Raw genomic sequence first — 57,671 nt, forward strand, 5'->3', positions numbered from 1 at the left:
TCAGACATTTATAGCTATATCATTTTTATAACGAAATAATTTAATACCTGCACAAATAATAAGGCTTATAAATCGCAAACATATAAATAAACAACTATTTCCTGTGTAAATAATTAGCTTTGCCCTGAGGTTGCCACTTTTAATCCTGGCGGGCATCGGTCGCGCTAAACAAAGTAACGGTAAATCCTGTTTATTAAACAGTATTTTCGCCGGGAGCGCGTTCATCCCTTCAGAAACGATGGCTTTGTTTGACACGCCGTAACCAATCACTCTGCTGGAGTAATAACTGTATGAGCCAAATATCTGTTATATCTAAATTAACTGGCGTGGAAACGACCACGGAAGGGACACAGATAACACTCGATCACTCCTCAATCGTTAAGCTTAACGTGGATCGAGCCAACATCGCAGATTACTCCCGCAGCGGAAACGATCTGGTGATTACCCTCAACTCGGGCGAAGTGATTACCCTCAAGAATTTCTACGTTACTGATGCGCAGGGCGTAAGCCAGCTGGTGCTTGAAGAGAGTGACGGAGCGCTGTGGTGGATTGAAGATCCAACCGGTGCCGCGACCTATGAATCCATCGCCTCCACCGATGCATTACTGGCGGCGTCAGGGAGTGATGCTGGTGGCGCCGCTGCGTGGCCCTGGGTGCTGGGTGGCCTGGCCGCCGCAGGTGGGATTGCTATTGCGGCGGGAACCGGCGGTGGAGGTGGCGGAGATGACGATAACAACAACCCGAATCCCGGTAATCCGGGAAATCCTTCCGAACCTGATACTACGCCTCCGAATGCTCCCACTAATCTTCAGGTCTCACCTGACGGCAAAACCGTAACAGGTACGGCTGAACCGGGCAGCACGATTACCCTTAAAGATGCCGATGGCAACACCATTGGAACGGGCAAGGTCGGCAGCGACGGCAAATTTACTATCGATCTCGGTACGCCGCTCACCAACGGGGAGCAGATCACCGCCACGGCCACCGACCCGTCCGGCAATACCAGCCAGGGTGGTCAGGTCACAGCACCGGATCTCACCGCGCCGGATGCACCTGCCAATCTGGAGGTTTCGCCTGACGGCAAAACCGTGTCCGGTACGGCTGAGCCGGGCAGCACCGTGACACTGAAAGATGCCGATGGCAACACCATCGGAACGGGCAAGGCTGGCAGCGATGGGAAATTTACTATCGATCTCGGCACGCCGCTCACCAACGGGGAGCAGATCACCGCCACCGCCACCGATCCGTCCGGCAATACCAGCCCGGGCGTTCAGGTCACGGCACCGGATTCAACCGCGCCGGCTGCCCCCGAGATTGTCACCGTCAATGATAACGTGGGCACCGAAGCGGGCCCGCTGAGCAACGGACAACGCACGGACGATGCACGCCCGACGTTCAGCGGCATCAGTGAAGCTGGCACCATTATTACCTTCTATGACAACGGCAGGCCGATCGGCACCGCCACGGCCGATGCTACCGGGAAATGGAGCTTTACCCCGTCGACCAACCTGTCTGAAGGAAACCACGCCATTACCACCACCGCGACCGATGCGGCAGGCAACCAGAACGGCCTGTCTCAGCCGATCAACTTTACCGTCGATCTTACGCCGCCAGACATGCCGGAGGCGACGCTCAATTCGACAGGCACGCAAATCACCGGTACTGCCGAGCCGGGCAGTAAAATTGTCATCACCAACAACGCCGGGGTGCAAATCGGGACCGCCACTGCCGACAGCAACGGCAACTACATCGCCAACCTGAACCCTGCACAAGTGAACGGCGAGATCATCTCCGTGGTCGCCTACGATGCCGCAGGCAACCAGAGTTCCCCGGCGCTGGTTAACGCAGCGGACATCACCGCGCCTGCCGCACCGGGTAACCTGGTGGTGGCGGAAGACGGGGCAAGCGTCAGCGGAACCGCCGAGCCAAACAGCACGATTATTATTAAAGCGCCGGACGGTACGATCATCGGCCAGGCCACCGCCGGTCCGGACGGCACCTTTACCATCCCGATTTCGCCAGCCCAGACCAACGGCGAAGCCCTTGCAGTGACGGCCACCGACGGTAGCGGCAACACCAGTCCGTCCGGCTTTGCCGACGCGCCAGACAGCACGCCACCGCTGGCACCGGAAAACGTGGTGATCTCTGCCGACGGCACCACGGTAACCGGTACAGCCGAGCCGGGCAGCACCGTCACCATTCGTGAAAATGGCGTTAAGGTCGGGGAAGCGGTCGCCGACGATCAGGGTAATTTCAGCGTTGATCTGATCCCGCCGAAAGCCAACGGCGAAGCCCTGACCGCAGATGCCACCGATACCGCCGGAAACACCGGCCCGACCGCGCCGTTTGACGCGCCGGACATCACCGCGGCACAAACCCCGGTCATCACAGGCGTGGAGGATGATGCGCTCGACGTCACCGGTCCTGTCAGCCAGAACGGTCTCACCAACGACAAAACCCCGACCATCAACGGAACGGGCGAGCCCGGCACGACGATCACCCTCTACAGCGGCACCACTGAAATCGGCACCGCGGTGGTTGGGCCTGACGGCCAGTGGTCCATCACGCTGGAAACGGATCTTCCCGACGGCGGGCACGTGCTGACGGCGACGGCGGTTGACGCCAACAATAACCTCAGCGGGACATCGAACACCTGGAGCATCACGGTGGATACCGCCGCGCCGGGCGCTCCAGCCATTACGCAGGTCATTGATGACGTACCGGGCCGCACGGGGCCGCTCGACAACAACCAAATCACCAACGACACGCTCCCGACGCTGAACGGTACCGGCGAGCCGGGCTCCACCGTGACGATCCGCCTGGACGGACAGGATATTGGTACTGCCATTGTGAACAACGGCGGCGCATGGACCTTCACGCCCACTACCGCATTAGGGAACGGGCAGCATACGTTCACCGTCGTCGCGAGCGATGCGGCCGGCAACACCAGCGCATCATCACCCGGCTTTACCTTTACCGTCGATACCACTCCGCCACCGGCGGCCACCCTTGACACCGTCTCCGATAACATCGGCACTGTGCAGGTTCCGCTTAACAGCGGGGATACTACCGATGACACGCTGCCGCAGCTGCAGGGAACCGCACCGGAAGGCACCACCATCACTATCTATGACGGGACCACCCTGCTTGGCACGGCCGTGCTTGACGGTAGCGGCGGCTGGAGCTTTACGCCAACCACGCCGCTGACGGACGGCCCGCATTCGCTGACGGTCCACGCGACGGATGAGGCGGGTAATACCACCATCTCGCCACCGTTTGAGCTGGCGATCGACACGACCGCGCCTGCAACGCCGGATATTCCTGAGATCACCGTGAACCCGGACGGCGCCACACCGGGGACGGCTCTGAATCCTGGGGAGACCACCCGCGATACCACACCAACCCTGAGCGGCTCGGGCACGCCGGGAGATACCGTAAACATTTACGATGGCGCAACCAAAATAGGTGAAGCCGAGATCGATGGCGACGGTAACTGGAGCTGGACGCCGGAAGATCCGCTCCCTGACGGCACCTACGATCTCTCCCTGACGGTGACCAATCAGGACAGCGCCGGGAACGAAAGCGCACCGTCCACGCCGGTGACCATTACCATTGATACCGACGCGCCGGGCCAGCCGGGGATCCCGACGGTGACAGACAGCGTAAGCCAGATCACCGGGCCAGTGGACAACGGCGGAACCACCAACGATCCGCGCCCGGTACTGAGCGGCACCGGTACGCCGAATGACGTCATTACCATCTATGACCAGGTGGGTACAGGCGAGCCGCAGGCCGTGGGCAGCGTCACGGTGGACGGTAGCGGTAACTGGAGCTGGCGTCCTGAGAGCAACATTGGCGAAGGGACGCACCAATACACGGCGACCGCCACCGATGAAGCCGGCAATGAATCTCTGCCATCAACCGGTATCACGATAACGGTCGACACCCTCGCCCCGGATACCCCGCTCATCGGTTCCATTGGCGGCGCTCAGAATGGAGGCTCACCCAACGATAACACACCTGTCATTGGCGGAGGCGGCACGACCGGCGAAACGGTGATTATCTACAACAACGGCGTGGAAGTGGATCGCGTTGAAATCGCCAATGGCGAGTGGTCATACACCCTGCCGACACAAACCGATGGCCCGCTGAATATCACCGTCGCCGCGGTGGACGACGCGGGTAACCTGAGCCCGGTCAGCCCGGTCTTTAGCGTGACGGTCGATACGCAGGCACCGACCGTGCCGCAAATTGACGCCGTCTCTGACAGCCAACTGACCAACAGCGTGCTTTACACCCGCGACGGTACCCCAACCCTCACCGGGATTGGCGAGCCGGGTTCGAGCGTAACCGTTTCTGTAGATGGCACGCCGTCTCCGGTGGTCGTGGTGGTTCAGCCGAACGGGACATGGTCCTGGACAGCCGACCCCGCGCTTGCGGAAGGGCCGCACACCTTCTCGGTTGCCGCAAGTGACGCGGCGGGGAATACCTCCGCCAGCTCTGGCGATCTCAGCGTGACGGTGGATACGCTGCTTCCTGCAACGCCAACCAATATCACCATTGCCGCAGAGGGCACGCCGCTGACCGGTACGGCAGATGACGGAACCACGGTGACGGTGCGTGACGCCGGCGGCAATATCATCGGGACCGGGGTCGCGACGGGAGGCATCTTCTCCATCGCCCTCTCCCCGGCCCAACTGGATCCCGCGACGCTGACGCTGTTCGCCACGGACGCCGCAGGTAATGCAAGCCCGACAACCACCTTTAACGTACCGGACTCCCCGCTTATTCTGCCAGCGGTGCCGGTGATTACGGCAATCAACGATGATGCCGATCCCGTCACTGGCGATGTGAAAGATAAAACCACCAATGACACCACGCCTACCCTTACCGGCACCGCCGATCCGGGTAGCGTCATCACCATTTATCTGGATGGGGCGCTGGTTCCGCAGACCGAAATTGTTGCGGATACAGACGGCAACTGGAGCTACACGCCGCTGCTGCCGCTCGCGGAAGGGCCGCACACCTTCGCCGTCACCGCCACAAACACCAGCACCGGCGCGACCAGCGGGCAGTCGCCGATCGCGACCGTCACCGTCGACCTCACCGATCCGACCGCACCAGCCATCGGTGCGGTGACCGATGACGTAGGCCCGGTCACCGGCCCAATCGCTGACGGGCAGAGCACCAACGACAACCGTCCTACCCTGACCGGAACAGGCACGGCCGGGGACACCATTACGGTGTACGATGACGGCGACCCGCTGGGCACCGTTGTTGTCGGTCCGACCGGTACCTGGAGCTACACGCCGCCTGCGCTGGACGACGGCAGCCACACCCTGACCGTGACCGCCACCGACCCGGCAGGCAATGAGAGCGCCCCGTCGGCCGGGATCACCATCGTTGTCGACACCGTCTCTACCACGCCGGTGATTACCAGCGTGACGGATAACGCAGGCAATGCAGCAACGCCTGTCCCAAGCGGCGATCCAACCAACGACACTACGCCAACCCTGACCGGTAGCGCCGAGCCGAACAGCGTCGTCGCCATTTTTGATGGCGCCACGCAGATTGGTACGGTGGCAGCAGACGGCACCGGAGCCTGGACATTTACCCCTGAAACCGCCCTCGGCGAAGGGACGCATGACTTTACCGTCAGAGCGACGGATCCGCAGGGCAACGTCAGCCAGCCGTCCAACGCCTGGAGCGTCGAAATCGATCTGACTGCGCCACAGGTGCCGACGATCGTTACGGTCAGCGACAACGCCCCGGGAGGCGCAACCGGCCCGCTTACCGCCGGGCAGGTGACCAATGACACCACGCCAACCCTCAGCGGCACCGGCCAGGCGGGTACCATCATTCACGTGCTTAATAACGGCGTGGAGATTGGCACCACCACGGTCGACGGCAGCGGCAACTGGACCTTTACGCCGGATCCGGTACTGACGGACGGGACGTATAACCTGCGCGTTAACGCCAGCGATGATGTCGGAAACGTCTCCGCCAACTCGCCAGTGTTCGCCTTTACGGTGGATACCGCCGGGCCTGCGGCCCCGGTGGTTACCACGGTAATAGACGATGTCAGCCCGGGAACGGGAACCCTCGCCAGCGACGGCTCCACGAACGACACACGTCCAACCTTCAACGGTACGGGGGAAGTGGGCGCAACGGTACACGTTATTGTCGATGATGTGGAAATCGGCACGGCGGTCGTCAACGCCCAGGGTAACTGGACCTTCACGCCGACCACTGAACTGGGCGAAGGGCCGCACGTTATTACCTTCAACGCCACCGATGCCGCAGGCAATACCGGGGTCACCTCACCACCGTTCAACCTGACGGTGGATACCTCGGTGCCTGAGGCACCGGTCTTTACCCCGGCCACTGACGATGCTGGTACCGTGCTGGGCCCGGTCGCCTCGGGACAAAGCACAGACGACACCACGCCAACGCTGAACGGCACCGCGGCGGCCAACGCGACCATCACCATTTATGAAAGTGGCCGTGAAGTGGGTACCGCCGTGGCGGACGCAAACGGCGTATGGAGCTTTACCACCGGTACGCTGGCAAACGGCAGCCACACCTGGACCGCCACGGTAACCGATGCCGCGGGCAACGTCAGCCCTGCCTCACCAGGCTTTACGCTGGTGGTAGATACGGCTGCGCCTGTCGCGCCGATTATCACCCAGGCGATTGACGACGTTGGCACCATCACCGGGGCAATAGGTTCCGGCCAGACCACCAACGATCCTCTCCCGCGGCTGGTGGGGACCAGCGAGCCGCTGGCCACCGTGAATATCTACGAGGGCACTACGCTGGTGGGCACCGGTACTGCCGATGCTAACGGCAACTGGACCGTCGATATCACCGTGCCGCTGGGCACCGGGTCACACACCTTTACCGCAGAAGCAACGGATCAGGCGGGTAACATCGGCGCGCCGTCCGCCGACTTCAGCCTGATCATTGACACCACGCCGCCAGCCCTACCGGTGCTGACCAGTGTCACCGACGACGTCGGTAATACTGCGACGCCTGTCGCCAACGGCGGGCTAACCAACGACGCGCGGCCAACGATCACCGGTACGGCAGAAGCCGGCGCGACGGTCACCATCTTTGATAATGGGGTACAGATTGGCACCGCAGTCGCCACCGGCGGCGCGTGGAGCTTTACGCCTTCCACCCCGCTGGCTGACGGGCCGCATAATCTGACCTTCTCCGCCACCGACGCGGTGGGCAACGCCAGCGCGCAGACCGGCGGTTACACCATTAATGTGGATGCCACCGCCCCTGTCGCACCGGCAATCACCTCGATTGAGGATGATGTGGGAACCGTCACCGGACCTGTTACTGGCACCAACCCAACCAACGACACCCGTCCGACCTTAAACGGTACGGCAGAAGCCAATGCCACCGTACGTATTTACGACGGCACGACGCTGGTGGGGACCGTCACTGCCGATGCCAACGGCAACTGGACGCTGCCGCAAACCAGCACCACGCTGACGGAAGGCGCGCATAACTTCACCGCAACCGCCACCGATGCCGCGGGCAATACCAGCGTGGCTTCACCGATTATCACGATTAACGTTGACCTGACGCCGCCACCAGTCCCAACCGGGCTGGCGGTGATCACCAACGGGACGCAGGTCACCGGTACAGCGGAAGCGGGAAGCACCGTCACCATCACCAGCAGCACCGGAACCGTGCTTGGAACGGCCGTCGCGGACGGTAGCGGAAGCTTCAGCGCCACCATCACCCCTGCACAGACCGCCGGTGAATCCCTGATCGTCTTTGCTACCGATAAGGCCGGTAACGCGGGTATCACCACCTCCGTGATTGCCCCGATCACCACGATCCCGAACGCGCCGGTTATCGCTAACATCGACGATAACGTTGGCACGGTGACGGGCAACCTGACCAACGGGAATACCACCGATGACACCACGCCAACCCTGAGCGGCACGGCGCAGCCGAACACGACCATCACCCTCTATAACAACGGGGTGCTGATGGGCACGGTCACCGCGAATGCCAGCGGCAACTGGAGCTTCACCACGCCGGTGCTGAGTGAAGGCCCGCATGCCTTCACCGCCACGGCGAGCAACGGCTCGGGCACCAGCCCGATTTCCACGTCGACCACCGTCATTGTCGATCTCACTGCGCCAACGGCTCCAACCGGGACCTTCAACGCAGACGGCAGCGTACTGACCGGTAGCGCTGAAGCGGGCAGCACCGTCACCATCCGCCTGGCGGATAATTCAACGGTCACCGCCACGGCGGACAGCAACGGTTCCTGGAGCTACACCTTCCTCAATAAACAGACGGAAGGTCAGACGCTGCAAATCACCGCCACAGATGCGGCAGGCAATGTTTCGCTGCCCGGCTCAGCCCTTGCGCCGGTGGTGCCGCTCTCTGCCAGCACCAACGCTGAAGAACTGGCGCTCACGACCACCGCCACGGTGACCAATTCGCAGTACAGCGACTATGGTTTCCTGCTGGTAGGCGCCTTAGGTAACGTGCTGACGCTGCTCGGCAACGATACCGCGCAGGTAGGTTTCACCGTCGGCAACGGCGGCAGTGCGGATATTGCCGTGAACGCCAACGCCACGGGTGCCGTTCTTTCCCTGCTCAATACCCTTGAGCTGGTGGTACAGCGCTTCGACGCCGTCAATAATACCTGGACTACCGTGGTCGATACCGGGCAGCCGCAGTTCGCTGACCTGTTGACCCTCGGCGCGACGGGGGTGTCGCTGAACCTGACCGGGCTGGCGAATGGTCAGTATCGCGTCCTGAGCTACAACACTAACCTGCTGGCAACCGGCTCTTACACCAGCCTCGATGTGGCGGTGAAAGAGACCAGCGCAGGCACCGTGTCCGGCGAGACCAGCGTTGTCGGTAACGTCATCACCGACGTGGATCCAACCGCAGGCAGCGACAACGCCCCGGCGGGCACCACCGTCACTGCGGTCACCAACGCCCAGGGCACCACCACCAGCGTTACGGCTGACGGCACGGTGATTCAGGGGCAATACGGCACGCTGACCATCAACCTGGACGGCAGCTATACCTATAACCTGACCAACACCAGCGCCGCCGTCATTGGCCGCACGGAGAACTTTACCTACACCATCACCCATAACGGCACCAGCGCCTCGGCAAATCTGGTTCTGTCGCTGGGCGAAGGCACTACCAGCAGCGGGATCGTGGCCGTGGACGATACCGCCTCGCTGACCTTCGACACCACCGTGGAGGCGATCAACAACGGCACCTCGTCGCAGGGCGGCTTTACCCTGGTGGGGATCAACCTTGGCAATACCCTGGGGCTGAACCTGCTGGACGATCTGGCCAACCCGATCATCTATAACGTGGAAGAAGGCACCACCCGCACCATGACCGTTCAGGCCTCCGTGGGCGGCGTCGCGCTGGCCTCGGTGTTCGACCTCTACATCTATAAGTTCAACAATGCGACGCAGACCTTCGAGCAGATGCGCGTTGAACCCGGCTGGCTGCGCGCGCCGCTGCTGGGCGGCACCTCCCCGCAGCTGACGTTGAACCTGCCCGCTGGCGAGTACCTGTTCCTGCTCAATACGGCGGCGGGGATCACCGCGCTGACGGCCTACACGCTGAACGTCTTGCAGGATCATGTCTACAGCGTGGCAAGCGTGAGCGAGAGCACGACCGGGGATGTGCTGGCGGATGATATTGCGCCAGCAGGTACCGTGGTCTCCGACGTTAACGGCGTGGCGGTGAACAGCAGCGGCCTGACGGAGATCACCGGCGAGTACGGTACGCTGCGGATCAACGCAGCCGGGGAGTACACTTACACCCTGGACAGCGGAGTCGGCGCTGACAGCATCAGCACCCCAGATACCTTCGTCTACACCATCACCGCGCCGAACGGCTCGAAAGACACGGCATCGCTGAACATCACCCCGACCGCGCAGCCAATGGACGCGGTGAACGATGTCAGCACGGCGATGGACGTGAACTCGGTGCACCGCACCGCCGCATACTCGGATACCACCGTCGGGTCGGCGAGCTGGAACGCCGCGCTGCTTGCCTCAACCCAGGGCAGCGGAAGCGGGACCTTCGTGGTGGATCCTAATACTGCACTGCATAACGTGGTTCTGTCGTTTAACGTCGCCTCGCTGCTGACCCTTACCGGGTTAACGGTCGACTGGACGCTGACCAACGGCACCACCACCCTCAGATCCGGCTCATTTAACGGCGGGCTGCTGCTGGGCGGCAGGGCGACGATCAACCTGACGGGCCTCGATCTGGAAGCGGGAACCTATACGCTGAACTATACCGGCAGAATGGGACCGCTGGGGGTGGGAAATATCACCGTTACCCCAAGCGTCACCGGGACCAGCTACTCCCTGTCGCAGTTTGACGCCACGGGCACCCACACCGTTGACGGCAATATCTTCGACGGCACCGGCTCCGCGGGCGCGATGGACCAGCTGCATTCGGTGGATACCCGTCTCAGCATTACCGGCTACGACGGCGTAACCACCACGCTGGATCCTTACACCGGCAGCACACAGGTAAACATCACGGGTCACTACGGCACGCTGGCGATTGCCGCAGACGGCAGTTACACCTACACACTCAACCCGGGGATATCGTTCTCTACCATCACCAGCAAGGAGGTCTTTAACTACACCCTGACCGACGCCAACGGCACCCGGGATACCGCCTCGCTGACCATCAATATGGCACCGAAATTTGTCAGTTCGGAACATAACGATGTGATTAGCGGCACGGCCTACGGCGACACGCTGATTTATCAGGTGTTGAACACTACGGCGGGTAACGCCACCGCAGGTAACAGCACGGGTGACCACTGGACGAACTTCTCCCTGTCGCAGGGAGACAAGATCGACATTGGCGATCTGCTGGTGGGCTGGAACGGTAGCGCGTCGACGCTGGGGAACTATGTCTCTGTTTCACAAAGCGGTAACAATACTGTGATCTCCATCGACCGTGACGGCACGGGAGCCGCCTACACTAAATCTACGCTCGTTACGCTGGACAACGTTCAGACCACCTACGACGAGCTTGTAAACCAGCAACACATCATTACCTGATAGCACCTGCAAGAAATGACCCGGGCGCGCACAGCGCCCGGGCATAAACAAAAAAGCAGTACTTTTTTATTAGGGACAAGACATGGGAAAGAAGATGCCTTACTGGTGGCTCTCGTGCTGCCTGATATCTGTGCCCGCTATCGCGGCAAACCCTGCGGCGATGATTAATACCGGACAATTAAGCGAAACGCAGGAACTCCCCTCTTTAAATGGCCGCGTGGCGCCCGTAGCCAGCAAAGCCGCCCCCGGCACGCTACAGCTGGATGAAGCCGTAAACCGCGCCGTGACCTGGCATCCGGCCATCAGTGAAGCCGTCGGCAAACTTTATCAGCAGAGCGAAAATGTGGACGTCGCCAAATCGAAATATTATCCGCAAATTAACGCCGGCATGGATAACGGCTATAGCCACGACGGCGACGATAATGGCTTTACCCCCTCGCTAGTGCTTTCGCTTTCGCAAATGCTTTACGACTTCGGCAAAGTCGCAAGCCAGGTGCGCGCCGAAAACGCGGGCGTCGCCCAGCAGCAGGCCAACGTGCTGGTGAGCATCGACACTATCGCCCACGATACCGCCATCGCTATGGTGCAGGTGCAGACCTGGCAGCAGATGGTCGAGACCGCTAAAGAACAGCTGGACGCCCTGACCTCCATCGGCACACTGACGAAGCTGCGTAATGACGAAGGCGCCACGTCGCTCTCTGACGTGGTGCAGACCGATGCCCGTATCGAAGGCGCGCGAGCGCAGCTGATGCAGTATCAGGCCAGCCTCGACAGCTCACGCGCCACGCTGATGAGCATGCTGGGCTGGGACAGTCTGAATGCGGTCAGCAATGAATTTCCGCAAAGTCTGGCCCGCAGCTGCGATATTGCCGAGCCGGACGATCGCCTGGTACCCTCGGTTTTAGCGGCCTGGGCGCAGGCCAACGTCGCGCAGGCCAATCTCGACTATGCCAACGCGCAGATGACCCCTACCGTCTCGCTGGAGCCGGAAGTCCGCCACTATCTTAACGACCGCTACTCAGGCAACGAAACGCGGGACCGCACCCAGTACTCCGCGTGGGTAAAAGTGCAGATGCCGCTCTATCAGGGCGGCGGCCTCACCGCCCGGCGTAACGCCGCCGGACACGCGGTGGAATCGGCCCAGTCCACCATTCAGCGCACCCGTCTTGAGGTGCGGCAAAAACTGCTGGAAGCGCGCAGCCAGGTGATGAGCCTGATGAGCACGCTTCAGATCCAGGGCCGCCAGGAAGCGCTCAGCGCCCGTACCCGCGAGCTGTATCAGCAGCAGTATCTCGATCTTGGTTCCCGCCCGCTGCTCGACGTGCTCAACGCCGAGCAGGAGGTGTATCAGGCGCGCTTTACCCAGCAGCAAACCGCCGGACAGCTCCGCCAGCTTCAGCTGAACTGTCTCTACCAAACCGGGCGCATACGTCAGGCGTTCGATCTTGAAAACCGCACCATCCAGACCGTGGAGATCCAGCCATGAAGCAACGCGATATTCCGCAGGGTGAAAACATGACGGATGAGGCGCTGGAGCAGTGGGCGCAGGCGTTTGGCTATGTGGCGACGCGCTATCGCGTTGCCTGCTCGCCAGGCTCGCTGATCGCGGGCGCGCCGTGGCTGAAAGGCAAACCGATGGTGCCCGCGCTGACGCAGCTCGCCCGTGAAGCCGGGCTGACGTTCCAGCTGCTGACGGCCGATCAGCACGCCATCAACAGCTGGCGTCTGCCGGTGGTGGTAGAGCTAAACGACGGTAAAATCGGCGTGATCGACAATTTCGACGGCGAGGATACGCTTGAGGTCAGCTTTTTCGACGACAGCACGCACACCAACCGCCTGTCGATGAGCGCGATGCTGCCTGCCATCCGCCACGTCATCGCCCTGCGTCCGCTGGCGGCGCTGAAGGACAGCCGCGTGGACGCCTATATCTCAAAATACCGCCCGGACTGGCTCTACCGGCTGGTGATGCGCGACCTTCGCCCTTACAGCTGGGTGATGCTGGCGGCGCTGTTTATCAACGTGCTCTCCCTCTCCGGCATTGTCTTTTCCATGCAGGTGTATGACCGGGTGATCCCCGCACAGTCCTACCCGACGCTCTACGTACTGACCATTGGGGTACTGATCGCCACGCTGTTTGGTTTTGTGCTGCGCGTGGCGCGCGGACACATTATGGATCTGCTGGGCAAACGCTCGGATCTGCGCGTCTCGGATCGGGTGTTCGGCCACGCGCTGCGGCTGCGCCACAGCGCCATTCCGCGATCCACCGGCAGCTTTATCTCCCAGCTGCGCGAGCTGGAGCAGATCCGCGAGATGGTCACCTCCTCCACCATCTCCACCATCGTCGATCTGCCGTTTTTTATCCTGTTTGTGATTGTGCTGGCGATCATCGCCCCGCAGCTGGCGTGGATCGCTCCGGTGGCGGCGGTGATCATGGTCCTGCCTGGCCTGCTGCTGCAAAAGAAGCTGGCGGAGCTGGCGAAGCAGTCGGCGCATGAATCAACCCTGCGCAACGCGGTGCTGGTGGAAAGCGTGCAGGGGCTGGAGGACATCAAGCTGATGCAGGCGGAGAACCGCTTTTTGCAGCAGTGGAACAGCTATATCCAGATCACCGCCGAATCCGGCCTGCGCACCCGCGAACTGACGCAGAACCTGATCAGCTGGGGGATGACCATTCAGAGCCTGGTCTATGCCGGGGTGATCGTGGTGGGTGCGCCGATGGTGATCGACGGCACCTTAACCACCGGTTCGGTGGTAGCCGCCTCGATGCTCGCCTCACGGATGATCGCCCCGATGGCGACGCTGTGCGGCGTGCTGGCCCGCTGGCAGCAGGTGAAGGCGGCCAAAGAGGGGCTGGACAGCATTATGCAGCTGCCGACCGAGAACCAGCGCGAAGAGACGCCGATCCGCCAGGACGTGCTGCGCGGCCACTATCTTTTCGAGCAGGCGCAGTTCCGCTATCACCCGGAAGATCCCCGCATGGCGCTGCGCATTAACCGCCTGGAGATCAAAGCGGGCGAAAAAGTGGCGATCCTCGGGCGCAACGGCGCGGGCAAATCAACCCTGTTGCAGGCGATGGCGGGCGGGATGGATCTGGCGGGCGGTGAACTGCGGCTCGACAACCTCAGCCTGCCGCATCTGGACGTGGCTGACGTGCGGAGAAACGTCGGCTTTATGACCCAAAACGCCCGGCTGTTTTACGGCACCCTGCGCGAGAACATCACGCTCGGCATGCCGCGCGCCACCGATGAAGAGATCTTCGAGGTGCTGGAGATGTGCGGCGCGGCCAGCTTTGTGCAGAAGCTGCCAAAGGGGCTGGATTACCCGATTATGGAGAACGGCGTCGGGCTGTCCGGCGGGCAGCGGCAGTCTATTCTGCTGGCGCGGATGCTGCTGCGCGACCCGAATATCGTGCTGATGGATGAACCGACCGCCTCCCTTGATGAACATACCGAGCGGGAATTTATTCAACGACTCGGGGCGTGGCTCGGCAACCGCACGCTGGTTGTCGCGACCCACCGCGTGCCGGTACTGGAGCTGGTGGAGCGCGTGGTGGTACTCAAAGATGGCATGCTGGTGATGGACGCGCCAAAAGCGCAGGCGCTGAACAACAGCCGTATGCAGCAACAGCAGCAGGCAACCGGACGGGAGTGGAAAAATGAAAATCAATCAGCGTGACGTTGCCGCAGTAGAAGATCTGGATAACGCGCTCGACTCCGAGAGCGGTTATACCGGCGCCCGGCGCATCGTTTTCTTCTCCCTGCTGATGTTTGTGGTGCTCGGCGTCTGGGCGTGGTTCGGGGTGCTGGATGAAGTCTCAACCGGCACCGGAAAAGTGATCCCCAGTTCACGCGAGCAGGTATTGCAGTCGCTGGATGGGGGGATCCTCACTGAGCTGAACGTACACGAAGGGGATCAGGTGCAGGCCGGACAGGTGCTGGCGCGGCTTGATCCTACCCGCTCGGAATCTAACGTCGGCGAAAGCGCGGCGCGTTACCGCGCGTCGCTGGCCTCCAGCGTGCGCCTGTACGCCGAGGTGAACGATCTCCCGCTGAAATTCCCGCCTTCCCTGGCGAAATGGACCGACCTGACCGCCGCAGAAACGCGGCTTTACAACTCTCGCCGCGCCCAGCTGGAGGATACGCAGCGTGAACTTCGCTCCGCGTTAGCGCTCGCCAATAAAGAACTGGCGATCACTCAACGGCTGGTGAAAACCGGTGCCGCCAGCCACGTGGAAGTGCTGCGCCTGCAACGGCAGAAAAGCGACCTGGAGCTGAAGCTCACCGACGTACGTTCCCAGTATTACGTGCAGGCCCGTGAAGCGCTGTCGAAGGCCAACGCCGAGGTGGATATGGTGTCAGCGATCCTGAAAGGCCGCGAGGATTCCGTTACCCGCCTGACGGTGAAGTCGCCGGTGCGCGGGATCGTGAAAAACATCAAGGTGACCACCATCGGCGGCGTCATACCGCCCAACGGCGAGTTAATGGAGATTGTGCCGGTGGACGATCACCTGCTGATTGAAACCCGCCTCTCGCCCCGGGATATCGCCTTTATCCATCCTAATCAGGAGGCGCTGGTGAAAATCACCGCCTACGATTACGCGATTTACGGCGGGCTGCACGGGGTGGTGGAGACCATTTCGCCGGACACCATTCAGGACGAAGCGAAGCCGGAGGTGTTTTACTACCGTGTATTCATTCGCACAAGCCAGGATTATCTGGTGAACAAGGCGGGCAGGCACTTTTCGATTGTGCCGGGGATGATTGCGACGGTGGATATTAAGACCGGGGAGAAAACGGTGCTGGATTATCTGATTAAGCCGTTTAACCGGGCGAAGGAGGCGCTGAGGGAGCGGTAGTCAAACGCCGGGTGGCGGCTTCGCCTTACCCGGCCTACACCGCTGTTCCGAGTGATGAGGATCCAACACACCTAACATGATCTCCATCACCAATCTGCTATAGTAGCCCAAATTCATTTTTCAGGAAGAAATCATGCGCCAACGAACCATTGTCTGCCCCATCATCCAGAATGACGGAGCCTACCTGCTATGTAAAATGGCCGACGATCGCGGTGTATTCCCCGGTCAGTGGGCACTCTGCGGTGGTGGAATGGAACCAGGCGAAACCATGGAACAGGCGCTGCGCCGTGAAGTCCGTGAGGAGCTGGGCGACGCGCTGGACATTATCGACGTCAAGCCCTGGGCTTTTCGCGATGACATCAGGGTCAAAACTTACGCCGATGGTACCACCGAGGAAATTTATATGATTTATCTGATCTTCGACTGCATCAGCGCCAATCGGGATGTTACGTTTAACGACGAGTTTCAGGAGATCGCCTGGGTTTATCCGGAATCGTTAAGAGAGCTGGATCTCAACGAGGCCACGCGCATTACCTTTGCGCAAAAGGGCCTTCTTTAATCGCCCACTGCCCCGGCGTTTTACCGGTCCACGTTCTGAAAACTTCAATAAATGCGCTGACGCTGCTGTATCCGCACGAGAGCGCAATCCACCCCACCGGCTTCCCCGCCGCCAGCCACTCCATCGCCTGCATGACGCGCGCCAGCTGGCGCCAGTTGACGAAGTTCATCCCCGTCTCCGCGCTAAACCGCCGGTTGAATGTACGTACGCTCATCCCGGCACGGCTGGCATGGCTTTCCACCGTCTGATTATCATCGACGGATTGCAGCAGTTTCCTGACCACATTTTTCAGCCGAGGATCGGTCGGTACGGGCAGATAAAAGCGGACCTGAGACGCCAGAGCCAACTCCTCCAGCAGCAGGATGAGCTTTCGGGGATCGTATTCACTCCCGGCAACGCTTAAACGGGAAAACAGTGCATCGGTAAAATCGTCAGACTCGAAAAGCGTGGCCTCTTCCGGAAGCCCTTCACAATGGGCAGGGTCAAGATAGACAGCGCAACCTTCAATCGCACTTTCCGAAAAGGCAGCGTGCTGCTGACCAGGCGGGATCCAGCCGATATGTTTTGCGGGTACCACCGAACGCCCCAGCGGCGTCTCAATCACCAGCAGCCCCGCAGCAATGCGCCAGAGCTGGCCGGCATGATGGCTGTGCCACGGGGTGTGATAGCCGCCGGGATGAACAAGCCTCTCAGTTGTCAGCATGAATTTGACCGAAAATCGTTATTCTTCGACTTATTACAGAAACTACGCCTTATGCTGTCAAGGATAATAGCGGCTCAACATCACGAGGAGCTAACATGACCATCATTACATCCCTGATAAACCAGCCCGACAACACCGCGCAGCGCGAGCAAATGGCCTGTCTGTTAACCCGCTTATTCAATGGCAATGTAGATCCGGCAGAGGTGTTTACGCCCGACTACCAGCAGGTTACGGACGGTCACATGCTTGATTATCAGGGATTTATAAAACACCTGAACCATGTGCGTGCGCAGATCCGCGAGATTACGTTTACCGTGGAAGCGTTATGTTGCCATAACGAATGTGTGGCAGACCGGCACAGAGTGGCCGTGACATATCCGGATGGTCGCCAGGCAGAATTAGAGGTGTATATGTTTGCCACGCTGCGCGAGGGGAAAATTTGTCGGATCCATGAAGTCACACAGGTGCCAGACGGCGATGCATTTGACCGCACCCTCGCCCACGCCACGCAATAACCTTACCCTACACGGGAACAGCGCATAACGGCATCTGCCATTATGCGCATCCGCTTACAGGGAAATTTTCAGACGTCGAACCGCTTCTTTAAGCTGCTCATCCGTTGGGGTAACGAAAGACATGCGCAGCGTGGTGTGGTCCGGTTCGTTGCAGTAGAAGAACTCACCCGGCACAAACACGACGCCGTTGCTCAACGTTTTTTCCAGCCATTTCGTCGTATTGATGCCGTTATTCATTTTCGCCCACAGGAACATGCCGCCCTTTGGCTTATGGAACGACATCACATCGCCCAGCTCCGCTTCCAGTTCACTGGCAAAGGTCTGGTATTTCTGGCGATAGGCTTCGCGGATCATTTTAATCTGATTCGCCAGACGACCGGTTTTCAGATATTCGTACGTCATCAGCTGCGACAGCGTGCTGGTGTGCAGATCGGTGGTTTGCTTGAGGTTCACCACCGCACGCTTCAGCCACTCCGGCACCAGCACCCAGCCCACGCGGGTGCCCGGCGCGAGGATTTTAGAGAAGGTGGAGGTGTACACTACGTTATCCTCATTGCCGATATCTTTGGCATGAGCAATCAGCGGGCGGAACGCTTCCTCGGTATAGTTGATTTCGCTGTACGGATCGTCTTCGATAATCACGAAGTCATAGCGCTTCGATAATTCCACCAGCTGTTTACGACGCGCCTCGGAGAGCGTCACGCCGCCCGGGTTACCAAAGGTTGGCACGATATAAACCGCTTTGATGGTTTTGGTTGCCACCAGCGCTTCAAGTTCATCTACTTTCATGCCGTCGCCGTCGGTGCCGACGGATTCAAAATTCGCCTGTGCCAGGCCAAAGACCTGCAACGCGGCGAGGTAGGTCGGACGCTCAACGACGACCGTATCGCCCGGGTTAATTAACGCACGCGCCAGCACGTCAAGCGACTGTTGAGAGCCGGATGTAATGACCACGTCATCGGCTTTACAGGCGATGCCGCGACCTTCACAGATGCGTTGGATCTCTTCGCGTAGCCCCGGGACGCCTTCCGTCAGGCCGTACTGGAACGCTTCGCCAAAATGCTGAGACAGCACGGCATCAGCGGCAATTTTTAAACCTTCATGATCGAACAGATCCGGGTTTGGAATACCGCCCCCCAGCGAAATCACGCCTGCCATTTTGCTATGTTTTAATAATTCACGGATGGCAGAGGATTGCAGGCCCTGCGCGCTGCTGGCGAGTTTGTTTGCAGACATTCTTTACTTACCTTCTTTTTTTATATTGTGCCCAATCTTAGCAGAATATGGGCAATAAATTCCGTTAGCTTAGGCAGCGGACGCAAATCCTGGCGCCACAATAAATGCACCGGCCTCGGCGCGGGCGTAAACGCTTCCAGAACCCGAACCAGCCTGCCGTTTGCCAGCTCTTCAGCCACCAGCACTTCCGGTTGCAGCAATAGTCCTGCCCCGGCTCGCGCCGCCATGCGTAAGCCGTAGCCGTCATTGCATCGTAAGACGGCATCACGCTTCCAGCGCACCTCGCCTTCCACACCGGGCAGCCGCCACTCGTTACGCGCCGTCCATACCGTGTGCGACAGACACAGGTGATCCACCAGATCGGCTGGCGTTTGCGGCGTACCGTGACGCGCCAGATATTCCGGCGCGGCGCAGATCGTCATGTTGTAGGGACACAGGTATTTCGCCACCAGATCCTCATTTCGGATCTCCCCGATGCGAATGGCCAGATCGACCCCTTCCTCCACCAGATCCACCATTCGGTTGGTGAGATCCAGTTCGATGCGCACTTGCGGGTAGCGCTGTAAAAACGTGGCCGTCAGAGGCGCGATAACGCAGCCGCCAAACGAGGTGGGTGCCGTCACGCGCAGGGTGCCGGCGGGCGTGGCTCGCAGACGTTCAACTGCGTTTTCAGCAATCGAGACCTGCTCCAGCACGCGCCTGGCCTCTTCGAAATAAACGCGTCCGGCGTCGGTCAGGCTCTGGCGACGGGTGTTGCGTTCCAGTAGCCGCGTGCCGAGCTGCGATTCCAGCAGCGCAATATACTTCCCGACCATCACCGCCGACATCTCCAGCCGGGCCGCCGCGCCGGTGAAGCTGCCGCTTTCCACCACCGCGATGAACGTTTCCATCCCGCGAAGCTTATCCATATTCCAAACCTCTGGTTAGCAATCTTCTAACGTTAGCCCAGTTTATCTGAGTTTTTATTTATTAAAGAATGAAGACTCACAACATAAGGAGTCTGCTATGAAAATCGTCATTATTGGTGCCAGCGGTACGGTCGGTCGTGCAGTCACAGAAGAGTTAAGCCAACGCCACGAGACGATCCGCGTGGGTCGCACGCAAGGCGAGCATCAGGTGGATATCACCTCGCAGGCGAGCGTACAGGCACTGTTCGAAAAGATCGGCCCGGTGGATGCGATTGTCTCCGCCAGCGGTGGGGTACACTTCGGCCCGCTCGCAACCATGACCGACAGCGAGTTCAACCGGGGCTTGCAGGATAAGCTACTGGGGCAGGTTCGTCTGGCGCTGACCGGCCAGCACTTCCTGAACGAAGGCGGCTCGATCACGCTGATAAGCGGGATTGTGGCGCACGAGCCGATTGCTCAGGGCGTCAATGCCACCACCGTAAACGCGGCGCTGGAAGGGTTTGTGCGCGCCGCGGCCTGTGAACTGCCGCGCGGGATCCGCATTAACCTGATCAGTCCGACGGTGCTGACGGAATCCGTCGAAGCATATGATGGCTTCTTCCCGGGCTTTGAAAGCGTTCCCGCTGCGACCGTTGCGCAGGCCTACCGCCGCAGCGTGGAAGGGGTACAGAGCGGGCGGGTATATAAAGTCGGCTATTAAGCCTTACGGGCGGCGATCAGCACCAGCATCGGGCGTTCCGCCTCTTCGGCCAGCGCGGGCCAGGCGTCAACCTGCGCCTGCGTTGGTCCCCACTCATTGACTTCACTTATCGTCAATCCGGCCTTGATCAGCGCGTTAAGCGTGGTACCCAGCGTGCGGTGGTATTTGATTACCCCCTCTGCCAGCCAGTTGCTGACGCGCTTGCCTTCGTCCTGATAATGGTTCACGCCCCAGAACCGCTCACCGTTGTCGTCGGTGAGCCAGCCCTGACGGGTGGCGCAGGTATAAATCGGGTGCTCCATCGAGAAAACCAGGCTGCCGCCGGGTTTAAGCGCACGCTGCGCCCTGGCGAATAACGCATCCAGTTCCGGCAAATAGTGCAGCGCCAGCGAGCTGTAGACCAGATCGAGACTGTTTTCGCGAAGCTGAAGAGATTCCAGATCGCTACGCTGATAGTGGATCTGCGTGTCATCCGTCAGTTCTGCCGCGCGGGCGAGCATCTTTTCAGAGATATCGACGCCCGTGACGTCACAAGCGCCCAGCTCGCGCGCCACGCGGCAGAACCAGCCGTAGCCGCACCCAAGATCGATAACCGATGTGCCGGTTAAATCCGGCAGCATCGCCTTAAGCGCAGGCCACTCCGGCGCGCCGTCCAGCCCCTGAACCGAGCGCGGAAGTTGGGCGTAGCCTTCGAAAAACGCCGGATTGTCGTAGATGTTTTGTGCCATGGCAGATCCCTCTTTAAGAATGTGCATAGCAGTATACTGCATTGTCGGGTGGCGGCTTCGCCTTACCCGACCTACAAAATCTCCGAACCGTAGGCCGGGTAAGCGCAGCGCCACCCGGCATCACATTAGCCCACTGAGCCCCAGACCAGATTCCCCTTGTGGAACGTCGCGGTACGCGGAGAGATACGCGCCACGGCCTCGGCGGAACAGGAGGCATCCACCAGCACGAAGCTGGCGTCGTCCTGCGCTTTAGGCCACACGCGCTCACCTTTGTCGTTCAGCGGCAGCACGTCGCCGGTGGCGATGCCCAGCGCCCGCGAAAGCGTCTGCTCGTTCGGGCGAATATAGAGCTGGGCGTAGAGGTTGGCTTTCTCCAGCATGTCCCCCAGACCGTACGGGGACCAGTGGTCAATCACGCTGTCGGTACCGGTCATGACAAACACGCCTTTATCACGCAGCTGCTTCAGCGGCATGTGCAGGGTGCCAATCGGCACGGTCGAGGCGATGGTCACCTGCTGCGCCGCCATGCGGGTGGCGATCTCATCCACCTGCTGTTCGTTAAGCGTCGCCAGCGCGAAGGCGTGGCTAATGGTCAGCTTCCCCTTCAGCGCCGGCGTTTTCTCCACGGTTTCTACCATGTAGTTCACCGCCGCCACGCCCGCCGGGCTGGTTTCGTGCAGATGGATATCCACCCCTTTGTCATAATCCAGCGCAATCTGGAACATGGTGTCGAGGGATTTCTCCATCGCGCCGTCGACGCTGGTTGGGTCCAGCCCGCCCACGTAGTGCGCCCCCGCCTGCATCGCCTCGCGCATCAGCTTTTCAGAATTCGACAGCAGCAGACCGTGCTGCGGGAAGGCAACGATTTCACAGTCAAAACCTGGGCTTCGGCGCGCCAGTACCGCCTGCAAATTTTCCAGGTTTTTCAGGCCGGAAACCGGCTCTATGTTGCAGTGGCTGCGGGCGATGGTGGACCCTTTGGACTGGATCAGGTCGATCAGCTTTTCGGCGCGTTCTTGCGTGTAAGGCTGTAATTCCGGCAGCAGCTTCTGCTCCAGGCGGATCATGTCCTGAATGGTGGTACCCGCCGGACGGTTCAGGGAGCGCCACGGGCCGCCATAGAAGGTTTTGTCCAGATGGATGTGCATGTCGCGCATCGCCGGGAGCATCAGCTTTTTGCCCGCGTCGAAGTGCGGCAGGGCCGCATCGGCGTGGCTGTTGTTATCGCGCAGGGCGACGATTTTCCCGTCTTTGATCTCAAGCGTTTTCAGCTCGGTGCGGGTACTTGTCGCCACGCTGCCGTCGAAGTTAAACCCGGCTTCCAGCAGCACGTTGTCGAGATAGTAATGTTTTGCGGTGATGTTCATCGGTTTACCCGTCACGCAGGTTGCCTTAGCAGAATCGGCAGCATACGCGACGGAACCCGTGGCGCCAAACAGCGCGCAGGCGGTAACCATTTTACCGCTCTGGCTAATAAACTCGCGGCGGCTTTTATTCTCACTCATCTTATCTTCCTTCGTTAACAATGTGGGTCCCCGTTTCACCGCGCAGCGCTGCGGGCAGGCAGTCCGGCGAGGTGATGATCACGCGCCTGCCGCCATGGCGTAAAAATTCCAGCGAAGCGACGATTTTTGGCAACATGCTGCCCGCAGGGAAGTGGCCTTCATCCCTGTAGCGCGTCATCTGCGCCACGTTGACGGTATCCAGCGCCTGCTGGTTCGGCTTGCCGAAGTTCACGCACACTTTCTCCACGCCGGTGGTGATCACCAGCACGTCGGCGCCGATCTCGCGCGCCAGCAGCGCGGTGGAGAGATCTTTATCTATCACCGCGTCCACGTTCTGATAATCGCCCTGGTCACTGCGCACCACAGGAATGCCTCCGCCGCCCGCGCCGATCACCACAAATCCTTTCTGCGTCAGCGCCTTGATGGCATCCGCCTCGACAATGCGCCGCGGCTGCGGTGAAGCCACCACGCGGCGATAGCCCCGGCCTGAATCCTCGACAAAATGCCAGTCCGGATGCGCAAGTTGCAGATCGTCGCGCTGCGCCTCGCTGAAGAACGCGCCGATGGGTTTCGTCGGGTGCATAAATCCAGGATCATTTTTATCCACCTCCACCTGCGTGACGACCGTGACCGCTTTTTGTTCCCCGCGCGCCGCCAGGCGGTTGTTGAGCGCCTGTTGGATCAGGTAGCCGATGCCGCCCTGGGTATCCGCCACGCAGTTTGCCAGCGGGGTCAGCGGCAGCCCTTCCCGCTCGTGGGCGATCTCGGCGCGGCGCAGATCCAGCCCCACCTGAGGGCCGTTGCCGTGGGTGAGCACGATGTCATAGTCCGAGGCCAGCATTTCGAGCACCGACTCAGCCACCGCTTTGACCGCCTGCGCCTGATGCTCAATCGACTGGCTGGCGTTGTCTTTGATAATGCTGTTGCCGCCGATGGCAACGACCATAAGCTCTTTCATTTTGTTTCCTTTAGAAGGTGCGTTCTGGCGCCCTCACCCTGGCCCTCTCCCACTGGGAGAGGGGGATTAACAGAGATATCGAGAACATGCTTCACCACAAACATCCCGCCCATCATCAGGTAGGCCGTGACGAACATCAGGGAACTGCCCTCGGCAAAGCCCACCACCGGCGCGTGGATCACGCCAAACAGCGCCAGCAGCGCGCCACCGGCCGCCGCGACGGCCCCGCGCAGCGGTTTGTTGATGATGGCGAAGATGGCGATACAGCCCCAGAGCATGCTGGCGAGCGGCGCGCCGTTGCCGAGATGCATCAGGCCTTCGTAGTAGATCCCCTTGCTGTGCAGCACGTCGGTGCCAATTTTCGCCGCGCTGGTCCCCGCCGCGCTCATCACGCTGTTCATCATGGTCAGCGCCCAGTTGGCAATCCACGGGAACAGGCAGATGAAGATGACGGGCACTTCCACTTTCGGGGTTTCCCTCACCACCTGGTTGGCGGTGACAACGCCGATAAACACCAGAATCGGCACGATGGCGGTCATCGGGATGATGGCGAGCATAAAGGCCCCCAGCCCGAACAGCGGCACGATGAACATGGTCACGCCGGACGCCAGGGTGTAGCCGATGCTGGCGCCCATCGCTTTCCAGCCAGGATGGCCGACGTAGACCGTGACCGGGAACGGATTGCCCATCAGGCAGCCGAGCATGGAGGCCAGACCGTTCGCCAGCATTACCTTGCGGGTCGGGTATTCATCCCCCGCCGCATGGGCGCTTTCGATGTTCTCCAGGTCAAAGATGTAGTTCGCCAGCCCCAGCGGTACGGCGGACGCCAGATACGGCAGCGCATGCGGCAACCCCTGCATAAAGCTGTCCACATGCACTTCCGGCGGGTTAAAGCCGAAGGATGACATGGACGCTTTAATGGCATCCGGGCTTTGCAGTCCGGAGATCCACGCAAGCAGAGTACCGGCAATCAACAGCAGCAGGCCGGTCGGGATGCGGGCGAAAATCGGCTTTTTACCGAACCAGTTAATGAAGATCAGCAGCAGGACGATAAACGACACGGTCGGCGCTTCGAACGCCTGCAACATCGGGTTCATCGCCAGCAGGAGCAGGCCAAGACCGGACAGGCACGACAGCAGCACGGTACGCGGGATCATCTTGCGGATGGTTTCCCCCAGGAAGGAACCGCCCGCGAGGATCATCGCTTCCACAAAGCACCATACCAGGCCAATCTGAATCGCGAAATCCGCATCGCCGGTTTGCTGGTAAACCGGCATTAAGACCAGGAAGGTCACGGTAAAAATCGACGGCGCGCTCGGGCCGGACGGCAGCGCGGTGACGTCCGTTCGTCCGGTGGCGCGCGCCATTTGCAGGCCAAACCACGTATAGCAAAGACTCGCCACCAGCACCGCCAGACCGAAGGCTGGCGCGATGCGTCCATAAACAATCTCCTTCGGGATGCCGACGACAAAAATGAGCAACCCCATCATGGTCAGCAAATTGGTCAGGTTGTTGGTCATCAACCCGAAATAAGCTGCCCAGTCACCTCTTTTCCACTCCAGTTTCATGTTTTTCATGGATGCATACCTTATAGAACGTAGCGATCGCGGAAGGTTAACAGTGCCTTTTCAAAACAGCTAAACGGCGGGTGAACGATGCCCGCCCCAATCATGCCGATACCGGCGTCCTTATGGGCAATGGCGGTATTAATGACCGGCAGAATGCCGCTGCCCGCGACCTTCGTGATGTCGATGGCGGACGGGATGCCCATAAACGACAGCAGCGGAATGGTGACGTTCGGGTTTTCGCCGAGAGTGATTTCGCGCATCTGGCGGGAGAAATCGATGGCTTCCTCCACCGTGCCGCCCACCAGCGCCACGATTGCCGGGGCCGTCGCCATCGCAAAGCCGCCGATGCCGTAGGTTTCGGTAATCGCGCTGTCGCCGATATCCAGCCCGGAGTCTTCCGGCTTATAGCCCGCGAACATCGGGCCGATCACCTGCTGCGCCGGGCCGGTGAACCACTGCCCCGGCAGGCCGGAAACGCGCAGGCCGAACTCGTAGCCGTTGCGCGCCATGGTGGTGACGACGGTGCTGTACTCAATGCCGTGGGCGGCATCCAGCGCGGCCTTACACATCGCCATCCACGTCGGACCGGAGAAGTAGTCGCTGCTGGCGACAAATTCGAACACTTCACGCTGCTGCGTCACCGGATAGCCCGCCTGGATCAGCCCCGGCGTCAGCGCCTGGATAAGCAGCGTGGTGCCCGCGTTGTTGCGGTTGTGGCACTCGTCGCCCATGTGCAGCGCCTGGGCCAGCATCAGGCGCAGGTCGATTTCGCCGATAATCTTCATCGCGTCGCGCAGCATTGGGCCGAGCACGTCGCGCATCCAGTTCAGGCGGTCGATCACGCTCTGATCGTTGGCCCCCATGCGCAGGATCTTCGCCATCTGCTCGCTGAGGTTGGTGAAGGCGCGGTTGCCGTAGGTTTTGTTCTCAACGATGTGCATAAACATCGACGCGGAGGTGACGCCCGCCATAGAGCCCACACAGTCGTGCTCGTGGCACGGCGAGAAGGTGATCTTCCCTGAAGCCGCCAGCCTTGCGGCGTCCTCCAGATCCGTCGCCAGCCCTTCAAACACCAGCGCGCCGGTGACCGCGCCCTTCATCGCCCCACACATGTTTTCCCAGGTAACAGGCGGACCGGCGTGCAGAATGGTGGTGCGGGTCATGCCCGGCACCACGTTGATGGCCTGGTCATAGCCCACCAGCACCGGATGGGACTGAATAATGCGTTCAAGGGCAATGTTGTTCGCGGCGGCAATTTTCTCCGCCAGCGGTTTTTCCGCCAGCCGATCCAGCGCGTCCACCACCTGCATATTGCCCTGCCCCGGCGGCGTCCAGTCGAGCTGGGTCACGGGAACGTGCTGTTTTTTGAGGTCGTCGCTGAACATCGCAATCCCGACGTTAATCACGTTCAGCGGTTGGTTGAATAAGGTCGTCATTATGCTCTCTCCCCTTTGCAGACAAATTCGCGTGCCAGTAATCCGGTATTGGTGCTGCTGCTGGCCCAGATGACGCCTGCGTCGGTCAGCAGCTGGCACTGCTGGGCCAGCGACTGCGGATCCTGATCGGTGCCGAGCACGTAGCCGAGAATTTCCAGCGGACGGTTGTCGGCTTTCGCGATTGCCTGTGCCTCTTTGATCGCCTCGATCATCACCCCCACCGGATCCTCGTGTGCGCCAAAGCCCAGCACGAAGTCCATCACGATGACGCCCACCTGCGGATCGCGCGCCTCCTGTAGCAGGCGGCTGATGCGGTTGGTCGGGTCGATCATCGGGTGTGGTTTGCCGTTGGTGAAATCGTCGTCACCGAAATCAAGGAAGGTGTGGGCCTGGCTGACGCTGATGTCCTTCAGACGCCTGGCCGGATCCGGCTGGATGTTGCTGTAAACATCGTCAAACTTCTCCAGCGCGGCAAACATCGCTTCGTCGCACAGGGTGCCGCCGCAGAACAGGCCGCGAATGTACTTCTGCCGCGGCGTCAGGCGGGCGCGCACCTCTTCGATCAGCGGCCAATTGAGCGGATGTAAATTCAGAGAGTCTTTTTTAATGCCGGTAAGCAGCACCGCTTTCAGGGCCGCCTCTTTGGTGCCACGAGCAAACTGCAAGCCGTCTTCATCGGCTGGCGGTTCGTTGCGGCCCAGGAAGCACACAACCACAGGCTTGCGGCAGGCGCGTGCCCGGGCCAGCACCTTCTCTGCCACCACGGGTGCAGGCGGTTTGGAGATGAGCGCTATCACCCGGGTCGCGTCGTCCGCCTCCAGCATGTCGATGGCGTCGAGCATCATCAGGCCGCCAATCTTCTCGCTGAGATCGCGCCCGCCGGTGCCGATCAGCTGCGACACGCCGCCGCCGAACTCGTGAATGCGCACGCTCAGCTCCTGGCTACCGGTGCCGGAGGCGCCAACGATGCCAATTGGCCCGCGACGTACCGCGTTGGCAAAGCACAGCCCCGCGCCGTTGATAATGGCGGTGCCGCAGTCCGGCCCCATCATTAGCAATCCTTTGTCATGCGCCAGCTGCTTCAGCGCCAGCTCGTCGTCGAGCGACACATTATCGGAAAACAGCATTACGTTGAGATCGTTTTCCAGCGCCTGGCGCGCTTCGCGGGCGGCGAAGGTGCCGTTGACGGATATCACCGCAAGGTTGCTGTCCGGACGATGGGTTTTGGCGCTGGCAATTGTCGCGTAGCGTGCTTCATGGGAGCCAGCGCTCTCTTTACGCGTGAATAACGCTTCAATGGCGGCAAGGGTTTCCTCATTCGCCGCGTCGCCTTTAATAACGATCATCAGGTCGCCGTTTTTCGCGTCCGCTAATTCCGGCGTTAATAGCCCGAGGTTTTTTAATACCCCTTTGTTCATTTCCGTCGCCATCGCCACAAACGCCTGCTCGACGCCCGGCAATTTATTGGCTTTGGTGGAAACCGACATTAAGGAAACCGAATCGAAATACGTATTCTTTTTTATGACGATTTTGGTTGGCATTATTTTCACCTGTTTAAGATAAAAGGGGGCCGCCGTCGTGCTAAATGCACGTCGGTAACAATGCGTTTTTTGATTCACGGCCAGCCTGGGGAAGGCTGACCGAATGCGCTATGCGCCTGCCGCCAGCAGCAGGTCTGCGATCGCGTTGAAGCCTTTTTCCCGCGCCAGTTCGAGCGGGGTTTTGCCGTATTTATCAGTCATGTGCGGATTCGCGCCGTGATCCAGCAGCAGCTTCACAATTTCCTGCTGCTTTGCGCCGCCGTCGTTTAACACGATGGCCTCAAGCAGCGGCGTCCAGCCGACAAAATTGGTGTGGTTGACGTTAATGTCGGTTTTTTCCAGCAGCTCGCGCACGATTTCAACGTGCCCTTTTTCACTGGCGGGGGTAATGCCCACGCCGCCAAAGCGCGTCAGACGGTCGAGATCCGGATCCGCCGGAAGGACAATGCGCAGCAGGGTTAAATCATTGGTCAGGCAGCCGATCAGGAAGGGGTTAAAACAGGTCTGGTCCTGTTTATCAATATCCGCCCCGGCGGAAATTAAAAATTCCACACAGGCGTAATGCTTTTTCAGGCTGGCAATAATAATGGCGGTTCTTTTCTGGCGGTTGGTCGCGTTAATATCCACGCCTTTTTCCAGGCAGGCTTTTAGCGCGTCGATATTACCCTCTTCTGCCGCCAGCAAAAATTCTGTAACCAGTGCAGTTGCAGACATATTCAGACTCCCTATGTTTCACTTCTGATGACCTGAGAATAGCAACAGCCTGGTCATAAAAGAATCCGCTTAAAAATGATTCATCGACACGCAATTCATTGTTGAGTTAAATTCAACAGTCCGGCAAAAACGTGCGTCTGTGCAACCTTTTTCTTATGGTTTACCGCTTTTACGCGCCTCGGGCTGCATTATCCTTATGAATGAAAAAGCCTTACACAGCGCGGCTCTACGTAAAAACCCAGAACTGTGACCGACATCAACTATGATGTAACGCCGGTGTTAAAATATGTTCAAAACTGATGGTAACCAGGAGCCATAATATGAATTCCATCTTTACCGAAGAGAATTTGCTGGCCTTCACCACCGCGGCACGTTTTGGCAGTTTTAGCAAAGCGGCTGCCGAGCTGGGCGTGACCACTTCCGCCATCAGTTACACCATCAAACGCATGGAGACCGGGCTGGACGTGGTGCTGTTTGTACGCAACACGCGCAGCATTGAGCTGACCGAATCCGGTTTTTATTTTTATCGTAAAGCGACCGACCTGCTGAATGACTTTCATGCCATCAAGCGCGGGATTGATACCATTTCGCAGGGCATTGAGACGCGGGTGCGCATCTGCATTAATCAGCTTTTGTATACGCCACGCCATACCGCGCGTTTGCTCCAGGTGCTGAAAAAACAGTTTCCTACCTGCCAAATCACGGTGACGACCGAGGTGTATAACGGCGTCTGGGATTCCATCATTAATAATCAGGCCAACATCGCCATTGGCGCGCCGGATACGCTGCTGGATGGCGGGGGCATCGATTACACCGAGATAGGCGCGATCCGCTGGGTATTTGCCATCGCGCCCACGCATCCGCTGGCGTTCGCCCCGGAGCCCATTTCCGAAAGTCAGCTGCGTCTGTATCCCAATATCATGGTCGAGGACACCGCGCATACCATCAACAAGAAGGTCGGCTGGCTGCTTCACGGTCAGGAGGCGATTCTGGTACCGGACTTTAACACCAAATGTCAGTGTCAGATCCTGGGGGAAGGTATTGGATTTTTACCGGAGTATATGACGCGTGAGGCGGTGGAGGACGGGCTGCTGGTAAAGCGGCGAATCAATAATCCGCGCCAGGACTCGCGCATGCTGCTCGCCACGCAGCATGCGGCGACCGGTCAGGTCACGCGCTGGATCAAACAGCAGTTTGGCCCCGAGGGCGCGCTGACCCGGATCTACAGTGATCTATTGTGGCGTACCTAGCTTTTCGTCTGAACCCAAAACGCGTGGATAAGACCCGGGAAGTAACCCAGGATGGTCAAAAGGATGTTCAGGATAAACGCCCAGCCCAGTCCCTTGCCAAGCAGCACGCCCAGCGGCGGGAGAATAATCGTAAAAACAACGCGCCAAAAACCCATAAATAACTCCGTGCAAGCTAACCAATTGAAAATTATAAAAGACACTTCTCTAAGCGTAGCCAGTTTACGGGTAACTGCCATTCGTCTCTCGCGCTTTTACCTGCCTTTACCCTCTTTACACTGGCTGAAACCCTGCCTTAAATGCTCTACTGTTCTGAAATTGACCGTAAGGAAACACAATGCCTCTTCCTCTTATTTCGCCGCAGCAGGCAAACGCGCTTATTGCTGAAGGCGCCAAACTTATCGATATTCGCGACCCCGACGAGTATGCCCGCGAGCATATTCCAGCGGCGCACTCCATTCCGCTGGATTCGTTACCCGGCGGGCTTAACGCAGTGCCGGGAGAAACGGTGATTTTCCACTGTCAGTCTGGCGCAAGAACCGCAAACAATGATGCTCGTCTTGCCCGGGCAGCGTCCCCTGCGAACGCCTTTGTGGTTGAGGGAGGCATTCAGGGCTGGAAGCAGGCCGGTCTGCTGACCGTTGAAGATAAATCGCAGCCGCTTCCGCTGATGCGTCAGGTGCAGATCGCCGCCGGGCTGCTGATTCTCTGCGGCGTGGTGCTGGGTTACAGCGTCTCCAGCGGCTTTTTCCTGCTAAGCGGTTTTGTGGGCGCCGGGCTGCTGTTCGCCGGAGTGACAGGTTTTTGCGGTATGGCGCGACTGCTGAAAGTGATGCCGTGGAACCGACGTACCTGATAAGGGGTATCTGAAAGATTAGGCTGTACCCCGCCCCGGACGTGGGCTATGGTGAAGATCGTGACAATGATGAGGAGGTGCTATGTTTTCTGTCGGTGATTATGTCCAACCGCGTCAGGGCGGTCCGAAACTGAAAGTGCTCGAAGTGAATGGTGAAAACATTGTGGCCGTGCAGGCCAGCAATGAGCAGGGCGAGAAATATCACCTGAAAGCGGCGGACGTAGTTCTGTACTCCGAAGAAGGTGACTTTGGCGTCTGCTAAGTCAATAATCGGGCGGAATACACCGCCCGAATAATCATCAGATCAGGAAATCGTCCAGCGATTTACCGTTTGCCAGTGCGTTCGCAATTGGCTTTGGCGTACGTCCTTGACCGGTCCACGTTTTCTCTTCACCGTTCGCGTCGATGAAACGATATTTCGCCGCACGCGCTTTACGTTTTTTAGCCGGCTGGCCCGCATGAGCCAGTTCTCCGCCTAACAGATCGCTCGGGGAAATACCGTCTGCCTTCATCAGTTCCAGCAGAGCATTAATTTTATCCTGCTGTTCAGCGCGCTGGCGCTCTAATTCAGCCTGCTCGCTGCGTTTTTCTTCTGTGACAATCCGAACTTTTTCCAGCACTTCTTCCAGAACATCCATGGATAATTCACGCGCCAGCGCCCGGAGCGTACGGATATTATTAAGATTCTGTAACGTTAAAGCCATAATAATGAGAAACCTTTCTTCGTGTGTATAACATAAATCAGGCAACAGAATAATTGATTTTTGTTCTGATATCCACCCACTCTGTCGTTTTGACATTATTGTAAATGTTTTAGAATATCCCGTTAATATAACCCCGAATAACCTGTCAGTTTTAATGCGTAATATTCCGTCCTGCACCTGGTCAAAAACCCCTGTTTAATACCGTTCAAAAAACCGCCCGGCATCCTCCGAATAACAAACGTTATACGCTTGCTCAGATAAGCTAATAGTTTGATTTCGTTTAATAAAACGGTGGATGGGAAAGAAAATAACGACTCGCACAAAAAACAGCCAACTTTAGAGAATTTTATGGACAAAGCGCCCATAAATAAAAATTAATCACTACTTGTTAGTTAAAAGCCAGAGGGATACGCTATACACTCAAAACAAACAAACCTAAAGCACTAAACGCCGCAGGTAAAAACGCCACTTTTTTGTCCTGTTCGAGGAGTTCAGACATGTTCTCACCGCAGTCTCGCCTGCGCCATGCGGTAGCGGATACGTTCGCGATGGTCGTTTACTGTTCCGTCGTAAACATGCTGATTGAAATTTTCCTGTCCGGAATGACCTTTGAGCAGTCCCTCTCATCGCGCCTGGTGGCCATTCCGGTGAATATCATGATTGCCTGGCCGTACGGAATGTATCGCGATGCGGTGATGCGTTTCGCCCGGCGTATTAGCCCGGCAGGTTGGGTAAAAAACCTGGCGGACGTGCTGGCTTACGTGACGTTCCAGTCCCCGGTGTATGTGGTTATTTTGCTGACGGTGGGCGCAGACTGGCATCAAATCGCCGCCGCGGTAAGTTCAAATATCGTGGTATCTATGCTGATGGGTGCGGTGTACGGTTACTTCCTTGACTACTGCCGCCGCCTGTTTAAAGTCAGCCCTTATAGCCAGGCAAAAGCGTAAGATAAGGCGACTGGCTCATGCCAGTCGCTGAGTTATTGTACGTCGCCAAACAGCCCTTTCAGGAAACGCTCCAGCGCCATACGCGAGCTGAAACCGTGCGGAATACCATAATGTTCATGCGTCTCGCCGCCTAAATAGAGCGGAAATTGCTGATAATGATCGCAGGTTTTAATATCCGAGGCGGGCTCAGCAAATGACAGGCTTCTGTCTTTGAGTGTCGGGTGAATAATGAGAGCAGTACGCCCCATTCTTGCTTCACGGTTGACGTAAACATAATTCTCACCACGGCGATATCCGTACGCTTTTGATGTTACCTCATCCATGGTGAACCCTTCTTTTTCAAGAACGCGCGCCACCTCATCGGGTCGTAAATACATATCTTTTCCTCATTATCATACCTGCCGGGCAACCTTACAGTATTCAGCATTAGCAGGGCTTTCAGAATATTCCATAAACTGCCCGTTAAGCCGTGACTCGCTTCAGATATTACATTTCTGGACTAAACTAAACGGGAACACAAATTATGGAGGATCGTATGTTTAACAGACCGAACCGAAACGATATTAACGACGACACCCAGGATATTCGTAACGATGTCAGCCAATTAGCGGACACGCTGGAAGCCGTATTGAAATCCTGGGGCTCTGACGCGAAGGACGAAGCAGATGCCGCGAAACGTAAGGCTCAGTCTCTGCTGCGTGAAACGCGCGCAAGGATGAATGGCCGCTCACGTACCACTCAGGCGGCCTGCGATATGGCCAGCTGCGCCACCACCTTCGTACGTGAAAAACCGCTGTGTACGCTGGGAACGGTCGCGGCAGTCGGGATTTTTGTCGGCGCCCTGCTTAGCCTGCGTAAGTAAGCACGCGTTCTCAGCCCCGGCAGCCTCAGGCGCCGGGGCTTTTCTTTGCCTGAAAGCCTGGAAAACCCGCGCAGTTCGCCCTGCCCCGCCAGGCTCATCATTGGGGCCTTATCAATCTGAATTTCCCATATCTTGTGTGGTTGAAAGTTATCTCAACTACATCTAGTATTCCCTTTAGCAAGACAGACACAACATGACGCGTTTACTCGCGCCGTTCTCTCATTCTAAATGGAAATACGAATCATGAGCATTATTATTTACACTCGTAACGATTGTGTTCAGTGCCACGCCACGAAACGGGCGATGGAGAGCCGCGGCGTGGCATTTGAGATGGTCAATATAGATCAGGTGCCTGACGCGGCAGACACCCTGCGGGCGCAAGGTTTCCGTCAGCTTCCGGTTGTGGTTGCCGGCGACACCAGCTGGTCTGGCTTTCGTCCGGACATGATCAACCGCCTTGCCGCTCAGGGCGTCAGTGCATGAGCAGGCTGGTCTACTTTTCCAGCAGCTCGGAAAACACGCTTCGGTTTATGGAGCGTATCGGGCTGCCCGCGATTCGCATTCCGCTGAACGAGCGGGAGCGTATTCAGGTAGACGAACCCTACATTCTGGTAGTGCCCAGCTATGGCGGTGGCGGCACCGCGGGGGCTGTGCCTCGTCAGGTGATCCGCTTTCTTAACGACCCCCATAACCGGCAGCTGATTCGCGGCGTGATCGCGGCAGGCAATCGCAACTTCGGCGAGGCCTTTGCCCGCGCCGGGGATGTCATCTCTCAAAAATGCGGCGTGCCGTATCTCTATCGTTTTGAACTGATGGGGACACAGCAGGACGTAGAGAACGTGCGTAAAGGAGTGAACGAATTTTGGCAACGACAACCGCAGAGCGCGTGATTCAGGCGACGCCGGATTACCATGCATTAAACGCCATGCTAAACCTCTATGACCGGGAGGGGCGCATTCAGTTTGGCAAAGATCGTGAGGCGGTGGACGCCTTTTTTGCCGCTCATGTACGCCCGAACAGCGTCGTCTTTGGCAGCCAGCAGGAACGTCTCGACTGGCTGGTAAAAGAGGGTTATTACGAAGAGCGCGTCCTGACCCGCTACGACCACGCCTTCGCGGTGGCATTGTTTGAACGGGCGCACGCCAGCGGTTTTCGCTTCCAGACGTTTCTCGGCGCGTGGAAGTATTACACCAGCTACACCCTGAAAACCTTCGACGGCAAACGCTATTTAGAAAGCTTTGAAGATCGGGTGGTGATGGTAGCCCTGACGCTGGCGCAGGGCGATGAAGCCCTGGCTGAAAGACTGACGGAGGAGATCCTCTCCGGTCGCTTCCAGCCCGCCACGCCAACGTTCCTTAACTGCGGCAAAGCCCAGCGCGGCGAGCTGGTCTCCTGCTTCCTGCTGCGTATTGAAGACAATATGGAGTCGATTGGCCGTGCGGTGAATTCGGCGCTACAGCTGTCGAAACGCGGCGGCGGCGTGGCATTTCTGCTTTCGAACCTGCGGGAAGCGGGCGCGCCGATCAAGCGCATCGAAAATCAGTCCTCCGGTGTCATCCCGGTGATGAAGATGCTGGAAGATGCCTTCTCATACGCCAACCAGCTTGGCGCACGTCAGGGCGCGGGCGCGGTTTATCTGCACGCGCATCATCCGGACATTCTGCGTTTTCTGGATACCAAACGTGAAAACGCCGACGAAAAGATCCGCATTAAAACCCTGTCGCTCGGCGTGGTGATCCCGGATATCACGTTTAAGCTGGCCAAAGAAAATGCCGACATGGCGCTTTTCTCGCCGTATGACGTCGAGCGTATCTACGGCAAAGCCTTTGGCGATGTGGCCATCAGCGAACTGTATGACGAACTGGTGGCGGACGAGCGCATTCGTAAGAAATACATTAACGCCCGCGACTTTTTCCAGACGCTTGCCGAAATTCAGTTTGAGTCCGGGTACCCGTACATCATGTACGAGGATACGGTGAACCGCGCCAACCCGATTGCCGGGCGCATCAACATGAGCAATCTGTGCTCGGAGATTTTGCAGGTCAACAGCGCGTCCAGTTACGACGAGAACCTCGACTACGCGGATATCGGCAAAGATATCTCCTGCAATCTCGGTTCGCTGAATATTGCCCACACCATGGATTCCCCCGATTTTGGCCGCACGGTAGAGACCGCCATTCGCGGGCTGACGGCGGTATCGGACATGAGCCACATCCGCAGCGTACCGTCCATTGAGGCGGGCAACGCCGCGTCGCATGCCATCGGCCTTGGGCAGATGAACCTGCACGGCTATCTGGCGCGGGAGGGTATCGCCTACGGCAGCCCGGAAGGGCTGGATTTCACCAACCTTTATTTCTATACCATCACCTGGCATGCGCTGCATACCTCGATGATGCTGGCGCGCGAACGCAACCAGCGGTTCGCAGGCTTTGAGCAGTCCCGCTACGCCAGCGGAGAGTATTTCAGCCAGTATCTGGAAGGCGACTGGCAGCCGAAAACCGAAAAAGTACGCGCGCTTTTCGACCGCGCCGGCATTACCCTGCCGACGCGTGAGATGTGGCAACAGCTGCGTGAGGATGTGATGCACTACGGCATCTATAACCAGAACCTTCAGGCGGTTCCGCCAACCGGTTCCATTTCCTATATAAATCATGCCACGTCGAGCATCCATCCGATCGTGTCGAAGATTGAAATCCGCAAGGAAGGCAAAACCGGCCGCGTCTACTACCCTGCCCCGTTTATGACTAACGAGAATCTGGCTCTGTACCAGGACGCCTATGAGATCGGCCCGGAAAAGATCATTGATACCTACGCCGAGGCGACCAGACATGTGGACCAGGGGCTGTCGCTGACGCTCTTCTTCCCGGACACCGCCACCACGCGGGATATCAATAAAGCGCAGATCTACGCCTGGAAGAGAGGCATCAAAACGCTGTACTACATTCGCCTGCGCCAGCTCGCGCTGGAAGGTACCGAAATTGAAGGCTGCGTGTCCTGCGCGCTGTAAGGAGAAAGGATGAAACTGTCACGCGTAAGTGCCGTTAACTGGAACAAAATTCAGGATGATAAAGACCTGGAGGTCTGGAACCGCCTGACCAGCAACTTCTGGCTGCCGGAAAAGGTGCCGCTCTCCAACGATATTCCGGCCTGGCAAACCCTGAACCATGCCGAGCAGCAGCTGACAATCCGCGTCTTTACCGGCCTGACGCTGCTGGACACCATTCAGAATACCGTGGGTGCGCCCGCGCTGATGAGTGATGCGCTGACCCCGCACGAAGAGGCGGTAATGTCGAATATCAGCTTTATGGAGGCGGTCCATGCCCGCTCTTACAGCTCGATTTTCTCCACCCTGTGCCAGACCAGAGACGTGGACGCGGCCTACGCCTGGAGCGAAGAGAGCGCGTCATTGCAGCGCAAGGCAGATCTGGTGCTGGAATATTACCGGGCCGACGAGCCGCTGAAGAAGAAGATCGCCAGCGTGTTCCTGGAATCTTTTCTCTTCTATTCCGGCTTCTGGCTGCCCATGTACTGGTCGAGCCGGGGCAAGCTCACCAATACCGCCGATTTGATTCGCCTCATCATCCGCGATGAAGCGGTACACGGGTATTACATCGGCTATAAGTACCAGAAAGGACTGGAGAAAGTCACCCCGGAAAAACGCGAGGAACTCAAAGGTTTTGCCCTCGATTTACTGATGGATCTGTATGACAACGAGCTGAGCTATACCGAGGAGCTGTACGCCGGAACGGGCTGGGAAGAGGACGTAAAAGCCTTCCTCTGCTACAACGCCAACAAGGCGCTGATGAACCTGGGCTACGAAGCGTTATTCCCACCGGAAATGGCGGAAGTGAACCCGGCGATCCTCGCGGCGCTGTCGCCCAACGCCGATGAAAACCACGACTTCTTTTCCGGGTCCGGCTCGTCGTACGTGATGGGTAAAGCGGTGGAGACGCAAGACGAGGACTGGGATTTTTAATGAATGAATTAACGTTCATTAATTAACTCTACATTTCATTATTTTCAGCCGAATATTCCACTACGTACTACACTGTAATTTCTCCTTCATATTCGCCTGAATCACACCGATTCAGGCGAAATTCTCCCATGCAGTAGCAAAAAATTGAGAAAAATTCATAGCACCCTCAGCCCTTTATTCATGGGAAATTCAGCCGTTTCGCTTGCGGTAAAATTCCGACCTCAGGCAGGTCCAGGGTTGTCTCAGATTCTGAGTATGTTAGGGTAATGCCAGTTAACTATTTACCATGGTAATCATATCGACATAAACAAATAACAGGACACTCTCTATTGCATGGCAATTAAATTAGAAGTGAAAAATCTTTATAAAGTATTTGGCGAGCACCCGCAGCGTGCTTTCAAATATATTGAGAAAGGCCTTTCGAAAGAGCAAATTCTGGAAAAAACCGGGCTGTCGCTTGGCGTTAAAGACGCCAGTCTGGCCATTGAAGAAGGCGAGATTTTTGTCATCATGGGATTATCCGGTTCGGGTAAATCCACTATGGTTCGCCTTCTCAATCGCCTGATTGAACCCACCCGCGGACAGGTGCTGATTGACGGCGTTGATATCGCCAGAATATCAGACGCGGAACTCCGCGAGGTGCGCAGAAAGAAAATTGCGATGGTGTTTCAGTCATTTGCACTGATGCCGCACATGACGGTACTCGATAATACCGCCTTTGGCATGGAGTTAGCCGGCACGCCCGCTCAGGAACGTCAGGAAAAAGCCCTTGATGCACTGCGTCAGGTCGGGCTGGAAAATTATGCTCATGCGTATCCGGATGAGCTCTCCGGCGGTATGCGTCAGCGCGTGGGATTAGCGCGCGCATTAGCGATTAATCCGGATATTTTATTAATGGACGAAGCCTTCTCGGCGCTCGATCCCTTAATTCGCACCGAGATGCAGGATGAGCTGGTAAAATTACAGGCCAAACATCAGCGCACCATTGTTTTTATTTCTCACGATCTGGATGAAGCCATGCGTATTGGCGACCGTATCGCCATTATGCAAAATGGTGAAGTGGTGCAGGTCGGCACACCGGATGAAATTCTCAATAATCCGGCGAATGATTATGTGCGCACCTTCTTCCGCGGCGTGGATATTAGCCACGTATTCAGTGCGAAAGATATTGCCCGTCGAACACCAAACGGCATTATTCGAAAAACGCCAGGTTTTGGTCCGCGCTCCGCGCTGAAGCTGTTGCAGGACGAAGACCGTGAATACGGTTATCTGGTTGAACGCGGCAATAAATTTGTCGGCGTTGTCTCCATCGACTCCCTGAAAACCGCCCTGAGCGAAAACCAGGGAATCGATGCGGCGTTGATTGACGCTCCGCTTGCCGTGGACGCCGAAACGCCGCTCAGCGAGTTGCTCTCTCACGTGGGTCAGGCGCCGTGCGCCGTGCCGGTTGTCGGTGAAGAACAACAGTACGTTGGCATCATCTCAAAACGGATGCTGCTACAGGCTTTAGATCGCGAGGGGACAAACAATGGCTGATCAATCAAACCCATGGGGCACCACTGAAGCAGCGGACAGCGCGGCGCAATCTGCCGATGCGTGGGGGTCGACGCCTGCGCCTGCCGATGGCGGCGGCGCGGCAGACTGGCTCAACAGCGCACCGGCGCCTGCCCCAGAGCATTTCAATATTATGGATCCGTTCCACAAGACGCTGATCCCGCTGGATAGCTGGGTAACGGAGGGGATCGACTGGGTCGTTACCCACTTCCGTCCGGTGTTCCAGGGGATCCGTATCCCGGTGGATTACATCCTGAACGGCTTCCAGCAGCTGATGCTGGGCATGCCCGCGCCGGTGGCGATTATCCTGTTCTCGCTGATCGCATGGCAGTTCGGCAGCGTGGGTATGGGGATCGCCACGCTGATCTCCCTGGTTGCCATCGGCGCGATTGGCGCGTGGTCTCAGGCGATGATCACCCTGGCGCTGGTGCTGACCGCCCTGCTGTTCTGCGTGGCGATCGGCCTGCCGATGGGGATCTGGCTGGCGCGCAGCCCGCGGGCCGCAAAAATTATCCGCCCGCTGCTGGATGCAATGCAGACCACGCCAGCGTTCGTTTACCTGGTGCCTATCGTGATGCTGTTCGGCATCGGTAACGTACCGGGGGTGGTCGTGACCATTATCTTCGCCCTGCCGCCGATTATTCGCCTGACCATTCTGGGCATTAACCAGGTGCCTGCGGATCTGATAGAGGCATCACGCTCGTTTGGCGCCAGCCCGCGTCAGATGCTGTTTAAGGTTCAGCTTCCGCTGGCGATGCCGACCATTATGGCAGGTGTTAACCAGACGCTGATGCTGGCGCTGTCGATGGTGGTGATCGCCTCAATGATTGCCGTTGGCGGGTTAGGTCAGATGGTACTGCGCGGCATTGGCCGTCTCGATATGGGGCTGGCGACCGTCGGCGGCGTCGGGATTGTGATCCTCGCCATCATTCTTGACCGCCTGACCCAGGCTGTCGGTCGTGATTCACGCAGTCGCGGCAACCGTCGCTGGTATACCACCGGCCCTGTCGGGTTACTCACCCGCCCATTCACAAAATAAGGAACAACGATGCGACATAACGTACTTTTTGCCACAGCGTTTGCGACCCTTGTCTCCACCAGCGCAGTTGCCGCTGACCTGCCGGGCAAAGGCATTACTGTGCAGCCGGTGCAGAGCACCATTTCGGAAGAGTCCTTCCAGACCCAGATTGTCAGCCGTGCGCTGGAGAAACTGGGCTATACGGTGAATACCGCCAGTGAAGTGGATTACAACGTGGGCTATACCTCTATTGCCTCCGGCGATGCCACCTTTACCGCTGTGAACTGGCAGCCGCTGCACGACGATATGTATGCCGCCGCAGGCGGTGACAAGAAATTCTACCGCGAAGGCACCTTTGTGACCGGCGCTGCGCAGGGATATTTGATCGACAAGAAAACCGCCGATAAGTATCACATCACCAATATTGAACAGCTGAAAGATCCCAAGATCGCCAAACTCTTTGATACCAACGGTGACGGCAAAGCCGACATGATGGGCTGCTCGCCGGGCTGGGGCTGTGAAGCGGTGATTAACCACCAGAACAAAGCCTTCGATCTGGCGAAGACCGTCGACGTGAGCCACGGCAATTACTCTGCGATGATGGCCGATACCATCGCCCGCTTTAAAGAAGGCAAGCCGGTGATCTACTACACCTGGACGCCGTACTGGGTGAGCGACGTGCTGAAGCCGGGCAAAGACGTGGTGTGGTTGCAGGTGCCCTTCTCCTCCCTGCCGGGCGAGCAGAAAGATATCGACACCAAACTGCCAAACGGCATGAACTATGGCTTCCCGGTGAATACCATGCATATCGTGGCAAACAAAGCCTGGGCCGAGAAAAACCCGGCGGCGGCGAAGCTGTTCTCGGTAATGAAACTGCCGCTGGCAGACATTAACGCCCAGAACGCGATGATGCACGCGGGTAAATCATCCGAAGCTGATATCAAAGGCCACGTGGATGGCTGGATCAAAGCCCACCAGCAGCAGTTCGATGGCTGGGTGAAAGAGGCGCTTGAGGCGCAGAAGTAAAAATACTACCCCTCACCCTGCCCTCTCCCCAAAGGGGAGAGGGTGTATAAAATCCCCTCTCCCCTTTGGGGATAGGGTGAGGGGATCAAACCGCACCCAACCTAAACCGCACAATCCACCACGTAACAATCCCCCAACATTCACAATCATTGGTTATTATGTTTCCGGAAAAATAATCACTTAACTTACGATTCCTGAAACAAATGACAAAAACAACTCAAGGGCTTAGCCCCGCACTCATCCTTTTAATGTCTGTGGCAACGGGACTGGCCGTCGCCAGCAACTATTACGCGCAACCTCTGCTTGATACTATCGCGCGTGCTTTCGATCTTTCAGCCAGCTCCGCCGGCTTTATCGTCACCGCTGCGCAGCTCGGCTATGCGGCCGGGCTGCTGTTCCTGGTGCCATTAGGCGATATGTTTGAGCGCCGGATGCTTATCGTCTCCATGACGCTGCTGGCCGCAGGCGGGATGTTGATCACCGCCAGCAGCCAGTCGTTAACGATGATGATTATCGGTACCGCGCTGACGGGGCTGTTCTCGGTGGTGGCACAAATTCTGGTTCCCCTCGCGGCGACGTTGGCTTCCCCGGAAAAACGCGGCAAAGTGGTTGGCACTATTATGAGCGGCCTGCTGCTGGGCATCCTGCTGGCGCGAACCGTTGCCGGGCTGCTGGCGAGCCTCGGCGGCTGGCGCACCGTTTACTGGGTGGCAAGCGTACTGATGGTTATCATGGCGCTGGCCCTGTGGCGCGGCCTGCCAAAGGTGAAGCAGGAGAATCACCTGAACTATCCGCAGCTCCTCGCCTCCGTTTTCAGCCTCTTCACCCGGGATAAACTCCTGCGCACACGCGCCGTTCTGGGGTGTCTCACCTTCGCCAACTTCAGCATCTTATGGACGTCGATGGCGTTTCTGCTCGCCGCGCCGCCGTTTAACTACTCAGAAGGCGTGATTGGCCTGTTCGGGCTGGCAGGCGCGGCTGGCGCACTGGGCGCGCGCCCGGCGGGTGGCCTGGCCGACAAAGGTAAATCTCATATGACCACCTCCGCAGGGCTGGTTTTACTCCTGCTCTCATGGGCGGCTATCTGGTACGGACACGTCTCAGTGCTGGCGCTAATTGTCGGTATTCTGGTACTCGACCTCACCGTGCAGGGCGTACATATCACCAACCAGACCGTGATTTACCGCGTGAAACCAGACGCCCGTAACCGTCTGACGGCCGGGTACATGACCAGCTACTTTATCGGCGGCGCGGCGGGCTCGCTAATCTCAGCCTCCGCCTGGCAGCATGCGGGCTGGACGGGCGTGTGCGCAATCGGCGCCATCGTGGCGGCGATAAATCTGCTGGTATGGTGGCGCGGCTATCACCGCCAGGAAGCAATTCACTAAGTTTTACATTGCTTTGGGCCCCCTGGGGTGTAAAGGGGGCCTGCATCTGTTAAGGTAACGGTAATCATTTATCCCAGAAATTTTACTGTGGGTGACATATTTACTACCGGCATGAATAGTTCAGACCCCAGTCCTCACATCCCCTCTTTCGCGGGTACACACCCCACACTTTCTGTGCTCACCGGGTCACGGATTTACCCGGCGCTTTCTGATGGTGACATACGTTTGGCGGATATAACCGCACAAATAATTCATTTACATTATTTGTCACTATCGTTACTATATCGGCTGTAATTAATGAGGTTATGCCCAAAATGGATAGTTCGTTTACGCCCATTGAACAAATGCTTAAGTTCCGCGCCAGTCGTCATGAGGACTTCCCGTATCAGGAGATCCTGCTGACCCGCCTGTGCATGCACATGCAGGGTAAGCTGCTGGAAAATCGTAACAAGATGCTGAAAGCGCAAGGGATTAACGAGACGTTGTTTATGGCGTTGATTACGCTTGAGTCTCAGGAAAACCACAGCATTCAGCCGTCTGAACTGAGCTGCGCGCTGGGTTCATCCCGTACCAATGCAACCCGTATTGCTGATGAGCTGGAGAAGCGCGGCTGGATCGAGCGCCGTGAGAGCGATAACGATCGCCGCTGCCTGCATCTGCAACTGACCGAGAAAGGTCACGAATTCCTGCGCGAAGTGTTGCCACCGCAGCATAACTGCCTGCACCAGCTTTGGTCTGCCCTCAGCACCGCCGAGCGCGACCAGCTTGAGCACATTACTCGCAAGCTGCTCACCCGTCTGGACCAGATGGATGAAGATGGCGTCATTCTTGAGGCGCTGCGCTAACGCGACGATCCGCTCAACATTCCAGATTGCAAAAGAAAAACTGACAGGCCAGCACGTGAAACTGCTGGCCTTTCTGACAACAGGTCGGCTCAGCCGATGTGAAAATAAAAAGATCGTGGAGAACAACAATGAGCGCAAATGCGGAGAACACCCCCCCGCAGCAACCGGTCAACAAGAAGGGCAAACGTAAGAGCGCCCTTATTCTGCTGACCTTGCTCTTTATTATTATTGCCGTGGCATATGGGATCTATTGGTTTTTAGTCTTGCGTCATGTTGAAGAGACAGACGATGCATACGTGGCAGGGAATCAGGTTCAAATCATGGCGCAGGTGTCAGGCAGCGTGACGAAAGTCTGGGCTGACAACACCGACTTTGTGAAAAAAGGGGATGTGCTGGTCACGCTCGACCCGACCGACGCCCAACAGGCGTTTGAAAAAGCACAGACGGCGCTGGCCTCCAGCGTTCGCCAGACCCGCCAGCTGATGATCAACAGCAAACAGCTTCAGGCCAATATCGACGTGCAGAAAACGGCCCTGGCCCAGGCGCAGAGCGACCTCAAGCGTCGTGTTCCTCTCGGCACCGCCAACCTGATTGGCCGTGAAGAGTTGCAGCACGCCCGCGATGCGGTGGCGAGCGCACAGGCGCAGCTGGACGTGGCGATCCAACAGTACAACGCCAACCAGGCGATGGTGCTGGGCACCTCTCTGGAAAACCAGCCAGCGGTGAAACAGGCGGCGACCGAAGTGCGTAACGCATGGCTTGCCCTGCAACGTACCAAAATCGTCAGCCCGATGACCGGTTACGTTTCCCGTCGTTCCGTGCAGCCGGGTGCGCAAATTAGCACCACCACGCCGCTGATGGCGGTCGTTCCGGCGAACAACCTGTGGGTGGACGCGAACTTCAAAGAGACCCAGCTGGCGCATATGCGTATCGGCCAGACCGCAACCGTGGTCAGCGATATCTACGGTGATGACGTGAAGTACACCGGTAAAGTGGTCGGTCTGGACATGGGGACCGGCAGCGCGTTCAGCCTGCTGCCTGCACAGAACGCCACCGGCAACTGGATCAAAGTGGTACAGCGCTTGCCTGTGCGTATCGAGCTGGATCCTAAGCAGCTGGCAGACCATCCGCTGCGAATTGGCCTTTCCACGCTGGTGACGGTCGATACCGCCAACCGCGACGGTCAGATCCTCGCAAGCCAGGTGCGCAGCACGCCAGCTTATGAAAGTAACGCCCGTGAAATTAGCCTCGATCCGGTCAATAAGCTGATCGATGACATCGTGAAGGCAAACGCCGGTTAAGCCGAAGGTGAGCGTTATGCAACAGCAAAAGCCGCAAAAACCGCTTGAGGGGGCGCAGCTGGTCATTATGACCATTGCGCTGTCGCTGGCGACATTCATGCAGGTGCTGGACTCCACCATCGCAAACGTGGCGATCCCTACGATCGCCGGGAACCTTGGCTCATCGCTGAGCCAGGGGACCTGGGTCATTACCTCATTCGGGGTGGCGAACGCCATCTCTATTCCCATCACCGGCTGGCTGGCGAAGCGCGTCGGTGAAGTGAAGCTGTTCCTCTGGTCGACGATCCTGTTCGTGCTGGCCTCCTGGGCCTGCGGCATGTCCAGCAGCCTGACGATGCTGATTTTCTTCCGCGTCATCCAGGGGATTGTCGCCGGGCCGTTGATTCCGCTGTCGCAGAGTTTACTGCTGAACAACTATCCGCCCGCCAAGCGCTCCATCGCGCTCGCGCTGTGGTCGATGACGGTGATTGTCGCCCCAATTTGCGGGCCAATCCTCGGCGGCTATATCAGCGATAACTATCACTGGGGCTGGATCTTCTTCATCAACGTACCCATCGGTGCGCTGGTGGTGCTGATGACGCTACAGTCTCTGCGTGGTCGCGAAACGCGGACCGAACAGCGGCGGATCGACGGCATCGGGCTGGCACTGCTGGTTGTCGGCATCGGCAGCCTGCAAATCATGCTCGACCGCGGCAAAGAGCTGGACTGGTTCGCCTCTACGGAAATCATCGTGCTGACGGTGGTCGCCGTGGTTGCCATCAGCTTCCTGATTGTCTGGGAGCTGACGGACGAAAATCCGATAGTCGACCTCTCGCTGTTTAAATCGCGAAACTTCACCATCGGCTGCCTCTGTATCAGCCTCGCCTATATGCTCTACTTCGGCGCGATTGTTCTGCTGCCGCAGCTGTTGCAGGAGGTGTACGGCTATACCGCAACCTGGGCGGGGCTGGCCTCCGCGCCGGTGGGGTTAATTCCGGTTCTGCTGTCGCCGATTATTGGCCGTTTCGCCCATAAGCTCGACATGCGCAGGCTGGTGACGTTCAGCTTCATCATGTACGCCGTGTGCTTCTACTGGCGCGCGTATACGTTTGAACCGGGAATGGACTTTGGCGCCTCCGCGTGGCCGCAGTTTATTCAGGGCTTTGCTGTGGCGTGCTTCTTTATGCCACTGACCACCATTACGCTTTCCGGCTTGCCGCCTGAGCGGATGGCGGCGGCATCGAGCCTGTCGAACTTCACCCGTACGCTGGCGGGCTCCATCGGGACATCGATCACCACCACGCTGTGGACCAACCGGGAAGCGATGCACCACGCCCAGTTGACCGAAGCGGTGAACCCGTTCAACCCTAACGCTCAGCAGATGTATAGCCAGCTTGAGGGGATGGGGATGACGGAGCAGCAGGCGTCCGGCTGGCTTGCCCAGCAGATCACCAACCAGGGGCTGATTATCTCGGCAAACGAGATTTTCTGGATATCGGCGGGGATCTTCATCGTCCTGCTGGGGCTGGTGTGGTTTGCCAAACCACCGTTTGGTGCCGGTAGCGGGGGCGGTGGAGCGCACTAGCCCTGTGCACGGGTTGCCCGGTGGCGCTACGCTTACCGGGCCTACGAACGTAGGCCCGGTAAGCGTAGCGCCATCCGGCAAAACACCGCACCGTGTCCAAAACGCGACAGCGATTGTCAGTTCCGATAAAGCAGCGCGCCTGAAATTGATTCACGAGAGTGAAAAGACAACAGGAGCGTACCATGCTGAACACACCCGCGCCACGCGCTGGCTCTCGACAGACTTACGTCGAAGTGAGCACGCCGAACGTCTATCTCGACCAGATCGAATATTTCTGCCACCACTTCAGCTGCCGCAGCGACGTCTGTATCAGCGTGCATCCGCAAAACGATCGCGATACCGGCGTCGCCAGCGCGGAGCTGGCCGTGGTTGTCGTCATCAGTATTGTAGGCCCGGTCAGCGAAGCGCCACCGGGCATCCACAGGCACAATACTAAATGTGCAGTTCCTGAAGTTTTTCTTTTGGCAGGGCCAGCTCGTCGTTGCTGTTTACACGAACATCACGTTCGATGATATGGCGGGCAATCTCCTGAGCTTCTTCCAGAGAGTGCATCTGGTAAGTGCCGCACTGGTAAACGTTCAGCTCTGGGATCTGGTTCTGCTCTTTCACCTTCAGCACGTCTTCCATGGCCGCTTTCCACGCATCCGCGACGCGTTTCTCTTCAGGCTGACCAATCAGGCTCATGTAGAAACCGGTGCGGCAGCCCATCGGAGAGATATCGATGATCTCCACGCCGTTGCCGTTCAGGTGGTCGCGCATGAATCCGGCGAAAAGGTGTTCCAGCGTGTGAATGCCTTTCTCTGGCATCACTTCTTTATTCGGCACGCAGAAGCGCAGGTCGAAAACGGTGATCGTGTCGCCGTGCGGCGTGTTCATGGTCTTCGCCACGCGGACTGCTGGTGCTTCCATACGGGTATGGTCGACAGTAAAGCTATCTAATAACGGCATACGTCACCTCCGATAGTGATTTTTTTTAAAATAAACTGAACTCTTCTACAGAATGCGCGTCTGAGTATATGAAAGACGCGCATTTGTTATCATCATCCCTGAATTCAGAGATGTATATTTTGGCCACAGCGATGTGGCCTTTTTCTTTTGGTTCAGGCCTGCTTCGCCAGAAACGCCTCAAACGACTCCGTATCCGCCGCTTCGACCTCTTTCTGACGCACAACGGACGCATCGCGCTCTGCCACAAAATCCGCTTCGCTCAGGATCTCTAACGGCTCCTGCATCAGCATCTCACGGTACTCCGCTGAGAGTGAACGCCCTGTGCCACCAATTCCCTGTTCAATCATAGAACGCAGAATACGTGCTGAGAATGTCAGTTCCGGGTTATCGAAGCTTTCAACCAGTTCGTCGCAGACCTTCTGGTAAGCTTCGCCGCCGTACACGCTATCCAGCGTCTGGGCTACGCGCTTCAGGTCATGGAACAGATCCTTCCCTACCTTAGACAGTGGGAACTGGGCCGTTTCACAGCCAATACCTAACGTCAGACCCGGCTTGCGCCCTTCCAGAATCACGCGATTCCAGTTGGCACGAGTACACAGCAGTTCGTCGGAACTCATTTCCGGCGCATCCGCCAGTACGCACCAGACCATAAACAGGTCAAGGAAGCGAACCTGCTGCTCGTCAACGCCAATCGGTGAGAACGGGTTGATATCCAGCGAGCGCACTTCAATGTATTCGATCCCGCCGCGCTGTAGCGCATCAGACGGCGTTTCACCGCTGCGCGTCACGCGCTTCGGACGAATCGGCGCATACAGTTCATTTTCAATCTGCAATACGTTGGTGTTAATTTGCAGGCGCTTGCCGTCTTTTTCGAGGCCGATTTTTTCGTACTCTTCCGACGGGGTTTTTATCGCCCGCTTCAGGCCTGCCACATATTCGTGCAGATCGTTAAACGTAATTCCGAGATTGCTTTGCGACTTATTGGTATAGCCAAGGTCGCTCAGGCGCAGCGAGGTCGCGTACGGCAGATAGTACATGCCACACTCGGTCTTCTCGAACGGCAGCGTGGTCGGTTTCCCTTGCAGGAACGATGAACAAATGGCCGGGGACGCGCCGAACAGATACGGAATAACCCAGCCAAAACGGTAGTAGTTGCGGATCAGGCGGAAGTAGCCCGCGGAGATCGCTTCTTTATCCGTTTCACCGCACTTCGCCTGCCAGAACGCCATCGGCAGAGAGAAATTGTAGTGCACGCCAGAGATCGTCTGCATCAGTGCGCCGTAGCGGTTTTTCAGTCCTTCGCGATACAGCGTTTTCAGCCGTCCAATATTCGAGGTGCCGTACTGAGCCAGCTCGATATCCTGCCCCTGCTCGATATAGCACGGCATGCTGAGCGGCCACATACGCTCGTCGCCGAGGTTGCGGGCGGTGAAGCGATGCACGTCGCGCATGATCGTCAGCATATGATCAATATCACCGTCTACTGGCGTAATGAACTCCAGCAGCGCTTCGGCGAAATCGGTTGTGATCCATTTATGTGTCAGCGCCGAGCCTAACGCCTTCGGGTGTCCCGTAGTCGCTAAGCTACCATCCGCATTTACGCGCAGCGTTTCGCGCTCAAGCCCACGCTGAATCCCCTTCAGTGCCTGAGGGTGATTTTCCAGCCAGGCCAGCGCCTGTGATACGTCCGGGATCAATTTGACCTCCCGCCTGTCAAAAAATTGTCACTCAGCATAATTGTAATGGTTGACGATTGAAGGTCGCGAATTCATTCCACCAATTAGTGCCACCACGTCATACCCTGTAGTGTTACCCATGCCAGTAAAACATAGCGTAACGCCTTGCCAAGGCACAAAAAAAAGAGCACCGGTCCCCAGGAGATGCGCATCCATCCCGCCAGCAGACACAGTAAATCGCCTATTACAGGCATCCAGCTTAATAACAGCGTGGCAGCGCCATAGCGTTTTAGCCAGCCCACTGCCTTTTCCTGCCAGCGAGATTTTTCGCGTAGCGGAAAGAAACGTCCAAGAATAACGTTAGTCAGCCCTCCAAGGCTATTACCCATTGTTGCTATTAAGACCAGCAACCAGGGCTGACTCACGCCGGACAACAGCATCGCCACCAGCACCACTTCCGAATTCCCCGGTAAGAGGGTGGAGCTTAAAAAACTGCTGGCGAATAATGAAGCGAGTGACAGCGCGTCACTCACAGTAAGCGAACATCCACCGCCGCCATTCCGGCATCACGCGCGGCCTGAATGCCAAAATCAGCATCTTCAAACACCACGCATTTTGCAGGTGGTACACCCATTAATTCTGCACAGCGCAGGAAGGTATCCGGTGCGGGTTTGTGATGTTTAACATGATCGGCGGCAACGACGGCAGAAAAATAGTGGCGCAGGCCAAGGTGTTTGAGTAGCGCTTCAGCAATCGCGCTCTCACTGCCCGTACCGACAGACATAGGACGACGGCCGTGCCACTCCTTGACGACGTCAATGAGTGGTAAAGGCTGCACGGTGTCTAACAGTATGGCTTTTACCGCGTCGGTTTTTTCACGCGCGAGCTGGTGCGGGTCGAGATCGGCCTGATTCAGCTCAATCACGGCCTGTGCGATACGCCAGGTGGGCGATCCGTTGAGGGCAATCATCGCCTGTAAATCGAAGCGCATACCGTAACGGCCCAGGACTTCGGTCCAGGCCTGACGATGCGTGGGTTCGGTATCCAGGAGGGTGCCGTCCATGTCGAAGATCAAACCGTCATACTGTGCGTACATCGTGCTCTCGCTAAACGATTAACAAAGCATTACTTTATCGTAAAAGGGGATTTTTGTCGCTGATTGCGAAGTGATAACAATGAGAGTGATTAAGAACTAAACATCGAAGGGGATCACAAGAAGAGATGGTGCATCCGGGAGGATTCGAACCTCCGACCGCTCGGTTCGTAGCCGAGTACTCTATCCAGCTGAGCTACGGATGCATCGGGATTTACTGCTGTACTTCTCGATACTCATATCACTTCAAAAGCAATATGAATTAAAAAATGGTGCATCCGGGAGGATTCGAACCTCCGACCGCTCGGTTCGTAGCCGAGTACTCTATCCAGCTGAGCTACGGATGCATCGGGATTTACTGCTGTACTTCTCGATACTCATATCACTTCAAAAGCAATATGAAGTAAAAAATGGTGCATCCGGGAGGATTCGAACCTCCGACCGCTCGGTTCGTAGCCGAGTACTCTATCCAGCTGAGCTACGGATGCATCGGGATTTACTACTGTACTGCTCGATATTCATATCACTTCGAAAGCAATATGAAGTAATAGATGGTGCATCCGGGAGGATTCGAACCTCCGACCGCTCGGTTCGTAGCCGAGTACTCTATCCAGCTGAGCTACGGATGCAAAATGGCGGTGAGGCGGGGATTCGAACCCCGGATGCAGCTTTTGACCGCATACTCCCTTAGCAGGGGAGCGCCTTCAGCCTCTCGGCCACCTCACCACACAACGCCTCTTTCGAGTGCTTCGAGTAACTCGTTAAGAGCTTCTCGTCGCTGCGTGGCGCATATATTACTTTCTGGGACTTATAAGTCAAACAATTTTCCACATGCTTTTTTCGTTTGCACAATTCGCACGCAATTCGCATGTAAAAGCCGCAAAGAGAGTGTTTTATAAGCGGATTTTGCAGGCATCTTCACAGAATTGTGTTGAGAGAAGCGCGTCATTTGGATGAGATAAGATTATGAGAGTGGTCAAAAACGAAGCGTTTGAAATAGAACGGTAACTTTATGCAGGAAAAATAGCGGGAGGGTTGCGTCTCGCCCGACAGCGAGACGCGACAATATCAGTAACTGGACTGCTGGGATTTTTCAGCCTGGATACGCTGGTAGATCTCTTCACGGTGGACAGATACTTCTTTAGGAGCGTTAACACCAATACGTACCTGGTTACCCTTTACCCCTAAAACTGTCACGGTGACCTCATCCCCAATCATGAGGGTCTCACCAACTCGACGAGTCAGAATCAGCATTCTTTGCTCCTTGAAAGATTAAAAGAGTCGGGTCTCTTGTATCCCGGCATTATCCATCATATCACGCCAAAAAGTAAGCGATGACAAACACGTAAAGTGTAAGCAGTCACGGCATCACATTCTGTTAAACGTAAGTTTAGCCGATATACACAAACTCAACCTGACTTTATCGTTATCGATAGCGCAGTGAGCAAGACGCCATAACGTTACCGCTATGGCGTCTGCTTGTGCTTTGTAGTTATTACAGTTTCGCGCTTACCCAGCTTTCAACGCTGGCTAATGCCGCGGGAAGTGCCGCCGCATCCGTACCACCGGCTTGCGCCATGTCCGGACGACCGCCACCTTTGCCACCCACCTGCTGGGCGACCATGCCAATCAGTTCCCCTGCTTTGACACGATCCGTCACATCCTTAGAGACGCCCGCAATCAGAGAAACCTTACCCTCTGCGACCGTTGCCAGCACGATAACCGTCGAACCAAGCTGGTTCTTCAGATCGTCGACCATGGTACGCAGCATCTTAGGCTCAACGCCCGCCAGGTCGCTGACCAGCAGTTTGACGCCCTTAATGTCTACCGCTTTGCTGGAGAGGTTTGCGCTCTCCTGCGCCGCAGCCTGTTCTTTCAGCTGCTGGAGTTCTTTTTCCAGCTGACGGGTACGATCCAGCGCGACACGCACTTTCTCGCCCAGGTTCTGGCTATCGCCTTTCAGCAGCTGCGCGATCTCGTGCAGCTGGTCGCTCTGCGCATGCAGGCTGGCAATTGCACCTTCCCCGGTCACCGCCTCAATACGACGCACGCCTGCCGCCGTACCCGACTCGGAAACGATGCGGAACAAGCCGATGTCACCGGTGCGGGATGCGTGAGTACCGCCACACAGTTCGGTAGAGAAGTCGCCCATGCTCAGCACGCGAACGCGGTCGTCATATTTCTCGCCAAACAGCGCCATCGCACCTTTCTTCTTCGCTGCCTCAAGATCCATGATGTGGGTTTCGATTGGCAGGTTGCGGCGGATCTGGGCATTCACCAGGTCTTCCACCGCACGAATTTCAGACGGCTTCATCGCTTCAAAATGCGAGAAGTCGAAACGCAGCACTTTGTCGTTAACCAGAGAACCTTTCTGTGCAACGTGCGTACCCAGCACTTCGCGCAGGGCTGCGTGCATCAGGTGGGTTGCCGAGTGGTTCAGACGGATGCGCGCGCGGCGAGCTTCGTCAACGTTGGCCTGAACGCCCTCGCCCACTTTCAGAGAACCGGAAACCAGTTTGCCCTGGTGACCAATTGCCTGACCGTATTTCTGGGTATCGCTTACGCTGAAGCTGAAGCCATTGCCTTTCAGTTCGCCTTTATCGCCAACCTGGCCGCCGGATTCCGCATAGAACGGTGTTTTATCCAGGATAACAACCGCTTCCTGACCTGCGCTAATGCTGTCTACGGCTTTACCGTCAACAAACAGCGCGGTCACGTTGCTGGTCAGAGCCAGCTCTTCGTAGCCTTTAAATTCAGACGCGCTATCAACGCGGATCATCGCGTTGTAGTCCGCGCCAAAACCGCTGGATTCACGCGCACGACGACGCTGCTCTTCCATTGCGGCTTCAAAGCCTGCTTCGTCAACTTTGATGTTGCGCTCGCGGCAAACGTCCGCCGTCAGGTCAACCGGGAAGCCGTAGGTGTCGTACAGGCGGAAAGCGGTTTCGCCATCCAGCGTGTCGCCCTTGAGTTGCGCCAGCTCGTCGTCCAGCAGCGCCAGTCCGCGCTCCAGCGTACGGGCAAACTGCTCTTCTTCGGTTTTCAGAACCTGTTCAACCTGCGCCTGCTGGCGTTTCAGCTCGTCACCGGCAGAGCCCATCACGCCAATCAGTGGACCAACGAGTTTATAGAAGAAGGTGTCCTTCGCGCCCAGCATGTTGCCATGACGGATCGCACGACGAATGATACGACGCAGCACATAGCCACGGTTTTCATTCGACGGGATAACGCCGTCAGCAATCAGGAACGCACAGGAACGAATATGGTCTGCGATAACGCGCAGTGATTTGTTGTTCAGATCGGTTGCGCCCGTCACTTCGGCAACGGCTTTGATCAGGGTGCTGAACAGGTCAATCTCATAGTTGGAGTTAACGTGTTGCAGAACGGCCGCGATACGCTCAAGACCCATACCGGTATCTACGGACGGTTTTGGCAGCGGCTCCATGGTGCCGTCGGCCTGACGGTTGAACTGCATGAAGACGATGTTCCAGATCTCAATGTAGCGATCGCCATCTTCTTCCGCGCTTCCCGGAGGGCCGCCCCAGATGTGGTCACCATGATCGTAGAAGATCTCGGTGCACGGACCGCAAGGGCCGGTGTCACCCATCTGCCAGAAGTTATCAGACGCGTAAGGCGCGCCTTTGTTGTCACCGATACGGATGATACGTTCGCGAGGGATACCCACTTCTTTTTCCCAGATGTCGAACGCTTCGTCATCGGTCTCATACACGGTCACCCACAGACGCTCTTTCGGCAGATTAAACCAGTTTTCACCGGTCAGCAGTTCCCACGCATATTGAATGGCGTCGTGTTTGAAGTAGTCGCCGAAGCTGAAGTTACCCAGCATTTCGAAGAAAGTGTGGTGGCGCGCGGTGTAACCGACGTTTTCCAGATCGTTGTGTTTACCGCCCGCACGCACGCAACGCTGTGAGGTTGTGGCGCGGGAATAATTACGCTTGTCGAGACCAAGGAACACATCCTTGAACTGGTTCATCCCGGCGTTGGTAAACAGCAGAGTCGGGTCATTGTTCGGTACCAGGGAGCTGCTGGCAACAACCTGGTGTCCCTTACTATGGAAAAAATCGAGAAACGCCTGACGGATCTCAGCGGTGCTCTTGCTCATAATTATCCTGAAATCAAGCTAACGAAATGTCGCAGCAGATCTGTATCTGTAAACAGTTGGACGGACCAGCTACTGGAAAAAGTGGGAATAAGATAAGTTTTCTTTAGTGGGAAGTAAAATCCCGCATGCGTTCAATCGGTAAAATTACGCCAGATATCCTGAATATCTTCCATCAGGAAGCCGCGGTAGAGCAAAAAGCGCTGGATTTTAACTTTTTCTGAAAATTCACGCGGCAGCGGCTCACCGTACTTTCGTACCGCCTGCTCACGCGCCAGTTCGCACCAGTCGATTTCACTTTCGCGCATGGCTTTTTCAATCGATTCACGGGCTACACCTTTCTGGTTCAGCTCCTGGCGGATACGCGCTGGCCCATAGCCTTTACGACCACGGCTGGCAAGAAAGCGAGCGGCAAAACGGCCGTCATCCAGATAGTGATGCTCGTAGCACCAGGCAACCACGCGGTCATAATCTTCCGCGGTGGCATCAATGTCTTCCGGACCGTTTTTGCTCATGACGGGCGCTGACAGTTTCCGCCGCAGCTCCTGTTCACTATGGTCACGCACGGCAAGAATACGCACGGCCCGATCCAGCAAGCGTGAGTAGGCTGGTCGGCGTGATGTCGGTTCACTCATAAAAAACCTGTCGATTCAGAAATGCAAAAAGGGCCGCATCAGCAGCCCTTCATTTTTATCCGAGAGGATTAAAAATCTTCGTTGGTTTCTTCAGCATCCGCGCCGTCGACCACGAAATCAGGTTTAGAGTCCTGGTTGCTCAGCAGGAGTTCACGCACCTTCTTCTCAATCTCTTTCGCCGCCGCCGGGTTCTCTTTCAGCCAGGAGATAGCATTCGCTTTACCCTGACCAATCTTGTCACCGTTGTAGCTGTACCATGCGCCCGCTTTTTCAATCAGCTTCTCTTTCACGCCAAGGTCAACCAGCTCGCCGAGGAAGTTGATACCTTCGCCGTAGAGGATCTGGAATTCAGCCTGTTTGAACGGTGCTGCGATTTTGTTCTTCACAACCTTCACGCGGGTTTCGCTACCGACGACGTTATCCCCCTCTTTCACCGCGCCGATACGGCGGATATCCAGACGGACAGAAGCGTAGAATTTCAGAGCGTTACCGCCGGTGGTGGTTTCCGGGTTACCGAACATTACACCAATTTTCATACGGATCTGGTTGATGAAGATCAGCAGCGTATTGGACTGCTTCAGGTTACCCGCCAGCTTACGCATCGCCTGGCTCATCATACGTGCCGCGAGGCCCATGTGAGAGTCACCGATTTCACCTTCAATTTCCGCTTTTGGCGTCAGCGCCGCAACGGAGTCGACGATGATCACGTCAACCGCACCTGAGCGCGCCAGCGCGTCACAAATTTCCAGGGCCTGCTCGCCGGTGTCCGGCTGTGAGCACAGCAGGTTGTCGATATCAACGCCCAGTTTACGGGCATAGACCGGGTCCAGCGCGTGCTCGGCATCGATAAACGCACAGGTTTTACCTTCGCGCTGTGCCGCCGCAACAACCTGCAACGTCAGGGTGGTTTTACCCGAGGATTCCGGACCGTAGATTTCTACGATACGGCCCATCGGCAAACCGCCAGCGCCCAGTGCGATATCAAGAGAAAGCGAACCAGTGGAGATAGTTTCCACATCCATGGAACGGTCCTCACCCAGGCGCATGATGGAGCCTTTACCGAATTGCTTTTCGATCTGGCCCAGTGCTGCCGCCAACGCTTTCTGTTTGTTTTCGTCGATAGCCATTATTACTCCTGTCATGCCGGGAGAAGCAACTGCGCTTCACCATGGACTTCTGTTCTGTTGAGGCAATTATACTGTATAGTCATACAGTATCAAGTATTTTGTAGAAATTGTTGCCAGAGCGTTTTTAACGCGTATTCCGTTGCCTGACGACGCACGCTTTCGCGATCGCCGCTGAAGCATTCCCGGCGGGTGATCCCTTCACCTTTTGAGGTGGCAAAGCCAAACCAGACGGTGCCGACAGGCTTCACGTCGCTGCCGCCGTCCGGCCCCGCGATACCGCTGATGGAGATAGCGTAATCTGCGCGCGCCTCTTTCAGCGCGCCAATCGCCATTTCGATCACCACCGGCTCGCTGACCGCGCCATGCTGCTCAAGCGTGGCTTCACGCACGCCAATCATCTGCGCTTTAGCCTCGTTACTGTAGGTCACAAAGCCGCGTTCAAACCAGGCGGAACTGCCAGCAATATCGGTAATTGCTTTCGCCACCCAGCCGCCGGTGCAGGATTCTGCGGTCGTGAGAGTCGCGCCGCGCTGTTTCAGCGCCAGCCCCACCACTTCGCTTAGCTGCATCAATTCATGGTCAGTCATTCTCGCTCCAGGCCTTAGAAAAACATGCAGCACAAGATAGCACTTTCTCATCAAATATGGGGATGCGCGTCGGGTTTTACGAGGGGGCTTCAGAAAAAAGCCGATGCGGGCGCACCGGCCAGAGAGACGCTTATTTCATGCTGTTAGCGAGGGTATCCACATTGTGGCGAAACGCCTTGACGTAGGTGTCCACCACGCCGCCCTTCGCGGACAGCGCTTCCGGGTAAAGTTCACCGCCCGGCTGGGCGCCCGTGGCGGTCGCAATCTGCTTCACCAGGCGCGGATCAAGCTGGTTTTCCATAAACCAGGTTTTCACACCGTCAGCTTTAATCTGATTGATGATCTCCGCTACCTGCGCCGCGCTGGCTTCACTCTCAGACGACAGCCCCTGCGGCGCCATAAACGTCACGCCGTAGGCGCGGCTGAAATAGCCGAAGGCGTCGTGACTGGTCAGCACTTTGCGCTTCGCCTGTGGGATGTCGCTGAAACGCTTTTTAGCCCAACCGTCCAGCTGAGAGAGCTGCGCAATATAGGGTTTACCGGTAGCTTCAAGCGCCGCCGTATCTTCAGGATCGGCCTTCACCAGCCCAGAGAGAATATTTTGCGCATACAGCGCGCCGTTCGCCGCGCTGTTCCACGCGTGCGGATCGGTCACGGTTTTACCGTCCTCTTCCAGCGTGTGCGTTTTCACGCCGTCCGAAGCAACCACCAGCTGGCCTTTGAATCCGGAGGCTTTCACCAGACGATCGAGCCAGCCCTCCAGCCCCAGCCCATTGACCACCACCACGTCAGCTTTACTCAACGCCGCGCTGTCTTTGGGCGAGGGTTCGAAAGTATGGGGATCACCGTCCGGCCCCACCAGCGTCGTCACCTTCACACGATCGCCGCCAACCTGCTGCGTGATGTCTCCCAGGATGGAAAAGCTGGTCACCACATTAAGCGTTTTCGCCATTACGCCGTGCGTCATCATGCCGAGCGCGAGCGCCACGGCTAACCCTGTACGTTTCATCGTTTCCCCTTGCGTTAAAAAAGCGCCCGCAGGCTATCCGCCAGCCTGCTGCGCGTGCCAAATAAAACGGAAATAAAGAACAATGCGCTGGCGGTCAGCACAATGGAGGGCCCGGCGGGCAGACTCACTGCCCAGGAAAGGCTTAAGCCCAGCCACGCGCAAAAAATACCGC

Annotated in this window: 47 protein-coding genes, 5 tRNA genes and 1 pseudogene (1 of these 53 running past the window's edge); 24 read left to right on the forward strand and 29 right to left on the reverse strand. The window is 57.4% G+C overall.

The window, feature by feature from the left end:
• Positions 1 to 290: 290 nt before the first annotated feature.
• The 5 genes from ACQG2Q_RS17935 to nudI all read left to right on the forward strand — a co-directional run bounded on the left by ACQG2Q_RS17935 (position 291) and on the right by nudI (position 16,504).
• Complete coding sequence (locus tag ACQG2Q_RS17935; RefSeq protein ID WP_426759250.1) at positions 291 to 11,090, forward strand: BapA/Bap/LapF family large adhesin; 10,800 nt, start codon at positions 291 to 293, stop codon at positions 11,088 to 11,090.
• Between the two features lie 82 nt (positions 11,091 to 11,172).
• Complete coding sequence (locus ACQG2Q_RS17940; RefSeq protein ID WP_063150995.1) at positions 11,173 to 12,576, forward strand: TolC family outer membrane protein; 1,404 nt, start codon at positions 11,173 to 11,175, stop codon at positions 12,574 to 12,576.
• The gene (locus ACQG2Q_RS17945; protein ID WP_063849427.1) at positions 12,573 to 14,765 is read left to right on the forward strand and encodes a type I secretion system permease/ATPase; all 2,193 of its coding nucleotides are present in this window, start codon (positions 12,573 to 12,575) and stop codon (positions 14,763 to 14,765) included. The genes ACQG2Q_RS17940 and ACQG2Q_RS17945 overlap by 4 nt, the downstream gene beginning before the upstream one ends.
• Entirely contained in the window at positions 14,746 to 15,945 is a 1,200-nt protein-coding gene (locus tag ACQG2Q_RS17950) for an HlyD family efflux transporter periplasmic adaptor subunit (RefSeq protein WP_022649110.1), read from the forward strand. The genes ACQG2Q_RS17945 and ACQG2Q_RS17950 overlap by 20 nt, the downstream gene beginning before the upstream one ends.
• Positions 15,946 to 16,078: 133 nt before the next feature.
• A complete protein-coding gene (nudI, locus tag ACQG2Q_RS17955) occupies positions 16,079 to 16,504 on the forward strand; it encodes a nucleoside triphosphatase NudI (protein ID WP_022649111.1) in 426 nt (141 codons plus the stop codon).
• Here nudI and ACQG2Q_RS17960 read toward each other — a convergent pair.
• A complete protein-coding gene (locus ACQG2Q_RS17960) occupies positions 16,476 to 17,207 on the reverse strand; it encodes a helix-turn-helix domain-containing protein (RefSeq protein WP_032625901.1) in 732 nt (243 codons plus the stop codon). The genes nudI and ACQG2Q_RS17960 overlap by 29 nt on opposite strands.
• 95 nt (positions 17,208 to 17,302) lie before the next feature.
• On the opposite strand from ACQG2Q_RS17960, the gene ACQG2Q_RS17965 reads away from it, so the two are divergent.
• On the forward strand, positions 17,303 to 17,722 hold the full coding sequence (locus ACQG2Q_RS17965; RefSeq protein WP_063849428.1) for a nuclear transport factor 2 family protein: 420 nt from the start codon (positions 17,303 to 17,305) through the stop codon (positions 17,720 to 17,722).
• 54 nt (positions 17,723 to 17,776) lie between these two features.
• Here the strand turns inward: ACQG2Q_RS17965 and ACQG2Q_RS17970 are convergent, their stop codons facing one another.
• On the reverse strand, positions 17,777 to 18,958 hold the full coding sequence (locus tag ACQG2Q_RS17970) for a PLP-dependent aminotransferase family protein (protein ID WP_022649114.1): 1,182 nt from the start codon (positions 18,956 to 18,958) through the stop codon (positions 17,777 to 17,779).
• 20 nt (positions 18,959 to 18,978) lie between these two features.
• Complete coding sequence (locus tag ACQG2Q_RS17975; RefSeq protein ID WP_022649115.1) at positions 18,979 to 19,866, reverse strand: LysR substrate-binding domain-containing protein; 888 nt, start codon at positions 19,864 to 19,866, stop codon at positions 18,979 to 18,981.
• Positions 19,867 to 19,963: 97 nt separating this feature from the next.
• On the opposite strand from ACQG2Q_RS17975, the gene ACQG2Q_RS17980 reads away from it, so the two are divergent.
• A complete protein-coding gene (locus ACQG2Q_RS17980; RefSeq protein ID WP_032625906.1) occupies positions 19,964 to 20,566 on the forward strand; it encodes a short chain dehydrogenase in 603 nt (200 codons plus the stop codon).
• Here ACQG2Q_RS17980 and ACQG2Q_RS17985 read toward each other — a convergent pair.
• The 7 genes from ACQG2Q_RS17985 to ACQG2Q_RS18015 form a co-directional block, all read right to left on the reverse strand.
• The gene (locus ACQG2Q_RS17985) at positions 20,563 to 21,294 is read right to left on the reverse strand and encodes a class I SAM-dependent methyltransferase (protein ID WP_063849429.1); all 732 of its coding nucleotides are present in this window, start codon (positions 21,292 to 21,294) and stop codon (positions 20,563 to 20,565) included. The two genes, ACQG2Q_RS17980 and ACQG2Q_RS17985, sit on opposite strands and share 4 nt — an antisense overlap.
• 125 nt (positions 21,295 to 21,419) lie before the next feature.
• Positions 21,420 to 22,799 (reverse strand): amidohydrolase family protein, encoded by a 1,380-nt coding sequence (locus tag ACQG2Q_RS17990; protein WP_063849430.1) that lies wholly within the window; start codon positions 22,797 to 22,799, stop codon positions 21,420 to 21,422.
• 1 nt (position 22,800) lies between these two features.
• Entirely contained in the window at positions 22,801 to 23,757 is a 957-nt protein-coding gene (locus ACQG2Q_RS17995; protein WP_426759251.1) for a carbamate kinase family protein, read from the reverse strand.
• On the reverse strand, positions 23,754 to 25,334 hold the full coding sequence (locus tag ACQG2Q_RS18000; protein ID WP_022649120.1) for a hypothetical protein: 1,581 nt from the start codon (positions 25,332 to 25,334) through the stop codon (positions 23,754 to 23,756). The genes ACQG2Q_RS17995 and ACQG2Q_RS18000 overlap by 4 nt, the downstream gene beginning before the upstream one ends.
• 11 nt (positions 25,335 to 25,345) lie before the next feature.
• On the reverse strand, positions 25,346 to 26,761 hold the full coding sequence (locus tag ACQG2Q_RS18005; RefSeq protein ID WP_048965960.1) for a DUF1116 domain-containing protein: 1,416 nt from the start codon (positions 26,759 to 26,761) through the stop codon (positions 25,346 to 25,348).
• Complete coding sequence (fdrA, locus tag ACQG2Q_RS18010) at positions 26,761 to 28,302, reverse strand: acyl-CoA synthetase FdrA (RefSeq protein ID WP_063849431.1); 1,542 nt, start codon at positions 28,300 to 28,302, stop codon at positions 26,761 to 26,763. Before fdrA ends, ACQG2Q_RS18005 begins: the two co-directional genes overlap by 1 nt.
• Before the next feature lie 108 nt (positions 28,303 to 28,410).
• A complete protein-coding gene (locus ACQG2Q_RS18015) occupies positions 28,411 to 29,016 on the reverse strand; it encodes an ankyrin repeat domain-containing protein (RefSeq protein WP_032625916.1) in 606 nt (201 codons plus the stop codon).
• Between the two features lie 320 nt (positions 29,017 to 29,336).
• Here ACQG2Q_RS18015 and ACQG2Q_RS18020 point away from each other — a divergent pair, with 320 nt between their 5' ends.
• Complete coding sequence (locus ACQG2Q_RS18020) at positions 29,337 to 30,266, forward strand: LysR substrate-binding domain-containing protein (protein WP_032625925.1); 930 nt, start codon at positions 29,337 to 29,339, stop codon at positions 30,264 to 30,266.
• Here the strand turns inward: ACQG2Q_RS18020 and ACQG2Q_RS18025 are convergent.
• Positions 30,263 to 30,421 (reverse strand): YqaE/Pmp3 family membrane protein, encoded by a 159-nt coding sequence (locus tag ACQG2Q_RS18025; RefSeq protein WP_003862203.1) that lies wholly within the window; start codon positions 30,419 to 30,421, stop codon positions 30,263 to 30,265. The genes ACQG2Q_RS18020 and ACQG2Q_RS18025 overlap by 4 nt on opposite strands.
• Positions 30,422 to 30,600: 179 nt before the next feature.
• On the opposite strand from ACQG2Q_RS18025, the gene ACQG2Q_RS18030 reads away from it, so the two are divergent.
• A complete protein-coding gene (locus tag ACQG2Q_RS18030; protein ID WP_063849432.1) occupies positions 30,601 to 31,119 on the forward strand; it encodes a rhodanese family protein in 519 nt (172 codons plus the stop codon).
• 82 nt (positions 31,120 to 31,201) lie between these two features.
• The gene (locus ACQG2Q_RS18035) at positions 31,202 to 31,381 is read left to right on the forward strand and encodes a hypothetical protein (protein WP_006811690.1); all 180 of its coding nucleotides are present in this window, start codon (positions 31,202 to 31,204) and stop codon (positions 31,379 to 31,381) included.
• Positions 31,382 to 31,418: 37 nt separating this feature from the next.
• Here the strand turns inward: ACQG2Q_RS18035 and stpA are convergent, their stop codons facing one another.
• Positions 31,419 to 31,823 carry a DNA-binding protein StpA gene (gene stpA, locus ACQG2Q_RS18040; protein ID WP_022649126.1) on the reverse strand — a complete coding sequence of 135 codons (405 nt, stop codon included), beginning with the start codon at positions 31,821 to 31,823 and terminating at the stop codon, positions 31,419 to 31,421.
• 497 nt (positions 31,824 to 32,320) lie between these two features.
• Between stpA and alaE the strand changes: the two genes are divergently transcribed.
• Complete coding sequence (gene alaE / locus ACQG2Q_RS18045; protein WP_022649127.1) at positions 32,321 to 32,770, forward strand: L-alanine exporter AlaE; 450 nt, start codon at positions 32,321 to 32,323, stop codon at positions 32,768 to 32,770.
• 32 nt (positions 32,771 to 32,802) lie between these two features.
• Here the strand turns inward: alaE and ACQG2Q_RS18050 are convergent, their stop codons facing one another.
• Positions 32,803 to 33,147 (reverse strand): DUF2002 family protein, encoded by a 345-nt coding sequence (locus tag ACQG2Q_RS18050; RefSeq protein WP_006811693.1) that lies wholly within the window; start codon positions 33,145 to 33,147, stop codon positions 32,803 to 32,805.
• 158 nt (positions 33,148 to 33,305) lie between these two features.
• Between ACQG2Q_RS18050 and ACQG2Q_RS18055 the strand changes: the two genes are divergently transcribed.
• From ACQG2Q_RS18055 to ACQG2Q_RS18115, 13 genes and pseudogenes are all read left to right on the forward strand, one after another.
• Positions 33,306 to 33,632, forward strand: coding sequence for a DUF883 domain-containing protein (locus ACQG2Q_RS18055; RefSeq protein WP_017382769.1), 327 nt, complete (start codon positions 33,306 to 33,308; stop codon positions 33,630 to 33,632).
• Positions 33,633 to 33,875: 243 nt separating this feature from the next.
• Complete coding sequence (nrdH, locus tag ACQG2Q_RS18060; protein ID WP_017382770.1) at positions 33,876 to 34,115, forward strand: glutaredoxin-like protein NrdH; 240 nt, start codon at positions 33,876 to 33,878, stop codon at positions 34,113 to 34,115.
• The gene (gene nrdI / locus ACQG2Q_RS18065) at positions 34,112 to 34,522 is read left to right on the forward strand and encodes a class Ib ribonucleoside-diphosphate reductase assembly flavoprotein NrdI (RefSeq protein WP_063849433.1); all 411 of its coding nucleotides are present in this window, start codon (positions 34,112 to 34,114) and stop codon (positions 34,520 to 34,522) included. Before nrdH ends, nrdI begins: the two co-directional genes overlap by 4 nt.
• Positions 34,495 to 36,639, forward strand: coding sequence for a class 1b ribonucleoside-diphosphate reductase subunit alpha (gene nrdE / locus ACQG2Q_RS18070; protein ID WP_058646224.1), 2,145 nt, complete (start codon positions 34,495 to 34,497; stop codon positions 36,637 to 36,639). Before nrdI ends, nrdE begins: the two co-directional genes overlap by 28 nt.
• Positions 36,640 to 36,648: 9 nt before the next feature.
• The gene (gene nrdF / locus ACQG2Q_RS18075; protein WP_063849434.1) at positions 36,649 to 37,608 is read left to right on the forward strand and encodes a class 1b ribonucleoside-diphosphate reductase subunit beta; all 960 of its coding nucleotides are present in this window, start codon (positions 36,649 to 36,651) and stop codon (positions 37,606 to 37,608) included.
• A gap of 333 nt (positions 37,609 to 37,941) precedes the next feature.
• Complete coding sequence (gene proV, locus ACQG2Q_RS18080) at positions 37,942 to 39,144, forward strand: glycine betaine/L-proline ABC transporter ATP-binding protein ProV (protein WP_022649131.1); 1,203 nt, start codon at positions 37,942 to 37,944, stop codon at positions 39,142 to 39,144.
• Positions 39,137 to 40,201, forward strand: coding sequence for a glycine betaine/L-proline ABC transporter permease ProW (proW, locus tag ACQG2Q_RS18085; protein WP_063150981.1), 1,065 nt, complete (start codon positions 39,137 to 39,139; stop codon positions 40,199 to 40,201). Before proV ends, proW begins: the two co-directional genes overlap by 8 nt.
• Before the next feature lie 9 nt (positions 40,202 to 40,210).
• Positions 40,211 to 41,206, forward strand: coding sequence for a glycine betaine/L-proline ABC transporter substrate-binding protein ProX (proX, locus tag ACQG2Q_RS18090; RefSeq protein ID WP_017382774.1), 996 nt, complete (start codon positions 40,211 to 40,213; stop codon positions 41,204 to 41,206).
• 203 nt (positions 41,207 to 41,409) lie between these two features.
• A complete protein-coding gene (locus tag ACQG2Q_RS18095) occupies positions 41,410 to 42,594 on the forward strand; it encodes an MFS transporter (RefSeq protein WP_017692795.1) in 1,185 nt (394 codons plus the stop codon).
• Positions 42,595 to 42,908: 314 nt separating this feature from the next.
• Complete coding sequence (gene emrR, locus ACQG2Q_RS18100) at positions 42,909 to 43,439, forward strand: multidrug efflux transporter EmrAB transcriptional repressor EmrR (protein WP_017694792.1); 531 nt, start codon at positions 42,909 to 42,911, stop codon at positions 43,437 to 43,439.
• 128 nt (positions 43,440 to 43,567) lie between these two features.
• The gene (emrA, locus tag ACQG2Q_RS18105; protein WP_022649133.1) at positions 43,568 to 44,740 is read left to right on the forward strand and encodes a multidrug efflux MFS transporter periplasmic adaptor subunit EmrA; all 1,173 of its coding nucleotides are present in this window, start codon (positions 43,568 to 43,570) and stop codon (positions 44,738 to 44,740) included.
• 16 nt (positions 44,741 to 44,756) lie between these two features.
• Positions 44,757 to 46,304, forward strand: coding sequence for a multidrug efflux MFS transporter permease subunit EmrB (gene emrB, locus ACQG2Q_RS18110; RefSeq protein WP_022649134.1), 1,548 nt, complete (start codon positions 44,757 to 44,759; stop codon positions 46,302 to 46,304).
• A gap of 227 nt (positions 46,305 to 46,531) precedes the next feature.
• A pseudogene (locus ACQG2Q_RS18115) lies at positions 46,532 to 46,675 on the forward strand (hypothetical protein); the annotation flags it as partial.
• A gap of 61 nt (positions 46,676 to 46,736) precedes the next feature.
• On the opposite strand, the gene luxS reads toward ACQG2Q_RS18115, so the two are convergent.
• From luxS to ACQG2Q_RS18195, 16 genes are all read right to left on the reverse strand, one after another.
• Positions 46,737 to 47,252: an S-ribosylhomocysteine lyase gene (gene luxS / locus ACQG2Q_RS18120; protein WP_003862180.1), complete on the reverse strand. Its 516-nt coding sequence runs from the start codon at positions 47,250 to 47,252 to the stop codon at positions 46,737 to 46,739.
• A 152-nt stretch (positions 47,253 to 47,404) separates the two neighbouring features.
• On the reverse strand, positions 47,405 to 48,949 hold the full coding sequence (gene gshA / locus ACQG2Q_RS18125; protein ID WP_022649137.1) for a glutamate--cysteine ligase: 1,545 nt from the start codon (positions 48,947 to 48,949) through the stop codon (positions 47,405 to 47,407).
• Between the two features lie 83 nt (positions 48,950 to 49,032).
• Positions 49,033 to 49,461, reverse strand: coding sequence for a YqaA family protein (locus tag ACQG2Q_RS18130; RefSeq protein WP_017692791.1), 429 nt, complete (start codon positions 49,459 to 49,461; stop codon positions 49,033 to 49,035).
• Positions 49,458 to 50,024: a fructose-1-phosphate/6-phosphogluconate phosphatase gene (gene yqaB / locus ACQG2Q_RS18135; protein ID WP_022649138.1), complete on the reverse strand. Its 567-nt coding sequence runs from the start codon at positions 50,022 to 50,024 to the stop codon at positions 49,458 to 49,460. The genes ACQG2Q_RS18130 and yqaB overlap by 4 nt, the downstream gene beginning before the upstream one ends.
• Positions 50,025 to 50,150: 126 nt before the next feature.
• A tRNA-Arg gene (locus tag ACQG2Q_RS18140) sits at positions 50,151 to 50,227 on the reverse strand.
• Positions 50,228 to 50,291: 64 nt separating this feature from the next.
• A tRNA-Arg gene (locus tag ACQG2Q_RS18145) sits at positions 50,292 to 50,368 on the reverse strand.
• Positions 50,369 to 50,432: 64 nt separating this feature from the next.
• Positions 50,433 to 50,509, reverse strand: a tRNA-Arg gene (locus ACQG2Q_RS18150).
• Between the two features lie 64 nt (positions 50,510 to 50,573).
• A tRNA-Arg gene (locus ACQG2Q_RS18155) sits at positions 50,574 to 50,650 on the reverse strand.
• Positions 50,651 to 50,654: 4 nt separating this feature from the next.
• Positions 50,655 to 50,747: transfer RNA gene (locus ACQG2Q_RS18160), tRNA-Ser, on the reverse strand.
• Positions 50,748 to 51,089: 342 nt separating this feature from the next.
• The gene (gene csrA / locus ACQG2Q_RS18165; protein ID WP_000906486.1) at positions 51,090 to 51,275 is read right to left on the reverse strand and encodes a carbon storage regulator CsrA; all 186 of its coding nucleotides are present in this window, start codon (positions 51,273 to 51,275) and stop codon (positions 51,090 to 51,092) included.
• A 241-nt stretch (positions 51,276 to 51,516) separates the two neighbouring features.
• Positions 51,517 to 54,144, reverse strand: a complete 2,628-nt coding sequence (gene alaS / locus ACQG2Q_RS18170; protein ID WP_063849435.1) for an alanine--tRNA ligase — start codon at positions 54,142 to 54,144, stop codon at positions 51,517 to 51,519.
• Between the two features lie 131 nt (positions 54,145 to 54,275).
• Positions 54,276 to 54,776: a recombination regulator RecX gene (recX, locus tag ACQG2Q_RS18175; RefSeq protein WP_017382782.1), complete on the reverse strand. Its 501-nt coding sequence runs from the start codon at positions 54,774 to 54,776 to the stop codon at positions 54,276 to 54,278.
• Positions 54,777 to 54,844: 68 nt separating this feature from the next.
• Positions 54,845 to 55,903, reverse strand: a complete 1,059-nt coding sequence (gene recA / locus ACQG2Q_RS18180; RefSeq protein WP_022649140.1) for a recombinase RecA — start codon at positions 55,901 to 55,903, stop codon at positions 54,845 to 54,847.
• 89 nt (positions 55,904 to 55,992) lie between these two features.
• A complete protein-coding gene (pncC, locus tag ACQG2Q_RS18185; RefSeq protein ID WP_003862172.1) occupies positions 55,993 to 56,490 on the reverse strand; it encodes a nicotinamide-nucleotide amidase in 498 nt (165 codons plus the stop codon).
• Positions 56,491 to 56,620: 130 nt separating this feature from the next.
• A complete protein-coding gene (locus ACQG2Q_RS18190) occupies positions 56,621 to 57,499 on the reverse strand; it encodes a metal ABC transporter substrate-binding protein (RefSeq protein ID WP_058676735.1) in 879 nt (292 codons plus the stop codon).
• Between the two features lie 14 nt (positions 57,500 to 57,513).
• A protein-coding gene (locus ACQG2Q_RS18195) for a metal ABC transporter permease (RefSeq protein ID WP_022649142.1) crosses the window boundary here: on the reverse strand, positions 57,514 to 57,671 show its 3' portion. The gene runs 703 nt beyond the window's last position; 158 of the gene's 861 nt are visible here — the last part of the coding sequence; its start codon lies off the right edge, out of view — the gene reads right to left on this strand; it ends in the stop codon at positions 57,514 to 57,516.

Source organism: Enterobacter cloacae complex sp. 370H10, assembly GCF_050031535.1.
Classification (GTDB): domain Bacteria; phylum Pseudomonadota; class Gammaproteobacteria; order Enterobacterales; family Enterobacteriaceae; genus Enterobacter; species Enterobacter intestinihominis.

What these genes read in the sequence shown, in the direction of transcription:
- ACQG2Q_RS17935 (WP_426759250.1), top strand. Translation starts at nt 291, where the DNA reads ATGAGCCAAATATCTGTTATATCTAAATTAACTGGCGTGGAAACGACC.
- ACQG2Q_RS17940 (WP_063150995.1), top strand. Translation starts at nt 11,173, where the DNA reads ATGGGAAAGAAGATGCCTTACTGGTGGCTCTCGTGCTGCCTGATATCT.
- ACQG2Q_RS17945 (WP_063849427.1), top strand. Translation starts at nt 12,573, where the DNA reads ATGAAGCAACGCGATATTCCGCAGGGTGAAAACATGACGGATGAGGCG.
- ACQG2Q_RS17950 (WP_022649110.1), top strand. Translation starts at nt 14,746, where the DNA reads ATGAAAATCAATCAGCGTGACGTTGCCGCAGTAGAAGATCTGGATAAC.
- nudI (WP_022649111.1), top strand. Translation starts at nt 16,079, where the DNA reads ATGCGCCAACGAACCATTGTCTGCCCCATCATCCAGAATGACGGAGCC.
- ACQG2Q_RS17960 (WP_032625901.1), bottom strand. Translation starts at nt 17,207, where the DNA reads ATGCTGACAACTGAGAGGCTTGTTCATCCCGGCGGCTATCACACCCCG.
- ACQG2Q_RS17965 (WP_063849428.1), top strand. Translation starts at nt 17,303, where the DNA reads ATGACCATCATTACATCCCTGATAAACCAGCCCGACAACACCGCGCAG.
- ACQG2Q_RS17970 (WP_022649114.1), bottom strand. Translation starts at nt 18,958, where the DNA reads ATGTCTGCAAACAAACTCGCCAGCAGCGCGCAGGGCCTGCAATCCTCT.
- ACQG2Q_RS17975 (WP_022649115.1), bottom strand. Translation starts at nt 19,866, where the DNA reads ATGGATAAGCTTCGCGGGATGGAAACGTTCATCGCGGTGGTGGAAAGC.
- ACQG2Q_RS17980 (WP_032625906.1), top strand. Translation starts at nt 19,964, where the DNA reads ATGAAAATCGTCATTATTGGTGCCAGCGGTACGGTCGGTCGTGCAGTC.
- ACQG2Q_RS17985 (WP_063849429.1), bottom strand. Translation starts at nt 21,294, where the DNA reads ATGGCACAAAACATCTACGACAATCCGGCGTTTTTCGAAGGCTACGCC.
- ACQG2Q_RS17990 (WP_063849430.1), bottom strand. Translation starts at nt 22,799, where the DNA reads ATGAGTGAGAATAAAAGCCGCCGCGAGTTTATTAGCCAGAGCGGTAAA.
- ACQG2Q_RS17995 (WP_426759251.1), bottom strand. Translation starts at nt 23,757, where the DNA reads ATGAAAGAGCTTATGGTCGTTGCCATCGGCGGCAACAGCATTATCAAA.
- ACQG2Q_RS18000 (WP_022649120.1), bottom strand. Translation starts at nt 25,334, where the DNA reads ATGAAAAACATGAAACTGGAGTGGAAAAGAGGTGACTGGGCAGCTTAT.
- ACQG2Q_RS18005 (WP_048965960.1), bottom strand. Translation starts at nt 26,761, where the DNA reads ATGACGACCTTATTCAACCAACCGCTGAACGTGATTAACGTCGGGATT.
- fdrA (WP_063849431.1), bottom strand. Translation starts at nt 28,302, where the DNA reads ATGCCAACCAAAATCGTCATAAAAAAGAATACGTATTTCGATTCGGTT.
- ACQG2Q_RS18015 (WP_032625916.1), bottom strand. Translation starts at nt 29,016, where the DNA reads ATGTCTGCAACTGCACTGGTTACAGAATTTTTGCTGGCGGCAGAAGAG.
- ACQG2Q_RS18020 (WP_032625925.1), top strand. Translation starts at nt 29,337, where the DNA reads ATGAATTCCATCTTTACCGAAGAGAATTTGCTGGCCTTCACCACCGCG.
- ACQG2Q_RS18025 (WP_003862203.1), bottom strand. Translation starts at nt 30,421, where the DNA reads ATGGGTTTTTGGCGCGTTGTTTTTACGATTATTCTCCCGCCGCTGGGC.
- ACQG2Q_RS18030 (WP_063849432.1), top strand. Translation starts at nt 30,601, where the DNA reads ATGCCTCTTCCTCTTATTTCGCCGCAGCAGGCAAACGCGCTTATTGCT.
- ACQG2Q_RS18035 (WP_006811690.1), top strand. Translation starts at nt 31,202, where the DNA reads ATGTTTTCTGTCGGTGATTATGTCCAACCGCGTCAGGGCGGTCCGAAA.
- stpA (WP_022649126.1), bottom strand. Translation starts at nt 31,823, where the DNA reads ATGGCTTTAACGTTACAGAATCTTAATAATATCCGTACGCTCCGGGCG.
- alaE (WP_022649127.1), top strand. Translation starts at nt 32,321, where the DNA reads ATGTTCTCACCGCAGTCTCGCCTGCGCCATGCGGTAGCGGATACGTTC.
- ACQG2Q_RS18050 (WP_006811693.1), bottom strand. Translation starts at nt 33,147, where the DNA reads ATGTATTTACGACCCGATGAGGTGGCGCGCGTTCTTGAAAAAGAAGGG.
- ACQG2Q_RS18055 (WP_017382769.1), top strand. Translation starts at nt 33,306, where the DNA reads ATGTTTAACAGACCGAACCGAAACGATATTAACGACGACACCCAGGAT.
- nrdH (WP_017382770.1), top strand. Translation starts at nt 33,876, where the DNA reads ATGAGCATTATTATTTACACTCGTAACGATTGTGTTCAGTGCCACGCC.
- nrdI (WP_063849433.1), top strand. Translation starts at nt 34,112, where the DNA reads ATGAGCAGGCTGGTCTACTTTTCCAGCAGCTCGGAAAACACGCTTCGG.
- nrdF (WP_063849434.1), top strand. Translation starts at nt 36,649, where the DNA reads ATGAAACTGTCACGCGTAAGTGCCGTTAACTGGAACAAAATTCAGGAT.
- proV (WP_022649131.1), top strand. Translation starts at nt 37,942, where the DNA reads ATGGCAATTAAATTAGAAGTGAAAAATCTTTATAAAGTATTTGGCGAG.
- proW (WP_063150981.1), top strand. Translation starts at nt 39,137, where the DNA reads ATGGCTGATCAATCAAACCCATGGGGCACCACTGAAGCAGCGGACAGC.
- proX (WP_017382774.1), top strand. Translation starts at nt 40,211, where the DNA reads ATGCGACATAACGTACTTTTTGCCACAGCGTTTGCGACCCTTGTCTCC.
- ACQG2Q_RS18095 (WP_017692795.1), top strand. Translation starts at nt 41,410, where the DNA reads ATGACAAAAACAACTCAAGGGCTTAGCCCCGCACTCATCCTTTTAATG.
- emrR (WP_017694792.1), top strand. Translation starts at nt 42,909, where the DNA reads ATGGATAGTTCGTTTACGCCCATTGAACAAATGCTTAAGTTCCGCGCC.
- emrA (WP_022649133.1), top strand. Translation starts at nt 43,568, where the DNA reads ATGAGCGCAAATGCGGAGAACACCCCCCCGCAGCAACCGGTCAACAAG.
- emrB (WP_022649134.1), top strand. Translation starts at nt 44,757, where the DNA reads ATGCAACAGCAAAAGCCGCAAAAACCGCTTGAGGGGGCGCAGCTGGTC.
- luxS (WP_003862180.1), bottom strand. Translation starts at nt 47,252, where the DNA reads ATGCCGTTATTAGATAGCTTTACTGTCGACCATACCCGTATGGAAGCA.
- yqaB (WP_022649138.1), bottom strand. Translation starts at nt 50,024, where the DNA reads ATGTACGCACAGTATGACGGTTTGATCTTCGACATGGACGGCACCCTC.
- csrA (WP_000906486.1), bottom strand. Translation starts at nt 51,275, where the DNA reads ATGCTGATTCTGACTCGTCGAGTTGGTGAGACCCTCATGATTGGGGAT.
- alaS (WP_063849435.1), bottom strand. Translation starts at nt 54,144, where the DNA reads ATGAGCAAGAGCACCGCTGAGATCCGTCAGGCGTTTCTCGATTTTTTC.
- recX (WP_017382782.1), bottom strand. Translation starts at nt 54,776, where the DNA reads ATGAGTGAACCGACATCACGCCGACCAGCCTACTCACGCTTGCTGGAT.
- recA (WP_022649140.1), bottom strand. Translation starts at nt 55,903, where the DNA reads ATGGCTATCGACGAAAACAAACAGAAAGCGTTGGCGGCAGCACTGGGC.
- pncC (WP_003862172.1), bottom strand. Translation starts at nt 56,490, where the DNA reads ATGACTGACCATGAATTGATGCAGCTAAGCGAAGTGGTGGGGCTGGCG.
- ACQG2Q_RS18190 (WP_058676735.1), bottom strand. Translation starts at nt 57,499, where the DNA reads ATGAAACGTACAGGGTTAGCCGTGGCGCTCGCGCTCGGCATGATGACG.